Here is a 57259-nt window from a genome sequence, read left to right as displayed (position 1 = left end):
GGGGGCCGTGGATCCACACCCGCGAGGCAGGGGACAACGGTCTGCCGGAGCAGGGGGTGTGGCACCACGCCGCCCAGCCGAAGGCCCTCGCCGCGCTGCTCGGCCGCATGGGCCTCCTGGGCCCGGACAAGGGACTCAGCGCCAGCGCCCCCGACTACCCCCTCGGCCTGGCGGAGGACCCCTCCCCGGCCGCCTCGGCCCCCGCCCCCACGGCGGCCGAGGACACCGGCGGGGGCACCGACTGGTGGCTGTCCCTCCCCGGGCTGGGCGCCGGCCTCGCCCTCGGCAGCGCCGGCACCCTGCTCGCGTCCCGTCTGATATCCCGCCGGACACCGCGCGACCCGGGCCCCCGCCAGGAGCTGGTCGACGCGTGAGTCCCCGCGCGCGTCAGCTGAGGTCGATCCCCGGGTAGAGCGGGAAGCCGGCCAGCAGGTCGGCGGCGCGCTGCGCGATCTCGTCGGCGACCTTCGCGTCCAGCACGTGCTGCGCCTTGGACGGCTTGCCGGCCGAGGTGACGCCGGCCTCGGTGGTGGTCAGCACGCGGTCGATGAGGCCCGCGATCTCGTCCATCTCGCCCGTGCCGAGGCCGCGGGTGGTGAGGGCCGGGGTGCCGATGCGGATGCCCGAGGTGTACCAGGCGCCGTTCGGGTCCTGGGGGATGGAGTTCCGGTTGGTGACGATGCCGGACTCCAGCAGGGCCGCCTCGGCCTGACGTCCCGTGAGGCCGTAGGACGACTCGACGTCGATGAGCACGAGGTGGTTGTCCGTGCCGCCGGTGACCAGGGTCGTGCCGCGCCGCAGCAGCCCCTCGGCCAGCGCCTTGGAGTTGTCGACGATGCGCTGCGCGTAGCCGTGGAAGTCGGTGTGGCGGGCCTCGGCCAGGGCCACCGCCTTGGCCGCCATGACGTGCGGCAGCGGGCCGCCGAGCACCATCGGGCAGCCTCGGTCGACCTGTTCGGCCAGCGAGGAGTCGCAGAGCACCATGCCGCCGCGCGGGCCGCGCAGCGACTTGTGGGTGGTGGTGGTGATGATGGGCGCGTGCGGCACGGGGTCGAAGTCCCCGGTGAGGACCTTGCCCGCGACCAGGCCCGCGAAGTGGGCCATGTCGACCAGCAGGGTGGCGCCGACCTCGTCGGCGATCTCCCGCATGATGCGGAAGTTCACCAGCCGGGGGTAGGCCGAGTAGCCCGCGACGATGATCAGCGGACGGAACTCACGGGCCGTCCGGCGCAGCGACTCGTAGTCGAGCAGACCCGTCACCGGGTCGGTGCCGTAGCTGCGCTGGTCGAACATCTTGCCGGAGATGTTGGGGCGGAAGCCGTGCGTGAGGTGGCCGCCGGCGTCCAGCGACATGCCCAGCATGCGCTGGTCGCCGAGCTCGTGGCGCAGCCGCGCCCAGTCCGCCTCGGTCAGGTCGTTGACCTGCCGTACCCCGGCCCGCTCCAGCGCCGGCGCCTCCACCCGGGCGGCCAGCACGGCCCAGAAGGCGACCAGGTTGGCGTCGATGCCGGAGTGCGGCTGCACATAGGCGTGCTCGGCGCCGAAGACCGCCCGCGCGTGCTCGGCGGCGATGGCCTCGACGGTGTCGACATTGCGGCACCCGGCGTAGAAGCGGCGCCCGACGGTGCCCTCGGCGTACTTGTCGCTGAACCAGTTGCCCATGGCCAGCAGCACCGCGGGGGAGGCGTAGTTCTCGCTGGCGATAAGCTTGAGCGAGGCCCGCTGGTCCTCGATCTCCTGGCCGATCGCGTCGGCGACGCGCGGCTCCACCCCCCTGATCACGTCAAGGGCACTGCGGAAGGCGGTGGACTCGGTGGGACCACTGGACATGCGGACCTCCTGCGCGGCACGGCATACCGGATGGCCCAGGCGCACGGCACACAGTTCACGGGCCGCTCCCCGATGGTCGATCCCATCCCAGCGCGCCAGTCACGGCCCACGGCCAGCCTAGCAACGCGAGGTCGGGACGTCGCCGCAATGTTTCTTCGCATCCCGGGCGAGCGACGATAGAACAATGGAAAGGAGTCCCACCGGGCTCCAGCGCCAACACTCCCGACGTACCACGAACGGAGCACTCACGTGTCGACCGCCGCCGAGCACATCGCCGCAACGGAAGCGCACAGCGCGCACAACTACCACCCGCTCCCCGTCGTCGTCGCCTCCGCGGACGGCGCGTGGGTGACGGACGTCGAGGGCCGCCGCTACCTCGACATGCTCGCCGGCTACTCGGCGCTCAACTTCGGCCACCGCAACGCCCGCCTGATCGAGGCGGCCAAGGCGCAGCTGGACCGGGTCACGCTCACCTCGCGGGCGTTCCACCACGACCGGTTCGCGCAGTTCTGCACGGAACTTGCGGAGCTGTGCGGCATGGAGATGGTGCTGCCGATGAACACCGGCGCGGAGGCCGTGGAGACCGCGGTCAAGACCGCCCGCAAGTGGGGCTACCGGGTCAAGGGCGTGCCGGACGGCCAGGCGAAGATCATCGTGGCCGCGGACAACTTCCACGGCCGTACGACCACCGTCATCAGCTTCTCCACCGACCCCGAGGCCCGCGCCGACTTCGGCCCGTACACCCCGGGCTTCGAGATCGTGCCCTACGGCGACCTCGCGGCGCTGGAGGCGGCGATCGACGCGAACACGGTGGCCGTGCTCATGGAGCCCATCCAGGGCGAGGCCGGGGTGCTGGTGCCGCCGGCGGGCTACTGGGCGGGGGTGCGGCGGCTGACCTCCGAGCACGGGGTGCTCTTCATCGCCGACGAGATCCAGTCGGGCCTGGGCCGTACGGGCAGGACGTTCGCGTCCGAGCACGAGGGCGTCGTCCCCGACATGTACGTCCTGGGCAAGGCGCTGGGCGGCGGCGTCGTGCCGGTCTCGGCGGTCGTCTCCTCCGCCGAGGTGCTGGGGGTGTACCGCCCGGGTGAGCACGGCTCGACCTTCGGCGGCAACCCGCTCGCGTGCGCCGTGGCACTGGAGGTGCTCGCGATGCTCCGCACGGGTGAGTACCAGCAGCGCGCCACCGAACTCGGCGACCATCTGCACCACGAACTGGCCCTGCTGACCGGCAGCGGAGCGGTCACGACCGTGCGCGGCCGCGGCCTGTGGGCCGGGGTGGACATCGCCCCCGGGCACGGCAGCGGCCGCGAGGTCTCCGAGCGGCTGCTGGGCCGGGGTGTCCTGGTCAAGGACACCCACGGCTCCACGATCCGGCTCGCGCCGCCGCTGGTGATCTCCAAGGAGGACCTGGACTGGGGCCTGGACCAGCTGCGGGAGGTGCTGTCCGCCTGACGGCGGAGCCCCGAGGGGGCGCGGTCAGATCCCCTCGGGACGCGGCGCCGGGGACATCCGCGTGGTGATGCCGATGCGGTTCCAGGCGTTGATGGTGATGCACATGGCGATCAGACGGGGCAGCTCGTCCTCGTCGAAGACCCGAGCGGCCTCGTCGTACACGTCGTCCGGGACACCGTGCCCGCCGAGGCGGGTCACCGCCTCGGCGAGCGCCAGGGCGGCCCTCTCGCGCGCGGTGAAGAACGGGGTCTCCCGCCACACGGTGAGCCCGTGCATCTTCTGCTCGGGGACACCTAGCTTGCGGGCGGCGGCGGTGTGCTGGTCGACGCAGAAGGCACAGCCGTTGACCTGCGAGGCGCGCGCCTTGACCAGCTCGGCGACCACCGGGTCGAGGCCGTTGGCGGCCGCGGTGTCGAGGGCGATCATCGCCTTGTAGAAGTCGGGGGCGGCCTTGCCCATCACCATGCGGGGGGCGGGGGCGGGGACCGGCTCGTCCGGGCCGTGGTCGGACGTGCTGCCTGCGGGAGAGGTGATCGTCATGCCACTCAACCTATCGACGCAGTGTCCCTGGCCCATGGTCCACTTGAAGGGTGAACGAGTGGGCCATTTCCGGAGTCGATCTCCATCTCGACCTTGTCGGCGGCGCCGGCGCGCGGGCCGGGCTGGAGCGGGCGTTGCGTGAGGCCGTCCGCGTCGGGCGGCTCGCCCCCGGCACCCGGCTGCCGTCCTCGCGCGCGCTGGCCAAGGACCTCGGCCTCGCCCGCAACACCGTCGCCGAGGCGTACGGGCAGCTCGTCGCCGAGGGCTGGCTGACCGCCCGCCAGGGCTCGGGCACCCGCGTCGCCGACGGCCGGCCCCCGTCCGCACGCCGCGGCCAGGCCGCCGTCCCCCGCGGCACGGACCGGGGCACCCGCGGCGGCCCCCTCAGCGGGACGCCCGGGATCCTGCCCGACCCGGACCGGTTCGCCTACGACCTGCGCCCCGGCTCCCCCGACCTCTCGTCCTTCCCGCGCGCCGCGTGGAGCGCGGCGGCCCGCCGGGCGCTGGCGGCCGCGCCCCACGAGGCCTTCGGCTACACCGACCCGCGCGGCCGGCCCGAGCTGCGCGAGGCGCTCGCGGCCTATCTCGGGCGGGTGCGCGGGGTCCGCACGAGGCCCGAACTCCTCACGGTGTGCTCGGGGTTCGTGCAGGCCGTCGGAGTGCTCGGCCGCGCGCTGCGGGCCGGCGGGGCGCGCCGCGTCGCCGTCGAGGCGCCCGGCTACGCGCACACCGTGGAGATCCTGCGCAGGGCGCGGCTGACGACCGTCCCGCTGCCGGTGGACGACAACGGCGCCCAGGTCCGCGCCCTCGGCAACGACGTGGACGCCGCGCTGCTCACCCCCGCCCACCAGTTCCCGACCGGCAGTCCGCTGTCCCCGGAGCGGCGCACGGCGGCGGTGGCCTGGGCCCGCGCCACCGGTGCGGTGGTCGTCGAGGACGACTACGACGGGGAGTTCCGCTACGACCGCCAGCCGGTCGGCGCCCTTCAGGGCCTCGCCCCCGAGCACGTCGTCTACGCCGGAACCGCCAGCAAGAGCCTCGCGCCCGGTCTGCGGCTGGCCTGGCTGGCACTGCCGCCCGCCCTCGTCGAACCGGTCCTGGACGAGAAGCGGATGGCCGACCACCACTCCCCCGTCCTCGACCAGTTGACGCTGGCCGAACTGATCGTCTCCGGCGCGTACGACCGCCATGTGCGGCGGATGCGGCTGCACTACCGGCGGCGCCGCGACCGGCTCGTCGCGGCGCTGGCCGAGCACGCCCCCGCCGTCCGGGTCTCCGGTATCGCCGCCGGAATGCACGCGGTGCTACGGCTGCCGCCCGGCACACCGGCCGCGCAGGTCGTCGCCGAGGCGGCCGCCCGGGGCCTGGGACTGCAGAGCCTGGACGAGTTCGGCGGCCGGGACACCGAGGAACTCGTCGTCGGCTACGGCACCCCGCCCGAGCACGCCTTCGCCGGCGCGCTCGACGCGCTGTGCGCGCTGCTGGCCGCGCGGACCTAGATGCCGGGAACGCCAACGGCCCGCCGCCGGCCCCCTCTTCGGGGACCGGCGGCGGGCCGCCGGACGCGCGTCAGATCAGGCCGAGGCCGCGGACCGCGTCGCGCTCCTCCTCGAGCTCCTTGACGGAGGCGTCGATGCGGGCGCGGGAGAACTCGTTGATGTCCAGGCCCTGGACGATCTCGAACCTGCCGTCCTTCGCGGTGACGGGGAAGGAGGAGATCAGGCCCTCCGGCACACCGTAGGAGCCGTCGGAGACGACACCCGCGGACGTCCAGTCGCCCTCGGCGGTGCCGTTGGTCCAGGTGAAGACGTGGTCGATCGCGGCGTTGGCGGCCGAGGCGGCGGAGGACGCGCCACGGGCCGCGATGATGGCCGCACCGCGCTTGGCGACGGTCGGGATGAACTCCTCGGCCAGCCACTTCTCGTCGTTGACGGTCTCGGCGGCGTTCTTGCCGGCGACCTCGGCGTGGAAGACGTCCGGGTACTGGGTGGCGGAGTGGTTGCCCCAGATGGTGAGGCGGCGGATCTCGCTCACCGGCACGCCGGTCTTCTTCGACAGCTGCGAGATCGCGCGGTTGTGGTCCAGGCGGGTCATCGCGGTGAAGCGGTCGGCCGGGACGTCCGGGGCGGAGGACTGCGCGATGAGCGCGTTGGTGTTGGCCGGGTTGCCGACGACCAGGACGCGGATGTCGTCCGCGGCGTGGGCGTTGATGGCCTTGCCCTGCGGGCCGAAGATGCCGCCGTTGGCCTCGAGCAGGTCGCCGCGCTCCATGCCGGCGGTGCGCGGGCGGGCGCCGACCAGCAGGCCTACGTTGGCGCCGTCGAAGGCGACGTTCGGGTCGTCACTGATGTCGATGCCCTGGAGCAGCGGGAACGCGCAGTCGTCCAGCTCCATCGCGGTGCCCTCGGCGGCCTTGAGCGCCGGGGTGATCTCCAGGAGGCGCAGCTTCACCGGGACATCGGGGCCGAGCAGGTGGCCCGACGCGATGCGGAACAGCAGCGCGTAGCCGATCTGTCCGGCCGCTCCGGTTACGGTGACGTTGACGGGAGTGCGAGTCATTGCCTTCTCCTGGCCTTCTGCTGCTGGATCCCATGCCGCCCCGGCAGCGTCCCTTGCTCCCGGAACGGGGATCTCTCGGCGTCAAGAGACCCACGCCAGGCTATACCCGTGCCGTCCCGGCGGCTGCCACACCGGGTGTGGCCCCGGTCACCGCGTCCGGCCCGGGTGACCGGTGCGCGCCCACGCCGCCCGCACGCGGCGGACGGCGCGCCCCCGGTCCGTAGCCTGGCCCGATGCCCGATGCGATCCTCGACCGGTGGCCCCTCGCGCCCGCCTCCGAGACCGACTGGCTCGCCGAGTGCGCCCAGGACGACGGCCTCACCGGCTACGAGGCACCCGGCCGGCCCGACGCCGCCTGGGTGCTCGGCGGCATGTACGAGCGCGGGGTGACCGCGGGGGACTCGGTCAATCACGCCCAGAGCCGGTCCGAGCACCCGGGCCCGGGGTGGGTGCGGCTGCGCTGGGCGGAGCTGGCCGCCCGCGTCGGCGATCCGGTCGTACCGCGGGGGGTGTATCCCTGTTCTCGTTGCTTCCCCTCCGTGACGGGAGCGGACGTCCCGCCCGGCTCCATCGAGTGGCCCGCAGAGGGCAGTCTCGACAGGCCGACATGGGAGCAGTTGATCCGGTTCCTCACTGCGCACAGCGCGCAGGGGGCAGACACCGCCTGCCTGGCGTACTACAACCCGATCCTCGTGCAGGACTTCGAGAAGGGCCACGTCCGCTCCGGCCGCCTGGGCGACGCCCCGTCCCTCTTCGACAACCCGGACATCCTGTACACGCCATCCAATCTGTGGGCCGCGGACCGCTCCTGGGTCGTCTGCACCGACTACGACCTCTGGGGCACCAAAGTCTGCGGCCCGCGCCCACTCGTTGAGGCACTGCTCGCGGACCCCGCGATCGAGGCCGTCCGTCTGCCCTGGACCACCTAGGGACGTGCCGGGTACCGCGACGCAGGCACTACGGACTGCCCGGCGGGGTCGCGCAGCCGTGGAGGCCCGAGGCGAGCGTGGCGCAGGCGCGGACGGCGCTGGGGGCGGGGGCGGCGAGCATGGGGGTGTACGCGGCGGCGGTCCGGCCGATGCGGGTGCGCTGGGCGGGGCCGGTCGCCCGGGCGGGGCCGACGGTGAGGGTGTCGCCCAGGGCGGCGGCGGATATCCGCGCCCAGGCAGCCGCGCAGACCTCGCTGTACCGCGTCTCGACGTAGGCGCCGCCGATCCAGGCCGAGGCCGTCGTCCGCGCGTGCGCCCCGCCGCAGCCCATGCCCTCGGGGTCCTCGCCGGTGCAGGTGGCCCCGGTGCACTTGACCCCGGAGGGGAGTTCGGCGGCGCGGGCCGTGCGGGAAGGGTGCGGCGCCCGCGCGTCCCCCGCGCGGTCCGTGCCGCCGCCCCCTCCGCCGAACAGGCCCACGCCGACGACCCCCAGCACCACGGCGAGCGCACCCGCGGCGAACAGCACCAGGGCCCGCCGGGACCGGCGCGGGGCCGGGGCACTGCCCGGCGGGGGCCCGAACTCGCCCAGCGCGGCCCGTGCTTCGGCGACCCGGCCGGCCTCCATCGTCACGTCGCGCCGGTCCTCGGCACGGCTCCAGGCCCGTTCGGCGACCTCCCACAGCGTGACGAGGTGCCGCGGGTCGGCGCCGGTCACCTGGGCCAGCGCGACGACGGCGTACCGGGGCGGCAGGAGACGGGCGGACAGATACCGCTCCCAGGAGCTTCTGCTGTACCCGGTGGCCTCGGCGAGCGCGGCGGCGCTCAGGCCGCCGCGGTCGACCTGACGCCGCAGGTGCTCGGTGAACTCCCGGACGCGTGGGTCGAGGTCGTCCGCCAGCGGTCGCCAACGGGTCATGGTGCGGTCCCCCTGCTTGCCTTGCTGAAGTGCGTGTCGTGCCGCGGTGCGGTCCGCCGGGTCACCCGATGCAGATGCCGAGGACGATCAGCCCCAGGCACAGCCCATGGCCGGAGCTCGGGCTCGGTGCGGCGGAGGAGGGCGTGGGGGTCTGGGCGGGCGGGGCCGTGGTCGCCGGCGGCGCCGTGGTCGCGCCGCTGCCCGGTGCCGTCGTGCCGTGCCCGCCGCCGGAACCGCCCGCGCCGCCGGAACCGCCTGTGCCTCCCGTGCCGCCCGCGCCTCCCGTCGCGGGTGCGTGGCCGCCCGAGGGTCGCTCGCTGACGTCGTCGACCGGCGCCGCGGGTGTCCCGCCGTCCGGGGTGACGGCGCCGGCCCCGGTGCGCGGGGTGCCGGGCCGCGCCGGCGTCCCCTCCTGGGTCGGCGAGGTCTTCCCGGAGCGGGTGGTGACCGGGGCCCCGGGAGCGGTGGCGGAAGGCGCCCCGCCGCCCGCCGCGGCCCCCGTGGGGTGCGCCGACAGCGGTGCCTGGGCGCGCGGGGCCCCGTCGGTGGCGATCCCGGCGACGAGCAGCAGCCCGAACGCCCCGGCCAGCATCCCCGCGCCCACCAGCAGCGCTCTGCGCCGCCGCCGGGCCGCGTGGCGGGGCATGCCCTCGACCGGGGCCAGCGGATCGAGCGGATCGGAGTACTTGAAGCCCGTCATGGTGTCGGTGACCCCTCGGTCGGCCAACTCCCACAACGCGATGAGCCGTTCGTAGTCCGCGCCGCTCAACTGGCCCAGCACCTCGACCGCGTCGCGCGGCGGCACCCGGACACCGTTGAGGAAGTGCTCCCACGCCTCGGTGCTCTGGGCGGTGCGCGCGGCCAGCGCGGGCACGCTCAGCCCGCTGCGGTCCTTCATCCTGCGCAGATGCACGGCCAGTCGGCGCGCGGCGGCGTCAAGTGTCTCGGGCAATGGTTCCCATCGCGCCACCACGCACCCCCCGGTTCCGTCGGTCAACCCACGGTAGCGACGCACATACGCTCGACGCTTGAAATCCGGAGAATCCTCATCCTCTTCGCGGGGTCACGAGTCCCGTCTCGTACGCCAGTACGACCGCCTGGGCACGACTGCCGAGCCCCAGCTTGGCCATGGTGCGGTTCAGGTGGGTCTTCACGGTCGCCTCGCTGATGAAGAGCCGCTCGGCGATCTCCGCGTTGGACAGGCCCTTGGCGATCATCCGCAGCACCTCCAGCTCGCGCGCGGTCAGCGCCGCGAGTTCGGCGGGCGGCGGCCGGTCGGGGTCCGGGGCGGGCCGCGCCGGCGCGTACGCCTCGATGAGCCGCCGGGTGACGCTCGGCGCGAAGAGGGTGTCGCCCCCGGCGACGGCGTGGACGGCGGCGATCAGCCGTTCCGGGCCCGCGTCCTTGAGCAGGAAGCCGGAGGCCCCGGCGCGCAGCGCGGTGTACACGTACTCGTCGAGGTCGAAGGTGGTCAGGATGAGAACGCGCGGTGCCCGCTCGCCGGCCGCGGCCAGGATGCGCTCCGTCGCGGTGACGCCGCTGATGCCGGGCATGCGGATGTCCATCAGGATCACCTCGGGCGTGGTCTCGGCGGCCCGCTCCACGGCCTCCTCGCCGTCGCCGGCCTCCCCGACCACGTCGATACCGGGGGCGGCGCGCAGCAGCCCCACCAGTCCGGCCCGGATCAGGAACTGGTCGTCGACGACGAGCACCGTGGTCATGCGTCCAATGAATCCCCTCGCCGCGCGGCCCCGCGCGCCGATGTGGGAAGAGTGAGACGCACCTCGAAACCATCGCCGAGCGGGCCGATGTCCACCGTCCCTCCATAGAGCCTGGCGCGCTCACGCATACCGATCAAGCCATGACCGGCTCCCTGGGGGATTGTGGCCGGATCGGAACGACCTGGTGATCCGTCCGACCCGGCTCCGCCGCCGTCGTCGGTGACGGTGACCCGCAGCAGGTGGGGCTCGTACGCCACCAGGACGCGCGCCCGCGCGTGGGGGGCGTGTTTGAGGACGTTGGTCAGCGCCTCCTGCACCACCCGGTACGCGCACAGGCCCACACCCGGGGCGACCGGGCGCGGCGAGCCGTCGATGCGCAGTTCCACCACGAGCCCGGCGGCGCGCACCCGCTCGATCATCTCGCCCATGCGGGTCACCGAGGGCATCGGGTCGTAGGAGGGCGAACCGCCCTCGGGCTCCCCCGGCCCGGCGCGCAGCACCTTGAGCATCCGGCGCATCTCCTGCAGCGCCTCGCGCGTGGTGTCGGAGATGGTGTCCAGGGCCTTGCGCGCACTCTCCGGCTCACTGGCGAAGACGTACGAGGCCATGCCCGCCTGCACCGAGATCACGGACATGTGGTGGGCGACGACGTCGTGCAATTCGCGGGCGATGCGCGCCTGTTCCTCCGCGACCGCCTGCTTGGCCGCGTCCTGCCGCTCCGAGCGCAGCCGCTCGGTGACCTCCCCGAGCCGCTCCGCACGCTGCGCCGACAACCGCGCGGAGTGCCCGAAGACGCACATGACCAGCGGGAACACCAGTGCCTGTGCGACCACGCTGGCCATCGAACTCTGCGCGGCCGTCAGCCCTGCGTAGACCCACACACCGCCGGTCAGCACCGCGCAGCCCAGCGCGAGGCGCACCGGGCGCGCGGTGGCCACGACGTACAGCGCCGTCAGTGGGGCGAGGCTGTTGACGACCGGCCAGTAGCCTGCCGCCACGAAGACCGCCCAGGCCGCGCAGACGAAGACGCTGACGCCCACCGGGAAGCGGCGCCGGGCGGCGATGGGCAGGTTGACCAGCACGGTGAGCGCGTAGCCGGCGGCGTCCAGGCGCTGCCAGTCCGGCGGTGGCTGTTCGTGTCCCAGCAGCATGCCTACCGCCGTGAAAGCCACCGCCAGCGCCACGTCCGCCAGCACTTTGTTCCGCACGCGCGAAGCGTAGGCCAGCCGGACGGGACCCGCGTCAGCCCGTCGCCGTACCGCGAAAGTTGTACTCCGGGCGGAAACCTCCACCCAGAACGGGACGCCCCGGCGGGTGGCCTGCCCGTACCGTCGTCGCCGGGGAGCCAGAGGGGGGCACCCTACGCGACGGTGTCCCGTCCTCCGACGGGGGGAGGACGGGACACCCAGTGCTGTCGCGGGCCGGTCCGCGCGGCGCGCTCAGCGCACCGAGAAGCGGACGACGTCCTCCAGGAACGGGATGTCCAGCACCGGATGCGGCTGTGCCATCAGCGCCAGCAGCAGGATCACGAGGCCCAGCAGGCCGTAAGTGATCACGTCCGTGAAGCGGCTGCGCACCGCCAGCATGCCGACCGAGGGCAGCGCCCAGCGCATCAGCGCGCCCGCGAGCAGCGCCGCGCCGATCAGTACCGTGCCGGCCCGCACCGTGTCGGCGGCGATCAGCACGAGCCCGAGGGCCACCGCTCCGGCGACCCCCAGAATCGGCCACTGACGGGCCGGAGCGGGCGCGTCGCCCGCCGCTGCCCGGCCGCCGCCCTCGGGCCGCGCGGTGCCCTCCGTGACGGCCTGGAAGCGGCGCCTCACGCCGCCGGCGTGGTCCTGCTCCTGCGCCGCCTCGGCGGTCTTCGCGGCGGTCGCGGCCACAGCGGTGCCCGCCGCCGCGGTCTCGTCGTCGGTGCCGGTGCCGGTGCCCTTGCCCTGGCCGGGGCCGCCGGTCATGAGAAGCGGCCCTCCGCGGCCTCGACCACGTTCGCCAGCAGCATCGCCCGCGTCATCGGGCCTACACCGCCCGGGTTCGGCGAGATCCAGCCGGCGACCTCGGCCACGCCCGGGTGGACGTCGCCGACGATCTTGCCGTTCTCGTCCCGGCTCACGCCGACGTCGAGCACCGCGGCGCCTGGCCGCACGTCCTCGGGCTTGACCAGGTGCGGCACGCCCGCGGCGGCGACGATGACGTCGGCCTGGCGCAGCTGCGCGGCCAGGTCCCGGGTACCGGTGTGGCAGAGGGTGACCGTCGCGTTCTCGGACTTGCGGGTCAGCAGCAGGCCGATCGAGCGGCCCACCGTCACCCCGCGCCCGACCACGGCCACGTGCGCGCCGTTGATCTCCACGCCGTGCCGGCGCAGGAGTTCGACGATGCCGTTCGGCGTGCAGGGCAGCGGGCCGCGCTCGTTGAGGACCAGCCGGCCCAGGTTGGTGGGGTGCAGTCCGTCCGCGTCCTTGGCGGGGTCCATCAGCCCGAGGACGCGGTTGGTGTCGATGCCCTTGGGCAGCGGGAGCTGGACGATGTAACCCGTGCACTGCGGGTCCTCGTTGAGCTCGCGCACGACCGCCTCGATGTCCTCCTGCGTTGCCGTCTCCGGCAGTTCCCGCTGGATGGACGCGATGCCGACCTCGGCGCAGTCGCGGTGCTTGCCCGCGACGTACCAGCGGCTGCCCGGGTCGTCGCCGACCAGCAGGGTGCCGAGCCCCGGCGTGACCCCGCGGGCCCTGAGCGCCTGGACGCGTACGGAGAGTTCTGACTTGATCGCGGCAGCAGTGGCCTTGCCATCGAGAATCTGGGCGGTCATACCTCCATCTTCTCAGGTCTCCCACCGGACGCTGGACAGCGGATGACACCGCCCAGGACGATGTGGGCCGTCCCCACTCACATCAGCGTGAAAGAAGTCACCGTGAGCTACCCGCCCGGTCCCGGAAACCCGTACGGCCAGCAGCCCGTTCCGCCGCAGCAGCCCCAGCCGCAGCAGCCCTACGGGTACCCGCAGCAGCCTCCGGCCCAGCCCGGTTACGGCTACCCCCAGCAGCCGCAACCTCCGTACGGCACGGTCCCGCAGCAGGCCCAGGGGCCGTACGGCTACGGCGGTTACGGCCGGCCGGCAGGACCGGTGCCCGGCATGCCGCCGTTCGCGAGCTGGGGCGCGCGGGTCGGCGCCACGCTGCTCGACTTCCTGATCGTGGGACTGGTCCCGATGATCCTGGTCGGCATCGGGTACGGGCGGTTCATCGCGGTGGTCGTGGACGCGGTGAATGCCTGCGACACCACCGCGTCCGGCGTATGCCCCAGCCCCCAGATGCCGGCCGGCGCCCTCGCCCTGATCGGGATCGGCGCCCTGCTGTCCCTCGTCGGCGGACTCTTCCTCTGCTACCGCGAGGGCAAGACCGGCCAGACGCCCGGCAAGAAGGCCCTCGGCATCAGCGTGCTGCGCGAGGTCGACGGCCGTCCGCTCGGCTTCGGCATGGCCTTCGTGCGCCGGCTGTGCCACGGACTGGACGGCGCGGCCTGCTACATCGGCTACCTGTGGCCGCTGTGGGACGACAAGAAGCAGACGTTCGCCGACAAGATCCTCAGCTCGGTGGTCGTCAAGACCCAGTCGCCCCGGTGACGTTGGGCAGTAACAGCAGTAACGGCACCAACAGCGGTAGCAGCAGCAACACCGACCCCAAGGCCCCGTCCGCGCGAAGGAATCAGAAGTGAGCCATCCGCCCGGCCCCGGCAATCCGTACAGCGGGCAGCCGACGCCGCCGCAGCAGCCCCAACTGCCCCCGCAGCAGCCGTACGCCCCGTACGGCCATCCGCCGCAGCACCCGACCCGGCCCCAGCCCTCCTACGGCTTCCCCCAGCAGCCGCAACAGCAGTGGGGCCGGCCGCAGCAACCCCAGCCGCCGTACGGATGGGCAGGGCTGCCGGGCGGGCCGCAGACGATGCCGTCGTCGGCGAGGACGGCCCGGGCGATGCTCTGCGTGCTGGCCGGCATGTGGACCCTCGGCGGGCTGTTCGTCCTGCTGGTCGGCATCGTGCTGGCGAACGTCGACGACGAGTCCGGGCTGGCCGCGAAGTACGGCGGCCTGCTGTGGGTCGCCGGGGTGCTGGCACTGGCGCTGGCGGTGATGGCGATCGGCGTGGCGGCGAAGTACCGGACGGGCGGCAGCGGCGTGCGCGCCGGGTCCATCGCGATGGGCGCGCTGAGCGTGGCCGGCCTCCTGGCCTCACTGGTCACGGGCGGGTTCCTGTCGGTCGTCCCGCTGGTGCCGAGCATTCTGCTGATCGTCTTCGCCTCGAAGGCGGAGACGGCGGCCTGGTTCAAGCGGCCGCAGTACTGAGGTCGTGGGACGGGCCTCACCCGCCCGCACGGGCCCGGCGCCGGCCCGCCGTGTGCCGAAGGCCCCCGCAGGTGCGGGGGCCTTCGGCACACGGCGACGGGTTCCGCGTCAGTGGAAGAAGTGCCGCGTCCCGGTGAGGTACATGGTCACGCCCGCCTGGCGCGCCGCCTCGACGACGGCCTCGTCGCGCACCGAACCGCCCGGCTGCACCACGGCCTTGACCCCTGCGCCGGTCAGCACCTCCAGCCCGTCGGGGAACGGGAAGAAGGCGTCGGACGCCGCGTAGGAGCCGGCCGCGCGCTCCTCGCCGGCCCGCTGGACGGCGAGTTTGGCGGAGTCGACCCGGTTGACCTGGCCCATGCCGACGCCGACCGTCGCGCCGTCCTTGGCCAGCAGGATGGCGTTGGACTTCACGGCCCGGCAGGCCCGCCACGCGAAGGCGAGCTCGGCCAGCTCCTCGTCGGCCAGCGGCTCGCCGGTCGCCAGGGTCCAGGTGGCCGGGTCGTCGCCGGTGGCCTGCAGACGGTCCTTCTCCTGCAGCAGCAGCCCGCCCTCGACCGGGCGGAACTCCGTCGCCGCGACGGGCGCCTCGGGACAGCGCAGCACGCGGATGTTCTTCTTGCGGGCCAGGACCTCGACCGCGCCCTCCTCGAAGTCCGGCGCCACGATGACTTCGGTGAAGATCTCGGCGACCTGCTCGGCCATGGCCACGCTCACCGGCCGGTTGACCGCGATCACGCCGCCGAACGCCGACAGCGGGTCGCAGGCGTGCGCCTTGCGGTGCGCCTCGGCGACGTCGTCGCCGACCGCGATGCCGCACGGGTTGGCGTGCTTGATGATCGCGACGCAGGTCCCGTCGTGGTCGTACGCCGCCCGGCGCGCGGCCTCGGTGTCGACGTAGTTGTTGTACGACATCTCCTTGCCGTGCAGCTGCTCGGCGTTGGCGAGGCCCGGGCCGCCGTCGGTGTACAGGGCGGCGGCCTGGTGCGGGTTCTCGCCGTAGCGCAGCACGTTCTTGCGCTCGTAGGTGGCGCCCAGGAAGTCCGGGAAGGAGCTGTCGTCGGCCGGCGCGTAGGAGTCCGCGAACCAGCTCGCGACCGCGACGTCGTACGCGGCGGTGTGCTGGAAGGCCTCGGCGGCCAGGCGCTTGCGGGTGGAGAGGTCGAAACCGCCCTCGCGGACGGCGGCCAGCACGTCCGCGTAACGCTCGGGGCTGGTCACCACCGCCACGGACGGGTGGTTCTTGGCGGCGGCGCGCACCATCGACGGGCCGCCGATGTCGATCTGCTCGACGCACTCGTCCTCCGAGGCGCCGGACGCGACCGTCTCGCGGAACGGGTAGAGGTTGACCACGACCAGGTCGAAGGGCTCGACGCCGAGCTCCTCCAGCTGGCGGCGGTGGTCCTCGAGACGCAGGTCGGCGAGGATGCCCGCGTGCACCTTCGGGTGCAGGGTCTTCACCCGGCCGTCCAGGCACTCGGGGAAGCCGGTCAGCTCCTCCACCTTCGTCACCGGCACCCCGGCGGCGGCGATCCGCCCGGCCGTCGAGCCGGTGGAGACCAGCTGGACGCCCGCCTCGTGCAGGCCGCGGGCCAGCTCCTCCAGACCGGTCTTGTCGTAGACGCTGACCAGCGCGCGCCGGATCTCCCGCTTGGTACTCACGGCAACAGAACCTTTCGTCCCTCAATGCGATAGCCGTCGCGGGACAACCGCCCCACGACGTCGACGAGCAGCCTTCGCTCGACTTCCTTGATGCGCTCGTGGAGAGCTTCCTCCGTGTCGTCCTCCCGGACCTCGACCACGCCCTGGGCGATGATCGGGCCGGTGTCGACGCCGTCGTCGACGAAGTGGACGGTGCAGCCGGTGACCTTCGCGCCGTACGCCAGGGCGTCGCGCACCCCGTGCGCGCCCGGGAAACTGGGCAGCAGCGCCGGATGGGTGTTGACCACGCGGCCGCCGAACCGGGCCAGGAACTCCTTGCCCACGATCTTCATGAAACCGGCCGAGACGACCAGGTCGGGCTCGTACGCCGCGACCGCCTCGGCCAGCGCCGCGTCCCACGCCCCGCGGTCGCCGTGGTCCTTCACCCGGCACACGAACGTCGGCACCCCGGCGCGCTCCGCGCGCTCCAGTCCCGCGATGCCGGAACGGTCCGCGCCCACGGCGACGACGTGCGCCCCGGCGTCCAGCAGCGCCTGCAGGTTCGTGCCGGAACCGGAGACGAGCACGACGAGTCGGGCGGGGCGGGAAAGGGGCGGAAACACTGCGGCCACTGCGGCTCAACTCTCGGGTCCGGCGCTTTGGAGGATCGTACGACTCGAAGATCCCTCCAATTCCGGGGAACCCTACGAGCCCGTCGACCGTCAGCAACGATACCGGCACACCCGACCGCCCCCCACGGGACGGGGGAGCGCCCGGACGGTAGCGTCTGGGGGGAGAACGGCGTAACGACGCGTCCGACAACTCGAGGAGTCGACGGCAAGGGGATGACCCAGGCAACCATGAGCAGTGGCCGCGGCCATGAGCAGGACAACCCGTTCGCTCCGCCGCCGGAGGACGCTCCCGACCAGCCGTGGCAGCCGCGCAGGCCGCAGCAGCCCTCGGACGAGCAGGACTCCGACCAGCGGCCCACGCCACCCCCGCCACCCGCTTGGGGCAGCCAGTGGAGCGACCGGCAGCCGGGGCGCGGCGGCGGTCTCGGCGACCGCCCCGGCGGAGACGGCGGTTACGGCGGCCGGCGCCCGGACGGGCCGCGGTTCGACCCGACCGACCCGGCGCAGCGGCGTGCCCGCTACGCCCTGCTGTGCGGCATGTGGGGGCTGTTCTTCGCCCTGCTGCTCGGCTGGACGTACCTTGCCCTGCTGCTCGGCGGACTCGCCCTCTACTGGGGCGTCAACGCGCTCCGCATGAAGCCGGAGGAACGCGCCAAGGCCCGTGCCGAGGCCGCCGCCCTGCTGGCCGACGGCCCCGCCGCACCCCCGCCCCCGCCGGCCGACCCCAACGCCAAGCCCCAGCGGCCGGCCGCCGTCAGCGGCATCGTCATGGGCGCCCTCGCGGTCGGCCTCGTGGCCGGCCTGCTCAGCAGCGAGTACGCCTACCGCGACTACTACGCCTGCGTCGGCGACGCCCTCACCCAGTCGGCCCGCGACTCCTGCGCCCACGACATGCCGGCCCCGCCGGTCTGGCTGCGCAAGGCCTGAGCCCCACCCCGCCCGCCGGGTCCGCCCGCGCCGTCCCCGGCGCGGCGGACCCGGCGTTCGCGTACCCGGGGTCCCGCAGTGGTCAGGCCGGGTCCGTGGCCGCGGTCTCCGTCCGGCCGTCCTCGCTGCCGGTCCCGGTCTCGGCCCCGGGCTCGGTCTCGTCCGCCTCGTCCGCCTCGTCGGCGTCGTCGGCGTCGTCGACGTCGTCCGCCTCGTCGGCGTCATCGGCGTCGAAGTCGTCGTACTCGGCGAAGTCCCCGTATTCGCCGTCGAGGGCCGCACGGGACGCGCGGAAGCGGCGGACCCAGCGCACCACAAGGGCGGTGGGGGTGCCGATGGCGACGGTCCAGCCCACGGCCGCGACCGCGGTGAGCCAGCGCGAGGGGCCGAAGTCGGCGAGGGCGCCCGAGCCGAGGGGTCCCGCGGCGAGTTCCGTGAGCAGGCCGAGGACCACGCCGCAGGCCGTACCTCCCAGTGCCGCGCGGGCGGCCGTGCGGCCCGGGCCCGCGGCGGCGTCGCGGTCGACCGCGAACCAGCCCACCGTCACGCCCGCGACGGCCGGCACCAGCAGCGCGAGCCAGGTCAGCACCGTGCCCGGGCCGGCGTGCGGCAGCGCGGCCAGGAGCGGGAAGTCGGGCAGCACGGGATCGCCGACCGCCCCGGCGGGCCGGACGACCGCCTCCGTGCCCAGCGAGAACCCCGGCCCGAGGGCGTAGGCCGCGCCCCACACCGCCGCGTTCGGGATGAGCGCGACCGACAGGGCGAGCACCGCCAGCCGCCCGGACAGCGCCTCGCTGAGCCGGCTGAAGGACGCCCCCGCGGCCCCGGGATGCAGGACCAGTGCGACCGCCGTGAGCACCGCGCCGCCCGCGAGCAGCACCGCCACCCCGGCCGCCGCCGACCGGGCCACCGGGCCGGTCTCCCCCGCCGGCACCCGCTCGGTCACCCGGTGGAACGCCGCCGGAAGGGGGATGTGCGGCCGCCCCCGTTCGGCCCACGCCCCCGCGGCCGCGGCGAGGGCGGCGACCACGGGCACGTGGAGCCCGGCGCTGAGCGCGTCGCTCCGCACCGGCCCGTACGAGGTGAGGATCGCCGCGCCCGCGGCGACCGCGACGTACCCGCCGATCAGCCAGGCCACGGCGGACGCCGCCGCCCGGTCGGTCGACGCGGGGGCGGCGGCGTCGGCGCCGGCCCGGTACAGCAGCCAGATCGGGAAGGCCGCCAGGAGCAGCGGTGTGACCCCTACGGGCGCGGGGACACCGGAGACCGTCTCCATCCGCACCAGGTCCGTGCCGTGCGCCAGCAGCCAGCAGTCGGCGGCGATGTGCAGGGCCCCGTACAGCCCACTGTCGGGGAACGGGGAGATGATCCAGAGGAACAGCACCAGTACGGCGAAGCCGCCGAGCCCCAGCCCGGCGGCGAGCACGCCGCCGGTGAAGGCGGGCACGGACTCCGCGGTGCGCAGGGCCTCGTGCGCAGCCCGGACACGGCGGAAGACAAGGCTCACAGCGCGTGCGGCGGTCACGGCACCCCATGCTGCCAACAAGACCCCTTTTACCGTCGCAGCATGCGAATGTCCGTCGTGTCGCGGAATATGGCGTTATGCGCATCTTCACACGATCCGAGTGGTCGATCGCATGACCCGAACCCACCTGACGAAGACGGCACGGACCGCCAAGAAGCGGCGGCCCCACCCGCAGCCCGCGACGACCCCGCGGACCGCACCACCGGCTCCGCCACCGGCCGCCCCTCCCGAGGGGGCGGCCGGGGCCGCGGGGCCGCCGCGCGCGCCTCGGGCCGAGCCACCGCAAGCCCCGCGACCGGCGGAGCCGGACCGGGCCGCCGCGCCCTCCGAGCCGGTCTCCGGGCCGCCGGAGGACTCCGGCGCGCCCCCACCCGTGGACGACACGGGTGTCGGGGCGTCCGGGCCGACGGCCAAACAGGCCAAGGCGGCGGCGAAAGCGGCGGCGAAGGAGACCAAGGCCGCGGCCAAGCAGGCCGAGGAAGCCGCCGATGAGGCGGAACTGCGCCTCGCCGAGGCCGCCGAGGCCGCCTTCGACACGCTCTACGCGCACGCCGCCCCCGCCCTGATCCGGCAGGTCGAGGTCCTCACCGGCAACGAGGAACTGGCCCGGTACGCGGTCCACCGCGCCTTCGACCGGGCATGGCTGCGCTGGCCCGAGGTCGCGGCCGACCCCGATCCCGTCGGCTGGCTCCGCTGCCAGGCGTTCGAGCTCGCGCTCGCCCCCTGGCAGCAGCTCCTGCCCTGGCACCGCACACCGCGCCGCGCCCGCGGCGACCTCCAGCGGCTGCCGCGCGGCGCCCGTCACGCCGTGCTGCTCCACGAGGGCCTCGGCCTCGGCCTGCGTCACACGGCCGCCGAGAGCATGGCCAGCACACCCACGACGGCGGCGCGGATCATCCGGGCCCGTGACGCGCTCGGCGAGGAGGCGGTCGCCGGACTGGCCGGGCTCCTGAACGAACCGCGCGTGCCGGAGCTCCCCGCGGAGCAGGTGCGGGAGATGAGCGAGGAACGGCTGCGGCACCAGACCCTCGGATCGGTCGCCGCCACGATCGTCCTCGTCCTGCTGACCGCCGGCGGGCTCGTCTTCGGCCCGCTCAGCGATCACTTCTCGGTGTCGACGCCGCTCGTCGACATCCGCTTCTCCCCCTGACGCCGGCCCCGGGACGACGACCGTTCCGGATACGGCAGCGGGCCCGCCCCCCGAGGGGAGCGGGCCCGCTGCCGTGCTGAGGAATCAGCCCTGGAGGATGGCGCGCGCGAGGCGGGCCGTCTCCGACGGGGTCTTGCCCACCTTGACGCCGGCGGCCTCGAGGGCCTCCTTCTTCGCCTGGGCGGTGCCGGAGGAACCGGAGACGATGGCGCCGGCGTGGCCCATGGTCTTGCCCTCGGGTGCGGTGAAGCCCGCGACATAACCGACGACCGGCTTGGTGACGTGCTCGGCGATGAAGGCCGCCGCACGCTCCTCGGCGTCGCCGCCGATCTCGCCGATCATGACGATCAGGTCGGTGTCGGGGTCGTCCTGGAACGCCTTCAGCGCGTCGATGTGGGTGGTGCCGATGATCGGGTCACCGCCGATGCCCACGGCCGACGAGAAGCCGATGTCGCTGAGCTCGTACATCATCTGGTAGGTCAGCGTGCCGGACTTCGACACCAGGCCGATGCGGCCGGCGGTGCTGATGTCGGCCGGGATGATGCCCGCGTTGGACTGACCGGGGGTGATCAGGCCGGGGCAGTTCGGGCCGATGATCCGGGTCGTGTTGCCCTTGCTGCCCGCGTACGCCCAGAACGAGGCGGTGTCGTGGACGGCGATGCCCTCGGTGATGACGACCGCGAGCGGGATCTCGGCGTCGATGGCCTCGACGACCGCGTCCTTGGCGAACTTCGGCGGGACGAAGATGACGGTGACGTCGGCACCGGTCTTCTCCATGGCCTCGGCGACGGAGCCGAAGACCGGCACCTCGGTGCCGTCGAAGTCCACGCTGGTGCCGGCCTTGCGCGGGTTCACGCCACCGACGATGTTGGTGCCCGAGGCGAGCATGCGCCGGGTGTGCTTGGTGCCCTCGGAACCGGTCATCCCCTGGACGATGACCTTGCTTTCCTTGGTCAGGAAGATAGCCATGATGTGGTGACCTGTCCCTTACTTCGCAGCCAGCTCGGCGGCGCGCTCCGCGGCGCCGTCCATGGTGTCGACCTGCTCGACCAGCGGGTGGTTGGCGTCGGTGAGGATCTGCCGGCCCAGCTCCGCGTTGTTGCCGTCCAGACGGACGACGAGCGGCTTGGTGACCTCCTCGCCCTTGGACTTGAGCAGCTCCAGGGCCTGGACGATGCCGTTGGCGACCGCGTCGCAGGCGGTGATGCCACCGAAGACGTTGACGAAGACGGACTTGACGTCCGGGTCGCCGAGGATGATCTCAAGGCCGTTGGCCATCACCTCGGCGGAAGCGCCACCGCCGATGTCGAGGAAGTTGGCGGGCTTCACGTTGCCGTGGCCCTCGCCGGCGTAGGCGACGACGTCCAGGGTGCTCATGACGAGACCCGCGCCGTTGCCGATGATGCCGACCTCGCCGTCGAGCTTGACGTAGTTCAGGCCCTTGGCCTTGGCCGCGGCCTCCAGCGGGTTGGCGGAGGCGTGGTCCACCAGCGCCTCGTGCTCCGGCTGGCGGAAGTCGGCGTTCTCGTCCAGGGAGACCTTGCCGTCGAGCGCGATGACGCGGCCGTCGGCGACCTTGGCGAGCGGGTTGACCTCGACGAGGAGCGCGTCCTCGGCGATGAAGGTCTTCCACAGGGTCTGCAGGATCTCGGCCACCTGGTCGGCGACGTCGGCCGGGAAGGCGGCCGCCTCGACGATCTCGCGGGCCTTCTCCGGGGTGACGCCCTCGTTGGCGTCCACGGCGATCTTCGCGAGGGCCTCGGGCTTGGTCTCCGCGACCTCCTCGATCTCCATGCCGCCCTCGACCGAGGCCATCGCCAGGAAGGTCCGGTTGGCACGGTCGAGCAGGAAGGAGACGTAGTACTCGGTGGCGATCTCCGGGGCCAGCTCGGCCAGCATCACCTTGTGGACCGTGTGGCCCTTGATGTCCATGCCGAGGATCTGCCCGGCCTTGGCCACCGCGTCATCGGGGTCCGACGCCACCTTCACGCCGCCGGCCTTGCCTCGGCCACCGGTCTTCACCTGTGCCTTGACGACAGCCTTGCCACCGAGCCGCTCCGCGACCTCGCGCGCCGCCTCAGGCGTGTCGATGACTTCACCGGCCAGCACCGGTACACCGTGCTTGGCGAAGAGGTCCCTCGCCTGGTACTCGAACAGGTCCACGCGCGTCCGTCCTTGGTAATCGCGGGTTCGTTGTTGGCGTGAGCGTGCCGGGGGCGGTCGTCGCTGACGTCTTCGTAACGATCCATGCGTACGGTCGTACGGGGGGCGCACACGTCGGCCGAGCACGCGGCATGTCCGTCTCGCAGGTTAGCGCCGCGCGGGCGGCTCGACTAAATCCCAGGTCGCCGACGAGCGGTGAGAACAGTCACAGACCGCGCCAGTGACAACTGGAGGATTGCTCCGTCCGGGTGGCACGGGCGGCGCGAGCGCGGCCTCACCCCTCCGGCACGGGCAACGGCCGCTTCTCTATCGCCGCCGCCATGATCTCCGGGAACAGGTCGGGCGTGCAGGCGAACGCGGGGGCGCCGAGGGCCGCCAGGGCGGCGGCGTGCTCGCGGTCGTAGGAGGGGGCGCCCTCGTCGGACAGCGCGAGCAGGGCCACGAACTGGACGCCGGAGGCCTTCATGGCCGCGACGCGCTTGAGCATCTCGTCCCGTATGCCGCCCTCGTAGAGGTCGCTGATGAGCACCACGACGGTCTCGGCCGGACGGGTGATGAGCGACTGGCAGTAGGCCAGGGCCCGGTTGATGTCCGTGCCGCCGCCGAGCTGGGTGCCGAAGAGGACGTCGACGGGGTCGTCCAGCTGCTCGGTGAGATCGACCACGGCGGTGTCGAAGACGACCAGCTTGGTCTCGATGCTGCGCATCGAGGCGAGGACGGCGCCGAAGACGGAGGCGTAGACGACCGAGGCCGCCATCGAACCGGACTGGTCGATGCACAGCACGACGTCCTTCTTCACCGCCTGCGCGGCGCGGCCGTGGCCGATCAGCCGCTCGGGGACGATCGTGCCGTGCTCCGGCAGGTAGTGCCGCAGGTTGGCGCGGATGGTGCGGTCCCAGTCGATGTCCCGGTGGCGCGGGCGGTTGATCCGCGCCGAGCGGTCCAGGGCCCCGGTGAGGGTGGCGCGGGTGCGGGAGGCAAGACGCTTCTCCAGGTCCTCCACGACCTTGCGGACCACGGCCCGGGCGGTCTCCTTCGTCGTCTCCGGCATCGCCTTGTTGAGCGACAGCAACGTGCCGACCAGATGCACGTCGGCCTCGACGGCCTCCAGCATCTCCGGTTCCAGCAGCAGCGCCGACAGTCCGAGCCGGTCGATGGCGTCGCGCTGCATGACCTGCACGACGCTGCTGGGGAAGTAGGTACGGATGTCGCCCAGCCACCGTGCGACCTGCGGCGCGGAACCGCCCAGTCCGGCGGACCGGGGCCTGCCCCGCCCGGACGTCCCGCCGTCGGCGCGCGGGCCGGACCCGTACAGCGCCTCCAGTGTCTGGTCCATGGCGGCGTCGCGGCCGGTGAGCGTGTGGCCCGTGCCGTCGGCGGCGCCCGCGCCCAGCACCAGCCGCCAGCGGCGCAGCCGCTCCTCGCCGTCGATGCCGGCGTCCGTCCTCACGTCGCCGTTCATGTCGCCGTTCCCCCTGTCGGTCGGTCGTGTCCCAGCAGCAGCCGGACGGTCGGCAGCACCGCGTCCGCCCGGGCCTCGTCCAGCCCGGCGGCGAAGCCCGGCGCGCCCTCCGCCGCCGCCTCGGGCGACCCGGCCGCCGGGCCGCGCCGCACCAGCTCCCCCACGGTGCGCCGTACGCCCGCGTCGAACTCGCCGAACGTGCGCCGCAGCAGCGGCAGGACGTCGTCGAAGGCGGCGGCCGGAACCGCCGACAGCCAGTCGTCGACCAGGGCGAGCAGCCGCGCGTCGTGGACGAGCAGCATCCCGCCCCCGGCGAGGAAGCCCTCCGTCCAGGCGGCCGCCTCCTGCGGCGGTGTCCCGGCCGACAGGGCCAGCCCCATCAGCCGGGCCACCTCCCCGGCCTCCAGCCGGCCGTCGTCCAGCAGCAGGCGGGCGGCGGTGCCGCGCAGCAGTCCGGGCATCCCCCGGTCGCGCGCGGCCAGGGACCGCAGCACCCCCGCCCAGCGTGCGCGCAGCCCCTCGTCGGCGAGCAGGACCACGGCCTCCTGCACGCCGTGGACATGGCCGCGCATCTCCGCCGCGCCCTCGGTGTCCAGCCCCGCGCAGGCCGGCGGGAGCCCGACGCATATCCGTTCCGCCAGCCCTTCGGCGACCTCGCGCAGCGCGGCCGCGTCCGTGCCCCGGACGTCGCCGTAGCGGACGGACCGCACCAGCGCGGGCAGCGCCTGCGCGAGGTGGCCGACGTCGGCGTCGAGCGCGGCACGGTCGGCGAGCACCCGCATCACGGTCGGCAGCGCGTCGGGCAGCTCCGCGAGCAGGCAGCGCTCTGCGAGTCCGGTGACCTCGGCGAGCGCGGTCGCCCGCACCGCCTCGTCCTCGGCCCTGGCGGTGGCGGCCGAGGACACGGTGGTCCCCCACACCCCGGCCTCGGCGACCCGCACCGCCAACTCGGGCTCCCAGCGCAGCCGCCAGGTCTCGCGGAAGGTGCCGGTACCGGCGCGCGACCGGGCGGGCTCGCCCCAGCCGATGCCGAGCAGCCGCAACCGGTGCAGCAGGCGGCTGCGGCCGGCGTCGGTCTCCTTGCGCAGGTCGAGCTCCAGCTCCTTCTCCAGTGCCTCCGGCTTCAGGCGCAGCCTGCGCTGCTCGCGCGCCAGGTCCCGGGCGAGCGGCACCGCGGGGGCGCCCTCCGGGACCTCGCCCAGCACGTCCCCGACCACCAGGCGGTCCCGGATGAGCTCCATCGGCACGTCGGACCCGTCGCACATCACGGCCCGTATCGCGTCGGTGGTCTCGCCCAGGCCGGCCAGCGGGCGGCCGCGCATCGCGGCGAGCGTGTCGGCGAGCCGCACCGCCTCGATGACGTGTGCGGAGGAGACCGGCAGATCCTCCTCCCGCAGCAGCCCGGCGACCTTGGTCATCCAGCGCGCGACGGGCCGGTCCGGTGCGGTGAACAGGTGCCGGTACCAGCCGGGCGAGGCGATCCCGGCCCCGTACCCGCCGGCCCGGGACAGCCTGCGGTGGGTCCAGGGCACCCAGGTGATCTCGACCTTGGCCTTCGGCAGCCCCTTCAGCAGGGCCCGGTCGGCGGTCACACCGGTCGTGGCCGCGAGGGCGGGCACGTGCCAGGCGCCGCAGACCACCGCCACGCGCTCGTGCCCGCGGCGGGCGTCGCGGATCCGCAGCCGCATGTGCGCCTCGCGCACGGCGTCCTGCGGATGGCCCCCGTCCCCGTACTCCTCGCGCAGTGCCCCCATGGCCTCGGCGACCGCCCCGAACGCCGCGAGCGCGTCGTCCGTGTCGTCGGCGGTCTCACCGTCGTCCGCCGGGTCCGCGTGCTCCCCGCGGCGCCGGTGCTCCACGGCGTCCTCCCACCACCGCTCGGGATCGTCGTGACCGGCCGCCTCCGCGAGCACCGCGAGCGGATCGATCCGTACCCGCTCCCCGGGCCCGTCGTCGCTCTCGTCCTCCGCCGCCGCTCCCTCCCCGTCCTCGCTGTCGTCCCGCATCAGCAGCGAATGGGCGGCCGGCAGGTCGATGAAGCGGACCGGCACCCCCCGCGCGGTCGCCCAGCGGATCGCCTCCCACTCCGGCGAGAAGTCGGCGAACGGCCAGAACCCCGCCCGGGACGGCTCGTCGACGACGTGCGCGAGCAGCGCGACCGGCGGCCGCATGCCCGGCTCGGCGGCCAGTCCCACGACGGCGTCCGCCTCCGGCGGTCCCTCGATGAGCACGATCTGCGGCGCGTACCGGTCGAGCGCCGCGCGGACCCCACGGGCCGACCCCGGCCCGTGGTGCCGCACCCCCAGCAGCGCCACCCCGTCCGTCACGGCGTCACCTCGCGGCAGGCGCGGTAGAAGTCCTTCCAGCCCTCCCGCTCGCGGACCACCGTCTCCAGGTACTCCCGCCACACCACGCGGTCGGCCGCCGGGTCGCGGACCACCGCGCCGAGGATGCCCGCCGCCACGTCCCCGGCGCGCAGCACGCCGTCGCCGAAGTGCGCCGCGAGCGCGAGGCCGTTGGTGACCACCGAGATGGCCTCGGCCGTGGAGAGCGTGCCCGACGGGGACTTGACCTTGGTCCTGCCGTCGGCGGTGACCCCGCCGCGCAGCTCGCGGAAGACGGTGACGACCCGCCGGATCTCGTCCGCGCCCGCGGGAACCGACGGCAGGTCGAGCGACCGGCCCAACTGGCCGACCCGGCGGCTGACGATGTCGACCTCCTCCTCCACGGTCGCCGGCAGCGGCAGCACGACGGTGTTGAAACGCCTGCGCAGCGCGCTGGACAGGTCGTTGACCCCGCGGTCGCGGTCGTTGGCGGTGGCGATGAGGTTGAAGCCGCGCATCGCCTGGGTCTCGGCGCCCAGCTCCGGTATCGGCAGCGTCTTCTCGGACAGGATCGTGATGAGCGTGTCCTGCACGTCCGCGGGGATACGGGTCAGCTCCTCGACGCGGGCGATGCGGCCCTCGGCCATCGCCCGCATGACCGGGCCGGGCACGAGCGCCTCCCGGGTCGGGCCCTGGGTGAGCAGCCGCGCGTAGTTCCACCCGTAGCGGATCGCCTCCTCCGGCGTGCCGGCCGTGCCCTGCACGAGGAGGGTGGAGTCGCCGCTGACGGCGGCCGCCAGATGCTCCGAGACCCAGGTCTTGGCCGTGCCGGGCACCCCGAGCAGCAGCAGGGCCCGATCCGTGGCGAGGGTGCTGACCGCGACCTCCACGATGCGGCGCGGGCCCACGTACTTGGGTGTCACGACGGTGCCGTCGGGAAGTTCGCCGCCCAGCAGGTACGTGGCGACCGCCCACGGCGACAGATTCCAGCGGGCCGGGCGCGGCCGGTCGTCGGCCGCCGCGAGAGCCTTGAGCTCATGGGCGAACGCGTCTTCGGCATGCGGCCGGAGTGCGGTGTCCGCGGACATGGTTCTCCCCCTGTTCCGGGCAGGTCGGATGAGGCGGACGATCCGTCAGACCCCCTGCGTCGTCCGCGGTTCCCACGATGCACGACCCCACTGACAATCCCCCTCGCCCGGCAGGTAACGCCAGGTCAGAACCGATTGTCAGTGCCCGGACCTACCGTCTTGGGCATGGACGGGATGGACGAACAGCGACCCGAGCGGTGGACCGCCGACCAGGTCCTGGCCCTCGCGCCCGACGCGTCGTCGCGGAAGGCCGGGACGGGTCTGTCGGCGGCCGCGCGCTGGTCGGGCACGGGCACGTCGGGCACGGCGGTGTGGGGGCTCTGCGCGGGCAGCGGCAGCAAGCCGTACCAGACGGTCGTGGACACGGCCGGGCCCGGCTCCAAGTGCAGCTGCCCGAGCCGCAAGTTCCCCTGCAAGCACGCCATCGGACTGCTGCTCCTGTGGTCCGGGGGCGAGGTCGGGCCGGCCGCACACGGGGGCGGCCGGCCCGACTGGGTCACCGAATGGCTCGACGCGCGCCAAGCGCGTGAGGAGCGCAAGAGCGCCCCGGCCGGCGGCGGTGACCCCGAAGCGGCACGCAAGCGCGCCGAACAAAGGGCGCGCCGGGTCGCCGCCGGGGCGACCGAACTGGAACAACGGCTGACGGACCTGCTGCTCGGAGGGCTGGCCGGCGCGGACCGCGAGGGCTACCAGCGCTGGGAGGAGACGGCGGCCCGGATGGTCGACGCCCAGGCCCCCGGGCTCGCGTCGCGGGTGCGCGAGCTGGGCGCGGTCGCCGCCTCGGGCGGCGACTGGCCGTCCCGGTTGCTGGAGGAGACCGCGCTGCTGCATCTGCTGGCCCAGGGCATTCTTGGGCACGACCGGCTCCCCGGGGCACTGGCCGCGACGGTGCGCGGCCGGGTGGGTTTCACGGTGGACTCGGCGGAACTGCTGGCCGGCCCCACCGTCCGGGACCACTGGCTGGTGCTGGCCCAGCAGGACTCGGCCGACGACCGGCTGACGACCCGCCGTATATGGCTGCACGGCCGCGACACCGGGCGCCCCGCGCTGCTGCTGTCCTTCGGCGCGGCCGGCCGGGCCCCCGAGCTCGCCCTGCCGGTCGGCCTCGGGGTCGACGCCGAGCTGGCGTACCACCCGGGGGCGCGGCCGCTGCGGGCCGTACTCGGCACCCGGCATGCCGCGCCCGGCCCCGGCTCCGTGCCGCCCGGGCTGCCCGTCGGCACGGCACTGGCGGTGTACGGACAGGCCCTGGCGGACGACCCGTGGCTGGACGCCTGGCCCGCCGTCCTCTCCGGGGTCGTGCCCGTACCGGGCGAGGCGGGCTGGCAGCTCGCCGACGGGGAGGGGACCGACGCGGTGCCGGTGGCCACCGGGGGCGGCAACGGCGCCGGTGGGCTGTGGCGCCTGGCGGCGGTCTCGGGGGGCCGGCCCGTGACGGTCTTCGGCGAGCTGGGACACCGCGGGTTCCGGCCGTACACGGTCTGGCGCGAGGGCCGCACGGAAGCGGTGGCACTGGCGCCCTAGCGCCCGCGGCCGCCGACGGCCGCACCACGGACGGACGCGAACGACACCGAAGGGGGACGCATGGAGACGGCGACCTGGGCCGATCTGGTCGGGACCGCCCTGATGGGCACCGAACGCAAGGGCGGGACGCCCGCCGAACTGCTCGATGCCGCCGCCGTCGCCGTCCTGCGACGTCGTGCGGGGCTGCGGCCGGCCGCCGCGGGGAAGCGGCCGGCCACGGCCCCGCACGATCCACGCCCCGCCCTGCCGGCCGCCGCACGGCGGCGGCTCGGGCTGCTGCTGGCGGACCGGTCCGGCGGGAGCGGCGGCCGGCGGGGCGCGGCGCCCCATCTCGCCGAGCTGCTGCCGCAGTGGCTGGGCGAGGCCACCGCGCGCGGTTACGCGGCCCCGCCGGAGCTGCTGCCCGCCCTGCTGGACGCCGCCCGTGCCCGCACCGACCTGAGACCGGACGCGCTCGCCCTGGCGGGCCCGCGCGGCCTCTGGCTGGCGGAGCTGAACACGGACTGGCGGTTCGCGCTGCGGGCGAGCGCCTCCGGTGCCGCGCCGGCGGCCGGGGAGGCGTCGGACGGCCCCGAGGTGCGGCAGCTGTGGGAGGAGGGCCTGTTCGCCGAGCGGGTGGCGCTGCTGACGCGCCTGCGGTCCCGCGACCCTGGGGGCGCGCTCGAACTGCTGCGTTCCGGGTGGAGCGGTGAGCGCGCCGAGGACCGTCTGATGTTCCTGGACTCCCTGCGCGAGGGACTGTCCTCCGCCGACGAGCCCTTCCTGGAGCAGGCGCTCGCCGACCGCAGCCGCAATGTGCGGGCCACCGCCGCCGAGCTGCTCTCCGCCCTGCCCGGCTCCGCGCTGGCCGGGCGGATGGCGGCCAGGGCCCGGACCTGCGTGGCCTGGGACGCCGGGGACAGCCGGATCGTGGTGGAGGCGCCGTACGAGTGCGACGCGGCGATGGAGCGCGACGGCGTGGTGGCGACACCCCCGGCCGGCCGGGGTGAGCGGTCGTGGTGGTTCGGCCAGGTGGTGGACGCGGCGCCGCTCGGGACATGGCCGGAGCGGTTCGGCGGCCGTACGCCGCAGGAGATCATCACCCTGCCGGTCGCCGACGACTGGCAGGGCGACCTGCACGCGGCCTGGTGCCGGGCGGCGGTCCGCCAGCGCGACGCGGCCTGGGCCCGGGCGCTGCTCGGGCCGATACCGACCACGGCGACGGCGGTCGCCCCGGTGGGCGACCCGGCGAAGCTGCTGGCAGTGCTCCCGGCCGGCGAGAGGGCCGAATGGGTGGCGCGCTTCATCGCCTCGCACGGCTTGTCGGAGGCGTTCCAGATGCTCGCGGTGTGCGCCGTTCCCTGGGCGGAGCCCCTGGGCCGGGCGGTCGTGGACGCGCTGGACATCGCCCGTGACGCCGGCAGCTATCCGTGGAGCTTCAGCGGGGTCATGGGCCTCGCCGAGCGCTGCCTGGACCCCGCGGAGGCCGATCGCGCGACCCCGCTCACCGCGGTGCCCGCCGAATCGGCCGACACCTCACCGGGCGCGGGCGCCTACTGGGCCGAGGCCTTCCAGCGCCTGGTGGGCACCCTGCGGCTGCGCGCCACGATGAGCGAGGAACTGGCCTGAGCCGCGGCAGTCCGCGGCTCAGGCCGGTCCCGCCGCCCGGGCGGCGATCAGGCGCCGGCGGGCTGCCGGATGTTGGCGTTGACCCAGTCCACGACCTCGGTCGTCGTCGCACCGGGGGTGAAGATCGCGGCGACGCCCAGATCCCGCAGCGGGGCCATGTCGTCCTCGGGGATGATGCCGCCGCCGAAGACCTTGATGTCGCTCGCCTCGCGCTCCTTGAGCAGCTCCAGCACCTTGGCGAACAGCGTCATGTGGGCGCCGGACAGGATGGACAGCCCGATCGCGTCGGCGTCCTCCTGGATCGCGGTGTCGACGATCTGTTCGGGCGTCTGGTGCAGGCCGGTGTAGATGACCTCCATACCGGCGTCGCGCAGGGCGCGGGCGATGACCTTGGCCCCGCGGTCGTGGCCGTCGAGCCCCGGCTTGGCCACCACGACCCGGATCGGACCGGACACTCCCATCACTGCCTCCAACACGATTACTGCGCTCAGCGGGCACTTCTGTGAACGAACGTTATCGCCAGCATCCCCCGACCGGACAGTTTCGCGAAGGCCCCGGAGGGGGAAATTACCTATTGGGACACGTTCACGTTAGAAACGCGTTCGGCCCGTGGTCGTCATCGGTTGAGCAGGCGACGCGGGCTTTCGCGTTCTCGGCGCACGGGGGACAGAGCCGTCTCCGTGTGCCGCACGGGAGGTAGGCCATGGGCGTCCTGTCTTTCGGTGTCGGAGACCGTCTGGTGCGTCAGGCGGCCTACGTACGAGCCGCGGCGATCGAGATCGCCATCCTGACCGGTCACGTTTTCCTGTACCCGACCGGCATCTTCCAGGAGCGCGGGCCGGAACCCCCGGTCGGCGAGACGGAGGAACCGACCCGCATCCCCACCGCGGGCCGCAGCCACCCACCGGTGCTGCTGCTGCACGGCTTCGTGGACAACCGTTCGGTGTTCGCGATGCTCCGCCGGTCCCTGCGGCGGCACGGCTGGCCGCATGTACAGGCGGTCAACTACTCCCCGCTGACCTGCGACATCCGTACGGCCGCGGCGTTGCTCGGCCGTCATGTGGAGCAGATCTGCGAGCAGACGGGGCACAGCCAGGTGGACATCGTGGGCCACAGCCTCGGCGGGCTCATCGCGCGCTACTACACACAGCGACTGGGCGGGGACAGCCGGGTCCGCACCGTGATCACCCTCGGTACCCCGCACTCCGGCACCCGTGCCGCGCCGCTGCTGAACCCGCACCCCATCGTCCGGCAGATGCGGCCCAACTCCGACCTGATCGAGGAACTGGCCGAGCCCGCGCCCGGCTGCCGTACCCGTTACGTGGCGTTCTGGAGCGACTGGGACGAGATGATGAGCCCGGTCGAGGCGGCCCGCCTGGACCACCCGGATCTCATCGCCCGCAATGTGCACGTCGCGGGCGTCGGGCATCTGACCATGCCGGTGCACGCGGCCATCGCGGCCGGCATCCGGCAGGCGCTGCTCGGGGAGGAACGGGCGTCCGGCGCCGTCGACGCCGCCTGACGGACCTGCCCCCATAAGCATCGAAACGCCATCGAACACAACGCATCGTCCCTGCCGGGATCCCGCCGAAGATTGTCGCCGTCGGCCGCAGGGGGATACAGTCGCCGCTAATTCTCCTGCTGCCGAGGCGAAAGAGAAGCGGTGAACGACCGTCACCCGTCGGGGTATGCCCCCGAGTACAACGCCTACGGGCACGAGGGCTATTCCAGCGCCTCGTACCCGTCCGCAGGCGCTGTCCACACGGATGACGACCCGCTGTTCGGCTCGTGCCAGGGGTACCCCGCGTACGACACCGGCACCCAGGCCACCGGCTCGTGGGACACCACCGCGACCGCCTACTGGCAGCCCCAGGACCCCACGGCCGGTTACGGCGACCCCGCCGGCGCGGCCACGGGCACCTGGTACGCGCAGCCCGCGGCCGAGACGTACGACTACACGGCGTACGAGCACGCCCCGGTGTACGAGTACCAGGAGCCGGAGCCCGCCCTCCCGCACGAGCCGCTCCCCCATGAACACCTCCCGCACGAACCCCAGGCGTACGTGCCCCACGCCCGCGAGCCGGAGGCCGGTCCCCACGGGACCGCCGCGGAGGACTGGGCGGACGGCGAGGACGCCTACCCGTTCGACGAGCACGACGCCGAGGACCCGCACCCCGCCGAGCCGGAAGAGGAGTACGACTCCGCGCACCGCGCCGACGACACCGGATACGACGGGGACCCGGACGGCGCGCCCGTCCTCCCGCGCCCCCGCGCCGGCAGCCGCCGGCGCCGCCCGGCCCGCCGCTCGGCGCTGCTGACCGTCGCCGTCCCCTCCGTCGCCGTCATGGGCGTCGCGGCCTGCGCCGCCGCCGTGACCGTCAACACGGAGGAGGGCGACACCAGCACGACGCAGGCGGACGGCATCGTCGGCGGCGCCAAGACGCCCACCACCAAGCTCGACCAGCAGCTGGCCGGGGTGAACCGGGACGTCGACGACTTCGCCTCCCGCGCCAGCCGCACCCAGGAGCGCCTGGACATCAAGGAGCGCCAGGCAGCGGAGCGGAAGAAGAAGGCGCAGGAGGCCGCCCGCAAGGAGGCGCTGCGCCCGAAGTTCCTGCTCCCGGTGACCGAGCACGGCCTGAGCGCGTACTTCGGTCAGGCGGGCGTCAACTGGATGTCGGTCCACACGGGCATCGACTTCCCGGTCAGTTACGGCACGCCCGTGATGGCCGCGACCGACGGCACCGTCCGCACGCAGTGGAACAGCGCCTACGGCAACATGGCCATAGTGACCGCGCCCGACGGCACGGAGACCTGGTACTGCCATCTGAGCAGCACCAAGATCCGCTGGGGCAGCGTCAAGGCCGGCGAGGTCATCGCCTATTCCGGCAATTCGGGCAACTCCACCGGACCGCACCTGCACTTCGAGGTCCGCCCGGCCGGTGGCTCGGCGATCGACCCGCTGCCGTGGCTGCTCAAGCACGGCCTCGACCCGCGCTGAGCCCCTCCTGCAGAGTACGTCCAGGCGCCCGTGCGGCTCCCCCACGGGAAGCCGCACCGGCAATCCCGGTCCGCTAGAGCTTCTCCACCGGCGCGTAGCGCAGCAGCAGCACCTTCGGCCGCTCGTCGCCGAAGTCGATGGTGGCCTTGGCCTTCTCACCGCTGCCGTCGACGGAGACGACCGTGCCCAGCCCGAAGGTGTCGTGGTTGACCCGGTCCCCCACCGTCAGCGCGATGACCGGCCGGTCCTGGGTACGCCGGGTGGCGAAGCCGGACGGGCCGCCCTTGGACGAGGACCGCGACAGCATCGAGGCCGCCGCCGACACCGAGGCGGACGGTGTCGGGGAGGACCCCGTGCGCCGCCACTCGATGAGCGATTCCGGGATCTCCTCCAGGAAGCGGGAGGGCGGGTTGTACGACGGCTGGCCCCACGCGCTGCGCATGCTCGCCCGCGTCACGTACAGCCGCTGCCGCGCCCGCGTGATGCCGACGTAGGCGAGCCGGCGCTCCTCCTCCAGCTCCTTGGTCTGGCCGAGCGCGCGCATGTGGGGGAAGACCCCGTCCTCCATGCCGGTCAGGAAGACCACGGGGAACTCCAGGCCCTTGGCGGTGTGGAGGGTCATCAGCGTTATGACGCCGCCCCCCTCCTCGTCGTCCGGGATCTGGTCGGAGTCGGCGACCAGCGCGACGCGCTCCAGGAACTCGGCGAGCGTGCCGGGCTCCTCCTCGGTGCGCTCCTGCTCGAACTCCAGGGCCACCGCCGCGAGTTCCTGGAGGTTCTCGACGCGGGTCTCGTCCTGCGGGTCGGTGGAGGCCTGGAGCTCGGCCAGGTAGCCCGTGCGCTCCAGCACCGCCTCCAGGACAGTGGCGGGGCCGGCGCCGGAGTCGACGACCGTGCGCAGTTCCTCCAGCAGCTCGTTGAAGCGCTTGACGGCGTTGGACGAGCGGGCGGCCATGCCGTAGGCCTCGTCGACCCGGCGCAGCGCCGCGGGGAAGGAGATCCGCTCGCGCGAGGCCAGGGCGTCGATCATCGCCTCGGCGCGCTCGCCGATGCCGCGCTTGGGCACGTTGAGGATGCGGCGCAGCGGGACGGTGTCCTCGGGGTTGGCGAGCACGCGCAGGTAGGCCAGGACGTCCCGGACCTCCTTGCGCTCGTAGAAGCGGACTCCGCCGACGACCTTGTACGGCAGGCCGACGCGGATGAAGACCTCTTCGAAGACACGGGACTGCGCGTTGGTGCGGTAGAAGACCGCGACCTCGCCGGGCCGCGCGTCGCCCGCGTCGGTCAGCCGGTCGATCTCGTCGGCGATGAACTGCGCCTCGTCGTGCTCCTGGTCGGCGACGTAGCCGGTGATGACCGGACCCTGGCCGGCCTCCGTCCACAGGTTCTTGGGGCGGCGGGAGGCGTTGCGCTCGATGACGGCGTTGGCGGCGGTCAGGATGTTCTGGGTGGAGCGGTAGTTCTGCTCCAGCAGGATCGTGCGCGCCTGGGGGTAATCCTCCTCGAACTGGAGGATGTTGCGGATGGTGGCGCCGCGGAAGGCGTAGATGCTCTGGTCGGCGTCGCCGACCACGCACAGCTCGGCCGGCCCCTCGCCGCCCTCCTGCGCGTCTCCGCTCGCCGTGCCGACCAGTTCGCGCACCAGGGTGTACTGCGCGTGGTTGGTGTCCTGGTACTCGTCGACCAGGACGTGCCGGAAGCGGCGCCGGTAGTGCTCGGCGACGTCCGGGAAGACCTGGAGCAGGTTGACCGTGGTCATGATGATGTCGTCGAAGTCGAGCGCGTTGGCCTCGCGCAGCCGCGACTGGTACATCGCGTAGGCCTCGGCGAGCTTCTTCTCGAAGGGGTTCTCCGCCTGGTCGGCGAAGGTCTCCTCGTCGATGAGCTCGTTCTTGAGGTTGGAGACCTTGGCGCTGAAGGACTTCGGCGGGAACTGCTTGGGGTCCAGGTCCAGGTCGCGGCAGACCAGCGCCATCAGGCGCTTGGAGTCGGCCGCGTCGTAGATGGAGAAGCTGGAGGTGAAGCCGAGCTTCTTGGACTCCCGGCGCAGGATGCGGACGCAGGCGCTGTGGAAGGTGGAGACCCACATCACATTGGCGCGCGGGCCGACGAGTTGCTCGACGCGCTCCTTCATCTCGCCGGCGGCCTTGTTGGTGAAGGTGATCGCCAGGATCTGACCGGGGTGCACCTTGCGGGCGCCCAGCAGATGGGCGATGCGGTGGGTGAGCACCCGGGTCTTGCCGGAGCCGGCGCCCGCGACGATGAGCAGCGGGGAGCCGGTGTGCTCGACGGCGGCGCGCTGCTGCTCGTTGAGCCCGTCCAGCAGCGCGGCGGGGTCGACGGCGGGGCGCGGCGCGCCGTCCCGGTAGTAGGCGTCCCGGTCCGCGGGCGCGTCGAAGCGCCCCTCGAAGAGGTCGTGCGGAACCGCTTCGGCCTCCTCCTCGGGGGGCGGCGGGTGCTCCTCCCGCGGTTCGAAGCCGGCCAGGAAGCTGTCGTCAAAGAGGCTGCTCATCGCCTCCCGAGTCTAGGCGGTGGGACCGACACCGGTGCGCCGCTTCGAGGAGCCCGGCGGACGCGGGGCCCGCGGCGGCGCGTGCCGGAGAGCGGCCGGAGGGACGCCGGGCAGCCGCCGGAGGGGTGCGAGAGGGCCGCCGTAGTACCACCGGAGGGGCGGGCAACGGCCCGGATGCGTAAAGGTCACGAAATGATTGCGGACAATTCGAACACCAGCCTTCCCAGGAGCCACCCCAGTTGACTAGCGTGCCCCCTCAGGCGGTCCGCACCGAACGGCGGCGACCGAGCCGTCACGGCCGCCTCCGCTGAGTCCGGCGACCGCCGGAGCCGGGGACCCACCACTTTGGGGTGAATCGGTCCGTACGGGCGCACCGCGCGTGCGCCCGGACGACCGTAGGGCGGCCTTCCGAAGCCCGAACCCGACAGCTAACCCGGTAGGCGGTCCACGGAAGGAGCCGTCCGACTTGGCGACGCACCGCAAGCCGCGCCCCCGCATGCTCACCGTCCCCGGCCCGCGCACGGCCGTGGGGCTCACGACCGCCGCACTGGCGACCGTCACCCTCCTCGGCGAGAGCGCCAGCGCGGCGCCCGCCTCCCCCGACAAGCCGTCCATCACCGAGGTCAAGGCCAAGGTGGACGCGCTCTACCACCAGGCCGAGGCGGCCACCGAGCGCTACAACGGCGCCAAGGAGCAGACCGACAGGCAGCGGACGCAGGCCGACCAACTGCTCGACCAGGTGGCCCGCAGGACGCAGACGCTCAACGACGCCCGCCGCACGATCGGCGAGTACGCCTCGGCCCAGTACCGCGGCGGCGGTCTGGACGGCACGACGACCTTCCTGCTCACCTCCGACCCGCAGCAGTTCCTGGACCAGGCGCACCTGATGAACCGCCTGTCCGACCGCCAGGAGCACGCGATGGAGGCCTTCCGCACGCAGCAGGAGGCGACCACGCAGAAGCGCACGGAGGCCGTCCAGAGCCTGCAGAAGCTCACCGAGGCGCAGACGCGGCTGGCGACGGAGAAGCGGGCGGTCAAGCAGAAGCTGGCCGCCGCGCAGCAACTGCTCAACACCCTGACGGCCCAGGAGAAGGCGCGGCTGGCCGCACTGGAGAAGAAGCGCGAGCAGGAGGCCGCGGACAAGGCCCGTGCCATCGCCGCCAAGGAGGAGGCGGCGCGGAAGGCGGCCGGGGGCACGTCGGTCGCGGGAGGCGGTTCGACCACGACCTCGACGGCGTCGGGCACCTACGCCGCCAAGGCGGAGAAGGCGATCGACTTCGCCCGTGCCCAGATCGGCAAGCCCTACGTGTACGGGGCCACCGGCCCCAACTCCTTCGACTGCTCCGGCCTGACCCAGGGCGCCTGGGCCGCCGCGGGCGTCTCCATCCCCCGCACCACCTACGACCAGGTCGACTTCGGCTCCCGCGTCACCGCGGACCAGCTGCAACCGGGCGACCTGGTCTTCTTCTACTCGGACGTGACCCACGTCGGCCTCTACATCGGCGGCGGCCAGATGATCCACGCGCCCCACACGGGAACCGTGGTGAAGATCGCCCCGATCACCGAGATGCCGATCTACGGCTACGCCCGGATGGCCTGAGTCCCCCGCCTCCCCGCTGAGGGGCTCAGGTCCAGAGCACGGCGATGAAGATGTTGGCGGTGGTCAGCGCGCCCACGGCGCCGAAGGCCGCCGCCGACACCTTCTCGTCGTCGCGCTTGACGTAGACGAGGCCGAGGACGACCACCAGGACGGCCAGCTTCACGCCGATCTTGACGTTGTTCACCGGCTGGTCGTCGGCCTGGTTGAGCCCGACCAGCAGCGCCCCGGTGACCAGCATGGTGAGCGCCCCGTGCAGCATGCCCGGCACGAAGCGCGCGTCGCCGCGGCCCATGGCCTTCATCTGGGTGAGGAAGCCGCCGAGCAGGGCGGCGATGCCGATGATGTGCAGGCCGACGACGAGGTTGATGAGTACGTCCATGGCTCAGGACCCTAACCACGCCCGTATCAGCATTCGGCACCGAGGTGGGCCCCTTCCGGCGCATCGGTCACGGCTGGACCGCGAATGACCAGGTCACCCGTCGAACAGCGGTCATCGGGGATCAGGTAGTGGCCGAATCGGACCAGTCCCGCACACTCCACCGCCGGCTGCCGACGCACAGGTTTAGCGTCCTGCCCCAGGTGGCCGATCCCCACTGCCGGCGGGACTCGTCGTCGGCATCGGCCACCCCCGCCGAAGGTCCGGCGGCGGCGCGGCTCCCCGTCCGTCCGCCGCCGGACCGCGGGCAGCAAGTCCGGCAGCTCGGAAGGAGTGACGGCGCGTGGCGTCGCACAGAAAGCCCAAGGAGCGCACTCTCACCGGCTCCACCGCGCGCACGGCCGCCACCCTCGCCATCGCGGGAGCGGCCTCGGTGACGGTGTTCGGTGAGACCGGGCACGCCGAACCACGGCTGACCACCTCCGAGGCCAAGGCCCGGGTGGACCGGCTCTACCAGGAGGCCGAGCAGGCCACCGAGCGGTACAACGGGGCGAAGGAGAAGGCCGACACGGTCCAGCACCGGATCGACGACCTGCAGGACGAACTCGCCCGCAGGACCGAGCGCCTCAACCGCACCCGCGACGGACTCGGTTCGATCGCCACCGCCCAGTACCGCAGCGGCGGCGTGGATCCTGCCATGCAGCTCGCCCTGGCCTCCTCGCCCGACCAGTACCTCGAACGGGCCGGACTGCTGGACCGCATGAGCAGCCGTCAGAACGCCGCGCTGCACGCCCTCGGCTCCCAGCGGCGCGAGATCGAGCAGTTGCGCACCGAGGCCGGGACCGAACTCGACGAGCTGCGCCGCTCCCGCGCCGAACTGGCCCGCCACAAGCGCACCGTGCAGGAGCGCCTGGCCTCCGCGCAGCGCCTGCTGGACGGGCTCACGGCGGGCCAGCGGGCCGCCGTCCTGGCGGACGGTGGCCAGGGCGCGACCCGTTCCGGCGGGCGGGCCGGCCGCGCGGTCGCCGCGGGCTCACGGTCGGCGCTGGCGCCCGCGGTGGCCCCCAACGCCCGCGCCGCGCGCGCCGTCTCCTTCGCGTACGACTCCCTCGGCCTGCCCTACGTCTGGGGCGCCACCGGCCCGTCCTCGTACGACTGCTCGGGCTTCACGCAGGCCGCCTGGCGGTCCGCCGGGGTGGAGCTGCCGCGCACGACGTACACGCAGATCAACGCCGGCAGCCGGATCTCCCGCTCCGAACTGGCCCCCGGCGACCTGGTCTTCTTCTACTCCGGGATCAGCCACGTCGGCCTGTACATCGGCAACGGCATGATGATCCACGCCCCGCGCACCGGCGACGTGGTGAAGATCGCCCCCGTCGACCAGATGCCCTTCGCGGGGGCCACCCGCCCGGCGTGATCCCCGCGTGGTCCCCCGCTTGATGCCCCTCGCTCAGACCAGCCGGCGCGCGGTGGCCCAGCGGGTGAGCTCGTGCCGGTTGGAGAGCTGGAGCTTGCGCAGCACCGCCGAGACGTGCGACTCGACCGTCTTGACGGAGATGTAGAGCTGCTTGGCCACTTCCTTGTAGGCGTAGCCGCGGGCGATCAGCCGCAGCACCTCGCGCTCGCGCTGGGTGAGCCGGTCCAGGTCCTCGTCGACCGGAGGGGCGTCGGTGGAGGCGAAGGCGTCCAGGACGAAGCCGGCCAGCCGGGGCGAGAAAACCGCGTCGCCGTCGGCGACCCGGAAGACCGAATTGACCAGGTCGGGACCGGTGATGGTCTTGGTGACGTAGCCGCGGGCACCGCCGCGGATCACGCCGATGACGTCCTCGGCGGCGTCGGAGACCGACAGCGCCAGGAAACGCACGGGGTGTTCGGGGTCCGCGCTCAGTCCCGCGCAGCGCTTGAGCACCTCGACCCCGCCGCCGCCCGGCAGGTGGACGTCGAGCAGCACCACGTCGGGCCGGGTCGCGGTGATGACCGCGACCGCCTGGTCGACGTCGGCGGCCTCGCCGACCACGTCCACGCCGGTCCGCTCGGTCTCGCCGATCTCGGCCTGGACCCCGGTGCGGAACATCCGGTGGTCGTCGACGAGGACGACCCTCACGCGCCGATCGTCGGTCATGACGGCCTCCCTGCTCCCGAGTCCTGCTGCCGCTCCATCTCCAGCTCCACTTCCGTCCCCCCGCCCGGCGCGGGGCGCAGCCGCGCCTCGCCGCCGTTTCGCCTCATCCGGCCGATGATGGACTCGCGTACGCCCATCCTGTCCGACGGTACGTCGTCCAGGTCGAAGCCGGGGCCCCGGTCGCGCACGGACACGAAGACCCTGTCCCCCTCGACCTCCGCGTACACCTGCACCGGCTCGTCGCCACCGTACTTGGCGGCGTTGACCATGGCCTCGCGGGCCGCCTGCATCTGCGCGACCAGCCGCTCGTCCAGCGGGCAGTCGCCGACGCACACCACCTCGACCTGAACGCCGTGCGCGTCCTCCACCTCCGCCGCGGCGCGGCGCACCGCGTCGGCCACGGTGGTCGGCTCGTCCTCCCGGCCGTTGCCCTCGGGACGGTAGAGCCAGGCTCGCAGCTCGCGTTCCTGCGCGCGGGCCAGCCGGGCCACCTCGCGCGGGTCGTCGGCGTGCCGCTGGATCAGGGTCAGGGTGTGCAGGACCGAGTCGTGGACGTGCGCGGCGACCTCGGCCCGTTCCTGGGCCCGGATGCGCGCGAGGCGCTCCGCCGACAGGTCCTGCGTCATGCGCACGAGGTAGGGGCCGGCGATGAGCGCGACGCCGACGAGCACGGCGAGCGCGGCCTGCAGGATGGTGCCGAGGTGGCTGACCGAGCCCTGCACGACGAGGAAACCGGTCACCCCGACGCCCACCAGGATCACCCCGGCCGCGCCGCGCGCGACGGGCAGCAGCCGCTTGCCGCGGCTGAGTTCGGCCCAGCGGGCGCGGCGGGCGTTGTCCGCCTGCCGCCACACCAGCGCGACGCCGAGGCCGATCAGCAGCAGCGGCCAGACGTAGGCGTTGGCGGCGCCGAGGTCGAGGTTGTCCAGCAGGATGCCGAGGCCCACGGCGAGCGCGAGCAGCGCGACGATCTGGCCCCGGTCGGGCCGCCGCCCGGCGAGCCACGAGCGGGCGTCTCGCGGCTCCTTGGCCTCCACGACCCCGCCGACGCCGAGCGGCACGACGAACCAGAAGACCGCGTACAGCAGGATGCCCAGACCCTGGATGGTGGCCAGCACGACGAAGACCACCCGCACCCACGCCACCGGCAGCCCGAGGTGCCCGGCCAGACCGCGGGCCACACCGCCGATCATGCGTCCCTCGGAGCTGCGGTACAGCTTGCGGACCTGCGGCTCGGCCGGGTCCGGCGGGGCGAAGTACGACGCCCCGGTGGACGGGGGTGTCTGCGGGCCGGCGGGTGACATGCCCCGATCGTCACACGTTTCGCGGACGGTGGGTATCAGGGTTGGCCCCCATGCCCGGTCAGGGTCGTTCCGGATACCGGCGGGGCCCGCGGGCCGCCACCATGGAGCCATGACGGAGCAGTACACGCAAGGCACGCCCGAGGCGGCCCCGCAGCGGCGCAGGCTCACCCGCAGCCGCGGGCGGAAGGTGATCGCGGGCGTCTGCGAGGGGGCGGGGCGGTACTTCGACATCGACCCGGTGGTCTTCCGGATCGTGCTCGGCGTGCTCGCGCTCACCGGCGGCCTCGGGCTGGTGGCGTACGGCCTGGGCTGGCTGCTGATCCCGGCCGAGGGGGCCGGTGAGAACGGCGAGCCGGCCGAGAGCGAGGCGCACCGGCTGCTGTCCGGCCGTGTGGAGGGCGCCGCCCTGACCGCCGTGCTGATGGCCCTGGTGGGCTGCGGGCTGTTCCTGTCGCTGCTCGGCAGCGGGGGCAACCTGGCGTTCTCCCTGGGGCTGGTGGCCGCGTTCGCCGGCGCCGTGTACTGGTCGCAGCACCGGCAGCGGACGGCCCAGGCCCCGGTACCGGGCACCGCCCCGCCGCCGCCCACCCAGCCGCCGCCCGCCCCGGTCACCTCGGCGTGGTGGAAGGACGGCCCCTTCGAGGACTCCGTCTCCGCCGCGGGCGCGGCGGGCGGCGGGGGCTATCTGTGGGGGCCGGACGACGGACCCGCGGACGACGAGCGCGACCGCCACGAGTGGCGGCGGCGCCGGCAGGCGGTCCGTCGCGAGGGGGCCTGGCTGGGGGTGCCGGTGTTCTTCCTCGCGGTGGCGGCCGCCACCGCCTGCGTCGCCGCGACCTGGAACTCGCAGCCGCTCGGTACCGCCCTGCAGATCGGACTCGCCGCCGCGCTGGCCGTCTTCGGCCTCGGCTTCGCGGTGAGCGGATGGTGGGGACGGCTCGGCGGCGGCACGGTCTTCGCGGTCGTGCTCACCGCGGCCCTGCTGGTCGGCGCGTCGGTGCTGCCGAAGTCCGTCGGTCACGAGTGGGAGCACCGCACCTGGACTCCCTCCACGGTCGCCTCCGTACAGGACTCCTACGAACTGGGCACGGGTCAGGCGACGTTGGACCTGTCCCGGCTCGAACCCGGGGGACGCACCGTCTCGACCCGCGCCCAGGTCGGCGCGGGACAGATCGTCGTCAAGGTCCCGGCGGACGTCACCCTGGCGCTGCACGTGAGCGTGGGCCTCGGCGACGTCCGACTGCCGGGTGACGCGGAGGAGGACGTCGACGTGCAGCCCGGAGTGGACAAGACGGTCAGGCTGGAGCCGGCGGACGGGAAGAAGTCCGCCGGGACGCTGGAACTGGAGGTCGAGATGGGTGTCGGTCAGGTACAGGTGATCCAGTGAACCGGCACCGCTTCCGCCCTTCGGCCCTCTTCACCGCGCTGGTGCTGCTGGCCCTGGCCACGGTGTTCCTGCTGGACGCCGCAGGCACGCTCGTCCTGCCGCCGCGCGTCGCCGTCCCCATGACCTCCGCCGGCCTCGGGCTGGCGGCGCTCGGTGCGTTCATCGCCCGTTCGGCCCGTGCGCGCCGCGGCGGGCCGCCCCCGGAGCTCTCGGACTCCCCGGGCCGTCACCACGGCGGCCGCCGGTAGACGCGCAGGGGCCGGCAAGGGGCGCCCCGCCCCTCACTGGCCGCTGCGCACCGGTCCGTACGGTTCAGCCGTAGAGCCGGCGCCCCCCGCGTCCCCTGCGGCGGGCGATGGCCGCGTCCACCGACAACTGCGGCGCCCCGGCGAGTATCAGGGGGAGCCACGCCATCAGGTAGATCAGGTCGTTGCCGTAGTAGTAGGGCTGGGTGGCCCAGCTGACCGTGAGCCACAGGCTCAGCGAGATGAGGGCGCCGCCGAGGGCGGCGATGCGGCTCAGCAGTCCGATGAGGATGCCGACGCCCGCCGCGACCTCGCCGAAGGCGATGGCGTAGCCGAAGCCGTGCGGGCTCTTCAGGGCCAGGTCGATCATCGCTGGGATGGCGGCGCTGCCGCGCACCCCGTTGAGGGTGCCGACCAGGGAGCCCGGCGCGGAGTCGGTGAAGAAGGTGTCCGACAGCAGTTTGTCGAAGCCGGCGTAGACGAAGGTCACGCCGAGGAAGATGCGCAGGGGCAGCAGCGCGTAGCGCCGGGCGGTGTCCCGCCACGGTCCCTGTGAGGGATCCGTCCCCGAGTCTCGTGTTCCGCTCATTCCCGCTGTACCCGTCACACTCATGACGTCCGCCCTCTCACGTCCACGCCCGGCCCGATGCCCCCTCCCGGACGATTCTCCGGGAGCGCCATAGCCGGATACGTACGCCAACGGTCAATCGTTCAATCAAAAAGCTCGGAATCCTGGCGGGCTATCCGCTCATATGTCGGCTGATAGTTGATCCAGGCGACCAGATCGTGTCCCAGTTGCTCGCGGGTGGCCACCGCGTCGTCGTGGCCGATGAGCACCGGCGTGCCCGCCGCCTTGGCGCTGAGCTGCACCTCGCAGGCCTTCTCCATGGTCATGAACCACCATGCGGCGGCGTCCACCGTCTCCCCGACCGTCAGCAGCCCGTGGTTGCGGAGGATCACTCCCTTGTGGGTGCCGAGCACCACGGCGATGCGCCGCGCCTCGGCGTCGTCGACCACCACGCCGGTGTAGGAGTCGTACACCGCGTGGTCCTCGTAGAAGGCGCACGCCTCCTGGCTGATCGGCTCCAGCCGCTCGCCGAGCGCCGCCAGCGCCCTGCCGTACGTGGAGTGGCTGTGGACGACGGCCACCGCGTCGGGACGCGCCAGGTGCACATGCGCGTGGATGGTGAACGCGGCCTGGTTGACGTGGTGACGCCCCTCGACCACCGCACCCTGCTGGTTGACCAGGATCAACTCGCCGACGGCGACGTGCGCGAAGGGCACCCCGAAGGGGTTGACCCAGAAGTGGTCGGTCAACTCCGGGTCGCGGACCGTGATGTGGCCCGACACGCCCTCCTCGAACCCCATCCGGCCGAACGCCCGCAACGCCGCCGCCAGTCGCTCCTTGCGGTGCCGCCGCTCCTCGGCCGGGTCCTCGAACGTCGGCGGCAGGGCGAAATGCAACTGGTCGGGCGGTACGGGCTGCGGCGCGGTGTCGGTCATGGCGCGGAAGTTACCTGGAGGTACGGCAGATGAACAGGGGCGATACGAGGTTTCCCCCGTACCGCCCCAAGCCGGCCCCACTCAGGGGCTCACTCCCATTCGATGGTGCCCGGCGGCTTGCTGGTGACGTCCAGCACGACCCGGTTGACGTCCGCGACCTCGTTGGTGATGCGGGTGGAGATGCGGGCCAGCACCTCGTAGGGCAGCCGCGACCAGTCGGCGGTCATGGCGTCCTCGCTGGAGACCGGGCGCAGCACGATCGGGTGACCGTAGGTGCGGCCGTCGCCCTGGACACCGACCGAGCGGACGTCGGCGAGGAGGACCACCGGGCACTGCCAGATGTCGCGGTCCAGACCGGCCGCGGTGAGCTCCTCGCGGGCGATGGCGTCGGCGTCGCGCAGCAGGTCCAGCCGCTCCTTGGTGACCTCGCCGACGATGCGGATGCCGAGGCCCGGGCCCGGGAAGGGCTGGCGCTGGACGATCTCCTCCGGCAGGCCGAGCTCCTGGCCGACCATGCGGACCTCGTCCTTGAACAGCTTGCGCAGCGGCTCGACGAGCTGGAACTGCAGGTCCTCGGGGAGGCCGCCCACGTTGTGGTGGGACTTGATGTTGGCGGTGCCGGTGCCGCCGCCGGACTCCACGACGTCCGGGTAGAGCGTGCCCTGGACCAGGAACTCCACCGACTCGCCGTGCGCGCCCGCCTCGGCGACGATCTCGCTCGCGGCCTGCTCGAAGACCCGGATGAACTCCCGGCCGATGATCTTGCGCTTCTCCTCGGGGTCGGAGACCCCGGCGAGCGCGGCGAGGAAGCGCTCCTCGGCGTCGACGACCTTCAGCTGCACGCCGGTGGCCGCGACGAAGTCCTTCTCGACCTGCTCGGACTCGCCCTTGCGCATCAGGCCGTGGTCCACGTAGACGCAGGTCAGCTTCTCCCCGATGGCCTTGTTGACCAGGGCGGCGGCGACCGCGGAGTCCACCCCGCCGGACAGGCCGCAGATCGCGCGCTTGTCGCCGACCTGGGCGCGGATCGCGGCGACCTGCTCCTCGACCACGTTGTGCGTGGTCCAGTTCGGCGCGATGCCCGCGCCCCGGTACAGGAAGTGCTCCAGCACCTGCTGGCCGTGCTCGGAGTGCAGCACCTCGGGGTGGTACTGGACGCCGTAGAGCTTCTTCTCGTCGTCCTCGAAGGCGGCGACGGGCACGAGGTCGGTGGTCGCGGTGACCGCGAAGCCCTCGGGGGCGGCGGAGCAGGTGTCGCCGTGCGACATCCACACCGAGTGCTCGGCCGGGGTGCCCTCGAAGAGCGTCGAGCCGGTCTTGCCGACGTGCAGCGGCGTGCGCCCGTACTCACGGGCACCGGTGTTGTCGACGGTGCCGCCGAGGGTGATCGCCATCAGCTGGAAGCCGTAGCACATGCCGAAGACCGGGACGCCGGCCTCGAAGAGGGCGCGGTCCAGCCGCGGGGCGTGCTCGGCGTAGACCGAGGACGGTCCGCCGGACAGGATGATCGCGGCGGGCCGCTTGGCCAGCATCTCCTGCACCGGCATGGTGCTCGGCACGATCTCGCTGTAGACCCGGGCCTCGCGGACACGACGGGCGATGAGCTGCGCGTACTGCGCCCCGAAGTCGACGACGAGAACGGTGTCGGGGGCGGCTGGGGTCGCTGATGCCACGGTGGGCCTTCCGGCGGGTCGAACGTGGGGTCCCTGCCGATTCTACCGGGGCCCACGGCTTTACTTCCCCGCCCCGAGGAGTCACACTGTCCGCCATGTTCAGCAGCACGCACTTCGCGTTTACCTATGGCACCGACTGGTCCGGCTGCCATGGTCGTGCTGTCTGATCGCGGAAACGCATTCCAGACGTCACCAGGCGCCCCGGGCCACACGGCCCGGGGTGCTTGGCGTATGCCTCCCCGGGCAGGTCAGGCGCCCAGACCCCCGAGGAGAGACCATGAGCGGCACGGCAGCACCCACCGGTCGGGAACGGCCCGAGCAGGAGCGCACCCCGGACGCCGAGACCGTGATCGCCGGCGCCCGGCAGCGCATCGACGACCTCGACGCCCGGCTCATCGCGCTGATCCGGGAACGGATGACGGTCTCGGCCGGCATCCAGCGGGCCCGGATCGCCTCCGGCGGCCGCCGGGTGCACCTGGCCCGCGAGATGCAGGTCCTCGGCCGCTTCCGCGGTGAGCTGGGCAGGCCCGGCACCGCGCTGGCGATGACCCTGCTGGAGCTGTGCCGCGGCCGCGTCTGAGACGTTCGGGCGCCGTGGGCGGAGGCCGCCCCCGGACGGGCCGTGTGACCCGTTCGGGGGGCATCACCCGTACGGCACGTGACCGCCTCCGGGTGCCTTCGTTGAATCCGGTGTCCGTGCCAGCCAGGCGCGGTCACCCCGGGCCAGGGGTAGCAGGGACAGCAGGACAACAAGACGTCGAAAAGCAGGACACCACGCGTGGACACCGCTCAGACGCAGCTGGGCGGGGTGGCATCGGAACGATGAGGCGCGCCCGCGCCTAGTGGAAGCACCGCGGGCCCGCCGTGGGACCTCGTTCCGGTGGATGTGACCGGACGGCAGGGGACAGCAGCCCGGTCACGACTCGAAAGTGGCGGTCGGCTCCGGGGACGCCGGGGGCCGGCCGCTCTGCGAGGAACACACTACTCATTTCGCGGCACTTGGGCAGACATCCGGCCCACGATCGAGTGAGTCGCCGTCCGTCACGACTTCGGGGGCACCGGCGGGACCGGGAGCAGCGGCAGGCGCAGGGCGCCGAAGGCGTCCTGCGGGACGACCGGCTGCTTCGGCTCGACCGGCGTGACCCGGCGATAGGCCTCGCCCTGGGCCGGACGCGGATCCGCCTCACCCTTGTTGGGCCACAGCGACATCGCCCGTTCCGCCTGCGCGGTGATGGTCAGCGACGGGTTGACGCCGAGGTTGGCCGACACGGCCGCACCGTCCACCACATGGATGCCGGGGTGCCCGAACAGCCGGTGGTACGGGTCGATGACGCCGTGCTCCGCGTCCTCGCCGATCGCGCAGCCGCCCAGGAAGTGCGCCGTGAGCGGGGTGCCCATCAACTCGCCGACATTGCTGCCCGCGAAGCCGTTGATCTCCTCGGCCAGCAGCCGGGCCGCCTCCGCGCCCTCGGGGATGAAGTCCGGGTTGGGCGCGCCATGGCCCTGGCGGGCGGTGAGCAGGCCCTTCCCCAGGCCCTTGGGCTTGCGGTAGGTGGTCAGCGAGTTGTCCAGGGACTGCATGACCAGGCCGATGATGGTGCGCTCGGACCAGCGGCGGTTGGACAGCGAGCGCATCAGCAGCACCGGGTGGCGGACGCAGTGCGCCAGGTAGGCCAGGCCGCGGGGCAGTTTCGTGCCGTGCGGGACCTGCAGGATGGACAGGCCGCCCATCGAGTTGGAGCCCTTGCCGTAGCGGACCGGCTCGATGTGGGTGTTGTCGTTCGGGTGGATCGAGGACGTGATGGCCACGCCCCGCGTGAAGTCCACCGTCTGCTCGCCCGTCCGCCTGCGGTAGCGGCGGCTGTCGGTCTGCGCGCCCACCAGGGCCTCGGAGTTGGTGCGGGTCAGCTCACCGAGCCGGGCCGAGACACCGGGCAGCCGGCCCGCGTCGCGCATGCGGTGCAGCAGCGTCTGCGTGCCGTAGGTGCCGGCCGCGACGATCACGTACCGGGCGCGCAGCACGCGGGGGGCGGCCTTGCGGCGGTCGGTGGGGACGACGGAGACGTCATAGCCGCCGCCGGGGTTCTCCTCCAGCGCGGTGACCGTGGTCATCGGGTGGATCACCGCGCCCGCTTTCTCGGCGAGGTGCAGGTAGTTCTCGTTGAGGGTGTTCTTGGCGCCGTGCCGGCAGCCGGTCATGCACTCCCCGCACTCGGTGCAGGCCCGCCGGGACGGCCCCTCGCCACCGAAGTACGGGTCGGGCACCTCGCCGCCGGGCGCGGCCTTGGCGTCGCCCCCGGCGTCCTGGCCGTCGCCGAAGAACACGCCGACCGGGGCCATGTGGAAGGAGTCGCCGACGCCCATCTTCTCGGCGGTGGCCTTGAGGTGGACGTCGGAGGGGGTCATGGTCGGGTTGAGGCGCACGCCCAGCATCCGCTTGGCCTGGTCGTAGTAGGGCGCGAGCTCTTCCCGCCAGTCGGTGATGCGGCCCCACTGGCGGTCCTCGAAGAACGCCTTCGGCGGCACATAGAGGGTGTTGGCGTAGTTGAGCGAGCCGCCGCCGACGCCGGCGCCGGCCAGGATCATGACGTTGTCGAGCAGGTGGATGCGCTGGATCCCGTACAACCCGAGGGCCGGGGCCCACAGGTAGTCCTTGACGTGCCAGGAGTTCTTCGGCAGGGACTCGCGGGTCCAGCGGCGGCCCGCCTCCATGACGCCGACCTTCCAGCCCTTCTCGGTCAGGCGCAGCGCGGAGACGGCCCCGCCGAAGCCGGACCCGACCACGATCACGTCGTAGTCGAGGTCCTGGTGCTGGTCGTGGTGGTGGTCCTGTCCGTCGTCCCGGGTCTGTGCCATCGGCTCGTCCCCCATCAGCGGAGCCTCAGTGCCTTCATCACGCGGAGGCTGCGGCTCATGAAGGCCGCGTACGCCGCGTCGTCCATGCCCAGTGACGGGGCCATCGGCAGCAGTCGCTGCGTGGCCACGGTCTGCGCCTCGGTGTACTTCAGGATGCCCTCGGAGCCGTGCCGGCGGCCGAGGCCGGAGTCCTTCATGCCGCCCATCGGGGAGCGCACGCTGCCGTAGGCGGACGAGTAGCCCTCGTTGACGTTGACGGTGCCGCTGCGCAGGCGGGCGGCGACGCGGGCGCCACGGCGGGCGTCCTTGGTCCACACGCTGGAGTTGAGGCCGTAGGGCGTGGCGTTGGCGCGCTCGACGGCCTCGTCCTCGTCGGTGAAGCGGTAGACGGAGACGACCGGGCCGAAGGTCTCCTCGGTGCAGACCGCCATCGGGGCCTCCACACCGTCCAGGACCGTCGGCTCGAAGAAGAACGGGCCGACGTCGGGGCGCGGCCGGCCGCCGGTGAGGACGGTCGCGCCCTTGGCGACGGCCTCCTCCACGTGCCGGGTGACGGTCTCCAGCTGGCGCTCGCCGGCCAGCGAGCCCATCCCGGCGCCGTAGGCGAGGGCGGTGCCGAGCTTGAGGGCCCGGGTGCGGGCGGTGAAGCGCTCCAGGAAGGCGTCGGCGACCGACGCGTGGACGAAGAGCCGCTCGATGGAGATGCACAGCTGCCCGGCGGAGGAGAAGCAGGCGCGGACCGCGCCCTCGGCTGCCTTGTCCAGGTCGGCGTCCTCCAGCACCAACAGGGCGTTCTTGCCGCCCAGTTCGAGGGAAACGCCGATCAGGCGGGCGGCGGCGCGGGTCGCGACGTCGCGGCCGGTGCGGGTCGAGCCGGTGAACGACACGTAGTCGGCGTGCTCGACCACGGCGGGGCCGACGACCGGGCCCTCGCCGATCACGATCTGCCAGACGTCGGCCGGCAGCCCGGCCTCGATCAGCTGCTCGCGCGCCCACAGGGCGGTCAGCGCGGTCTCGGTGTCGGGCTTCATGACCACGGCGTTGCCCGCGACGAAGGCGGGCAGCGCGTCGCCGATGGACAGCTCCAGGGGGTAGTTCCAGGGGGCGATCTGCCCGACCACACCGCGCGGGTGGCGCAGTTCGCCGACCTTGGTCAGCACCGGGATCGCGCCGGTGTGCCGCTTGGGCCGCAGGTACGACGGGGCCTTCAGCCCGTAGTGGCGGGCGGCGACGGCGACGGCCTGCACCTCCTCGTGCGCGTGCAGCCGCGTCTTGCCGGTCTCCAGCTGGATGAGGTCCAGCACCTCGGCCTGCCGGCGCAGGACCAGGTCGTGGAACCGCAGCAGCACCGCGGCGCGCTTGCGGACCGGGGTCGCCGCCCAGGCCCGCTGCGCCTCCCGGGCCCGCTCGTACGCCGCCGCCACGTCGTCCGGCGTCGACTCGGGCAGCTCCGCCAGCGTCTCGCCGGTCATGGGCGAGTGGTTCGCGGTGCGGCCGCTGCCGCCCACGCCCCGGGTGAGCCGTGCGACCAGTTCGGGGGTCACCACGTCGGCGGCCGTCCTGGTACCGGCGGGGGCGACCGGGTTGCCGTCGCCGGCCGGACCGGCGGGACCACTTGGGGGGAAGTCCGTCATGGCGGGAGAGTACGGCGGGACGGCACCGCGTGCATACCCGTCAGTAGCTACTTTTCACAATTACGCCAGCAAAAGCTGGCAAGAACGCCGCAGGGCCGTCCCGGCCGGGACGCCAGGGGCGGAAAAGGGCGCCGTCAGGACCGCGGTTCGGCCCGCCAGGTCTGGAGCGCGACCTGGAACCGGGCGAGGGACGCGGGCCAGTCGGCGGCCGGGGCGCCCATGTAGATCGCGTACTCGGTGCCGTCGGGGGCGCGGTACGCCTGGTCGACCGCGCGGCGCGGCCCGGGGTTCTCCTTCCCGGCGGTCCAGGTGAACTCCCACAGCGCGCCGTCGCCCTCGCGGAAGGTGTTCTGGTGCAGCCGCACGCGGGTGTAGCGGGGCAGCGCGCGGACGTCCTTCTCGAGCGCGAGCAGGTGCATGTACGGATTGGGGTCCGCCGGGCGGCTCTCGATCCCGATGCGCAGCCGGTGCGCGCCGTTGTCGGGCGTGTAGTCGATCTGGTCGCCGTCCAACTGCCGCTTCCAGCCGCGCGGTACGGCCACGCTGAACCCGGCCGGGTCCGTGACGCGCACGTACCCGGCGGGCACCCCGCCGGTCGCACCGGCCGCGGTGTCGCCGCCCCCGTCGTGCAGCACGGCCACGACGACGGCGGCCGCGAGCAGCGCAGCCGCCACCGGCACGGCGACCGCCGCGAGGACCCTGCGCCGCACCCGCGGCCCGCCGTGGTGCGACCCGCCCGCGGCCACGACCGCCAGCGTGGTGGCGAGCTGCCCCGCGGGCGTCCGGGCGGCCGGCTCCTTCTGCAGCAGGCCGGTGATCACCGGCCGCAGCGGTCCCGCGGTGCGGGGCTCGGGCGGCTCCTCGTACACCACCGCCTGCAGCGTGCCGATCGGCGAGGTACGGCGGAACGGGGAGCGGCCCTCGACCGCGGCGTAGAGCGTCGCGCCCAGCGACCACAGGTCGGACTCGGGCCCCGGCCGGCCGCCACGGGCCCGCTCGGGGGCCAGGTAGTCGACGGAGCCGACGAGTTCGCCGGTGCGTGTGATGGCCGAATCACCCTCGACGACGGCGATGCCGAAGTCCGACAGCAGCACCCGGCCGTCGCGGGCGAGCAGCACGTTGGCCGGTTTGACGTCGCGGTGCAGGACGCCCGCGGCGTGCGCGGCGCGCAGCGCGTCGAGCACGGCGGCGCCGACCCGGGCGGCCTCGCGCGGGGCGAGCGGGCCCTGCTCGCGGACCGTCTCCTCCAGGGAGCGGCCGTCCACGAGCTCCATGACGATCCACGGGCGGCCGTCCTGCTCGACCACGTCGTGGACGGTGACCACGCCCGGGTGGTTGATCCGGGCCGCCGCGCGGGCCTCCTGCTGCATGCGGGTCTGCAGCAGTGCCCGGTCCTCCTCGGCGAGATGGGCGCCGAGGGTCAGCTCCTTGATCGCGACGGTGCGGCGCAGCACGACGTCCTGGGCCTCCCAGACCCGGCCCATGCCACCGCTGCCGATCAGGTCGCCCAGCCGGTACCGTCCGGCCACCACGCTGCCGCTGCCGCTCGCGCTTCCGATCATTCCGCTGCCCCCACGGGCTGTTCGACGCCGCGACCGTCCGTTCCGGTTCCGGTCCCGTTCCGCGCACGGGACCGGCGCGGGACCTGCGTGGGACGGGTCAGGTGCCGTAGGTCTCGGCCGCCTTCTCGAAGTACCGCTTGACGTCCGAGCGGCGGTTGTCCGGACCGACGACCAGCACGACGTGGTACTTGCCGTCCCGGATCATCACCAGGTTGCGCGCGAAGAGCTGCTGCCCGGAGGCGTCGCTCCAGCTGAACTCCCCCTCCGCCGCGGGGATGCCGCCCATGTCGAGGCGGCGCAGCCCGGAGGCCGAGGACCAGCCGGAGGCGCGGAAGCCCGCCAGCTCCGGCTCGTCGTTCTGGTACGCCATGGGATCGCCGCCCTTGGCGGCGGCCGAGTCGCGGCCGGGGACGACGAGCAGCTGGTAGTCCCCGCCGGTGTAGCGGACCTGGCCGTCGCCGTTCCTGCCGCTGCGCTGCCAGCCGTTGGGCACGGCCAGGTGGAAGCCCTCCGGGTCGGTGCGCAGCTGGAAGTCGCCGCCGAGACCGGTGGTCACCGTGTTGCCGGGGGGCGCGGACCGGGTGGGCGGCACGCTGCTCGCGGGCGCCCTGCTCGTCGGCGTCCGCGACGGCGAGGTCCTGGACGACGGGGCGGAAGGGCCCTGCGAACCCTGCGGCTTGTCGTCGCCACCGGGCACCTGTGCGGGCAGGGTGCGGGACGGGCTCGATCCGCCCTCGTCGGCCGTGCCACCGGCGCGGGGCAGGAAGACCACGGCGTAGACCACGGCCGCGGCCAGCAGCGCCAGGACCAGCGCGACGAGCATCAGCCCGAGCGTGCGCGGCCCCCGCCCGCCCCGCTTGCGATCCTTTGACCGCTTGTGGCGGCCGTGGGCCATGGGTACCGGCACCGGATCGGCGGCGGCCCTGCGGCGGCGGACGAGCTCGCCCCGGCGCCGCACGATGGGCAGTTTGTGCGCGTCGTCGGCGGGCACCGGCACGGTGCGCAGCCCGAGATCCGGCTCAGGAGCGGAGCGCACCAGGGAGCGCAGCCAGCCGCGCAGTTCCTCCACGTCCGGCCGCTCCTCGGGGTCCTGCCGCAGCAGGGACTCCACGACGGGCCGCAGCGGGCCGCACTCCTCGGCGAACGCGGGGGGCTCGGCGACGACGAGCTGCACCAGCTCGTTCGTGGACTCCTCCGGGAACGGCGGATGGCCCTGCACACTGCGGAAGAGCAGCGAGCCCAGCGCCCACAGGTCGGCGGCGGGGCCGACCGGAGGTGCCAGCTGCCAGTTCTCGTGGACCTCGGTGGCCTGCTCCGGGGCCCAGCGTTCGGTGACCGGGCCGACCACGGTGAGCCGGGCCTGCCGGGCGCGCTCCAGCTCCAGCACCGAGTGCGGGCCCTCCCAGCCGGCGCCGCCCGCCTCCTCCTCGCCGCCGCCCGCGAGCGCGGGCACCGGCAGCGTGTTGTAGCCGCACAGCGCCTCCTGGGCGGCGCCGACCGCGAGGCCGGAGAGCATCGCGCGGCCGTCGTCGCAGACCAGCACGGTGCCGGCGGTGACATTGCGGTGGGTCCAGCCGTGGGCGTGCAGCACGCGCAGCGCGGTCAGCACGTCGTTGCCGACCTCGGCGGCGCGGTACGGGCTCAGCTTCTTGTCGGCCAGGAGCGCGGCGAGCGGGCGGGCGGAGACCAGCTCGCTCACTATCCAGACGCTGCCGTCCTCGACGAAGATGTCGAAGACCTGCACCAGCCTGGGGTGGTCGGGTATCGCGGCCGCCGCGCGGGCGGCCTCCAGCGCCCGGCGCGCGGTGTCCCCGCCGTCACCTCGGTACGGCTCCGGCTCGGCACCGACGACCTCCGGCAGCAGCACCTGGCGTATCAGCACCTCCTGGCCGCTGTAGGTGTCGAAGGCCCGGGTCTCCACCAGTTCGTACTCATCGGCGGGCGGCCGCGGCAGGCGGTAGCGGTCGGCCAGTACCCGTCCCGCGTAGTCGTCCACGACGCCTCCCCAAAGCGTCAGATCCGATCCGATCTGGATGCGGACAGTCCGCAATGATTCACGATACGTGCTCGAGCGGCGTCACTTGGCCGGTTTGAAGGTGTTGTACAGAGCGGCGAGCATCGCCTTGGTCTGCGCGCTGTTCCAGTCGGCGTCCGGGGCCGTGAAAAGGATGGCGTACCCGTGCGTGTCGTCGGTGACGAAACCGCGGTTGACCGCCCGCATCTTGGTGCCGTGGGAGGTGAAGGTGAACGTCCAGTCGGCGACGGTGCGGTAACCGCGCCAGGACACCGGGGCGATGGCGATGCGCTCGTAACCGGGGTAAGCGCCCCGCGTGCTCGGCTCCTGGTCGCGCCAGGCCTTCGCCGCGTCCTTGCGGGGCGTGGTCGTCCAGTCGACCTGGACGCGCGGGCTGTGGCTCGCGTTGAATATCCGGCCGCTGCCGTAGCCGTTGCCCTTGCTGTCCGCCGCCCAGCCGGCGGGCAGCGCGATCGAGAAGCCGCCCTCATCGGAGGTGTAGGGCTTCCATCCCGACGGCACCGAGCCGGCGGAGTCGTCGGACCCCTTGCCGGAACCCGAGGTGTCGCCGGACGAAGGCTCGGTGGTGGACCCGGAGTCGCCGGACCCCTTGCCCGAGCCGGAGTTGTCGTCGTCCTCGTTCTTGCCCTTGCCGTCACCGGACGTGTCGTCGCCCTTGACGCCGCCGTTGTCACCGGACTTGGTGCTCGACGAGGACGTGGACGAGGCCGAGGGACCGGGGGACGCCCCGGAGCCCGTGCCCTCGCCGCCGCCGGCCGCCCAGACGCCGATGAGCGTGCCGAGCACGGCGAGCACGACCACGCCCGCCACGATCAGCAGGATCCGGCGGCGCCGCTCGTCCTGCAGGAAGGGCGGCAGGGTGAAGGGCACCGAGGCGACCGCCGCCGGGGCCGGGGCGGCCGCGGGAGCCGGCACCGGCTCCGGCGTGGTCTTCGCGGCACGCAGCGCGGCCTGGTCGGCGGCGGCCTCGCGGGTCGCGGGCGGCGCGTCGGTGGGCGTCGGCTGCGGGTCGGTGGGCACCGCCATGGCGCGGGTGACGTCGGGGGCCGGTGCGACGGGGACGACCGGGGCGTTGGCGACCTCGGTCAGCATCGGCCGCACGGCCGCGTCGTCGAGGCGCTCCTCGGGGTCCTTGGCGAGCAGCCCCTGGATCGCGCCGGCCAGCGGGCCCGCGTTCCTGGGGGTCTTGAGCTGCTCGGTCATCACGGCGGTCAGGGTCGCGATGGCGGAGCCCTTGTCGTACGGCGGCCTGCCCTCCACGCACGCGTACAGCAGCGCACCCAGAGACCACAGGTCGGCCGGCGGGCCGGGCTTCTGGCCGCGGGCCCGCTCGGGCGAGATGTAGGAGGGGGCTCCGACGAGCATGCCGGTGGAGGTGACCGACGGGTCGCCGTCGATCTGGGCGATGCCGAAGTCGCTCAGCACGACCCGGCCGTCCTGGGCGAGCAGCACGTTGGACGGCTTGACGTCGCGGTGGAGGATGCCCTCCTTGTGCGCGGCACGCAGCACGTCCAGCACGGTCAGGCCCACCTCGGCGGCGCGCTTGGGCGTCAGCGGGCCGTCCTCGCGGATCGCGTCGGACAGCGAGCGGCCCTCGACCAGCTCCATCACGATCCAGGGGCGCTCGTCCTCCTCGACGACGTCGAAGACGGTGATCGCGCCGGTGTTGCGGATGCGGGCGGTCGCCTTGGCCTCCCGCAGGGTGCGGGTGATCAGGCGGCGCTTCTCGTCCTCGTCGACATTGCCCGGGAAGCGGAGCTCCTTGACGGCGACGGTACGGCCCAGGGTCTCGTCGACAGCCCGCCAGACCGTGCCCATGCCGCCCTTGCCGAGCACGGCACCCAGCCGGTAGCGGCCGGCGAGGAGACGGTGGTCGGTGTCGGTGTCATGCGCCTGACCCATGAATTCCCTCTGCAGTCGCTGAAGATGAAGCTCCCTCATCGCCTGCTTTCGGCGACCGCGGGATGGAGAGCTCCATCATCCCTGACAATGCCCCGTGGTCCCACCCCGGCCTGACCCTGTGCTAGTCGTTCAGGACGAGTCCGGCAACGGCGTTCTCGAACACGCGCCGGTCAGAGGCCCATTGGGCTGCCGGGGCGGAGAGGTAGACGGCGAACTCCCGCTGTCCGGGATCGCCGAATCCGAGGTCGATCGCGCGGAAGGTGCGCGCCTTGCCCTCGAAGGTGAACTCCCATATGGCGGCGGGCCGTCCGCGCCACTGCGTGCTCTGCATGCGCAGCTGCTCGTAGCCGTCCAGCTTCGGGATCGTCTGCGCCTCTTCGTCCTTGAAGTGCTGCAGCGGGCTGGGCCCGGCGAAGTCCAGCGTGCCGATGCGCAGTCCGACCAGCTGGGTCGGGTCGACGTAGATGATCTGCTGGCCGTCGTCGCTGACCTGGCGCGTCCACCCGTCGGGGATGGGCACGGAGAAGCCGCGGTCCGGTTCCTCGGCGAGGTGGTAGCCGTCCGGGACGGGGGACGGGCTGTACGAGGGGGACGGCGAGGAGGGCGCGGAGGTGGACGGCGTGCTCGGCGGCGCCGAGGGGGACGTCGGTCCGGGCGAGTCCGCCGCGGCGTCGTCCGCGCCGCCGAAGTGCCGGCCCGCGTACACGCCGCCCGCGGCGAGGGCCGCCACCAGGACACCGACGGTGATCCACAGCGGGGCGCGCCGACGGCGGACGGGCGGCGGAGTCGGGGCAGGTGCCGGGGCGGGAGCCTGCGGCTGGTACCGCGACATCGCGGCGGCGGTGACGGGCGCGGTCACGCCACCGGCCGGGGGACGGACGACCGCGGTCGGCCCGGTCAGCGGCTGCGGGTGTGTCAGGGCGTCGCGGGGGACGTTGGCGGTGGTGGTCTCGGCGGCCACCGCCCGCAGCATCCGCTCCGCCTCCGGCGACGACAACCGCCGCTCCGGCTCACGCACCAGCAACCCCGCGATCACCGGAGCCAGCGCACCCGCACGACCCGCCACCGGCACCTCATCCGTGGCAATCGCATACGCCGTCTCGATCGCCGTGTCCCGGCGGAACGGCGAACGCCCCTCCACCGCCTGGAACAACGTCGCCCCCAACGCCCACAGATCCGCCTCAGGACCCGGCGCACCACCCGTCAACCGCTC

47 protein-coding genes, 1 pseudogene and 2 riboswitches (1 of these 50 cut by a window edge) are annotated in these 57259 nt (G+C 73.4%); of the genes and pseudogenes, 17 read left to right on the top strand and 31 right to left on the bottom strand.

The genetic code is table 11. The features are described 5' to 3' along the window. Positions 1-374, top strand: partial view of a hypothetical protein gene (locus ACFYXS_RS24865; protein WP_389251798.1) — the 3' portion only. It extends 319 nt beyond the left edge of the window; the window shows 374 of its 693 coding nt (coding positions 320-693); its start codon lies off the left edge, out of view; its stop codon occupies positions 372-374. A 13-nt stretch (positions 375-387) separates the two neighbouring features. On the opposite strand, the gene ACFYXS_RS24860 is transcribed toward ACFYXS_RS24865, so the two are convergent. Next, positions 388-1830, bottom strand: a complete 1443-nt coding sequence (locus ACFYXS_RS24860; protein ID WP_389251796.1) for a glycine hydroxymethyltransferase — start codon at positions 1828-1830, stop codon at positions 388-390. A gap of 26 nt (positions 1831-1856) precedes the next feature. Further along, a riboswitch (ZMP/ZTP riboswitch) is annotated at positions 1857-1943 on the bottom strand. Between the two features lie 136 nt (positions 1944-2079). Here ACFYXS_RS24860 and rocD point away from each other — a divergent pair. After that, entirely contained in the window at positions 2080-3285 is a 1206-nt protein-coding gene (rocD, locus tag ACFYXS_RS24855; RefSeq protein ID WP_389251794.1) for an ornithine--oxo-acid transaminase, read from the top strand. Between the two features lie 24 nt (positions 3286-3309). On the opposite strand, the gene ACFYXS_RS24850 is transcribed toward rocD, so the two are convergent. Then, positions 3310-3825, bottom strand: coding sequence for a carboxymuconolactone decarboxylase family protein (locus tag ACFYXS_RS24850; protein WP_389251792.1), 516 nt, complete (start codon positions 3823-3825; stop codon positions 3310-3312). 50 nt (positions 3826-3875) lie between these two features. Here ACFYXS_RS24850 and ACFYXS_RS24845 point away from each other — a divergent pair, with 50 nt between their 5' ends. Then, positions 3876-5324: a PLP-dependent aminotransferase family protein gene (locus ACFYXS_RS24845; RefSeq protein WP_389251790.1), complete on the top strand. Its 1449-nt coding sequence runs from the start codon at positions 3876-3878 to the stop codon at positions 5322-5324. A 70-nt stretch (positions 5325-5394) separates the two neighbouring features. Here the strand turns inward: ACFYXS_RS24845 and ACFYXS_RS24840 are convergent, their stop codons facing one another. After that, positions 5395-6384 carry a malate dehydrogenase gene (locus tag ACFYXS_RS24840; protein ID WP_389251788.1) on the bottom strand — a complete coding sequence of 330 codons (990 nt, stop codon included), beginning with the start codon at positions 6382-6384 and terminating at the stop codon, positions 5395-5397. A gap of 233 nt (positions 6385-6617) precedes the next feature. On the opposite strand from ACFYXS_RS24840, the gene ACFYXS_RS24835 reads away from it, so the two are divergent. After that, positions 6618-7313, top strand: coding sequence for a hypothetical protein (locus ACFYXS_RS24835; protein ID WP_389251785.1), 696 nt, complete (start codon positions 6618-6620; stop codon positions 7311-7313). 28 nt (positions 7314-7341) lie between these two features. Here ACFYXS_RS24835 and ACFYXS_RS24830 read toward each other — a convergent pair whose 3' ends face one another. The 6 genes from ACFYXS_RS24830 to ACFYXS_RS24805 form a co-directional block, all read right to left on the bottom strand. Further along, entirely contained in the window at positions 7342-8229 is an 888-nt protein-coding gene (locus ACFYXS_RS24830; protein ID WP_389251783.1) for a helix-turn-helix domain-containing protein, read from the bottom strand. 61 nt (positions 8230-8290) lie between these two features. After that, positions 8291-9181 carry a helix-turn-helix domain-containing protein gene (locus ACFYXS_RS24825; protein WP_389251781.1) on the bottom strand — a complete coding sequence of 297 codons (891 nt, stop codon included), beginning with the start codon at positions 9179-9181 and terminating at the stop codon, positions 8291-8293. Between the two features lie 94 nt (positions 9182-9275). Beyond that, positions 9276-9950, bottom strand: a complete 675-nt coding sequence (locus tag ACFYXS_RS24820) for a response regulator (protein WP_389251779.1) — start codon at positions 9948-9950, stop codon at positions 9276-9278. Then, the gene (locus ACFYXS_RS24815; protein ID WP_389251777.1) at positions 9947-11158 is read right to left on the bottom strand and encodes a sensor histidine kinase; all 1212 of its coding nucleotides are present in this window, start codon (positions 11156-11158) and stop codon (positions 9947-9949) included. Before ACFYXS_RS24815 ends, ACFYXS_RS24820 begins: the two co-directional genes overlap by 4 nt. A gap of 231 nt (positions 11159-11389) precedes the next feature. Continuing rightward, entirely contained in the window at positions 11390-11908 is a 519-nt protein-coding gene (locus ACFYXS_RS24810) for a DUF3017 domain-containing protein (protein WP_389251775.1), read from the bottom strand. Continuing rightward, positions 11905-12759, bottom strand: coding sequence for a bifunctional methylenetetrahydrofolate dehydrogenase/methenyltetrahydrofolate cyclohydrolase (locus tag ACFYXS_RS24805; RefSeq protein WP_389251773.1), 855 nt, complete (start codon positions 12757-12759; stop codon positions 11905-11907). Before ACFYXS_RS24805 ends, ACFYXS_RS24810 begins: the two co-directional genes overlap by 4 nt. A gap of 102 nt (positions 12760-12861) precedes the next feature. Here ACFYXS_RS24805 and ACFYXS_RS24800 point away from each other — a divergent pair, with 102 nt between their 5' ends. Both ACFYXS_RS24800 and ACFYXS_RS24795 read left to right on the top strand, forming a co-directional pair. After that, positions 12862-13572 carry an RDD family protein gene (locus tag ACFYXS_RS24800; protein ID WP_389251771.1) on the top strand — a complete coding sequence of 237 codons (711 nt, stop codon included), beginning with the start codon at positions 12862-12864 and terminating at the stop codon, positions 13570-13572. Positions 13573-13660: 88 nt separating this feature from the next. Continuing rightward, on the top strand, positions 13661-14290 hold the full coding sequence (locus ACFYXS_RS24795; protein WP_389251769.1) for a hypothetical protein: 630 nt from the start codon (positions 13661-13663) through the stop codon (positions 14288-14290). 108 nt (positions 14291-14398) lie between these two features. On the opposite strand, the gene purH is transcribed toward ACFYXS_RS24795, so the two are convergent. Together purH and purN are read right to left on the bottom strand one after the other, a co-directional pair. Beyond that, on the bottom strand, positions 14399-15952 hold the full coding sequence (gene purH, locus ACFYXS_RS24790) for a bifunctional phosphoribosylaminoimidazolecarboxamide formyltransferase/IMP cyclohydrolase (RefSeq protein WP_389251767.1): 1554 nt from the start codon (positions 15950-15952) through the stop codon (positions 14399-14401). After that, positions 15949-16554, bottom strand: coding sequence for a phosphoribosylglycinamide formyltransferase (gene purN / locus ACFYXS_RS24785; protein WP_389252277.1), 606 nt, complete (start codon positions 16552-16554; stop codon positions 15949-15951). Before purN ends, purH begins: the two co-directional genes overlap by 4 nt. Before the next feature lie 222 nt (positions 16555-16776). Here purN and ACFYXS_RS24780 point away from each other — a divergent pair, with 222 nt between their 5' ends. Next, positions 16777-17490 (top strand): hypothetical protein, encoded by a 714-nt coding sequence (locus ACFYXS_RS24780; RefSeq protein ID WP_389251765.1) that lies wholly within the window; start codon positions 16777-16779, stop codon positions 17488-17490. Positions 17491-17572: 82 nt separating this feature from the next. On the opposite strand, the gene ACFYXS_RS24775 is transcribed toward ACFYXS_RS24780, so the two are convergent. Then, a complete protein-coding gene (locus tag ACFYXS_RS24775; RefSeq protein WP_389251763.1) occupies positions 17573-19015 on the bottom strand; it encodes a DUF6350 family protein in 1443 nt (480 codons plus the stop codon). Between the two features lie 112 nt (positions 19016-19127). Between ACFYXS_RS24775 and ACFYXS_RS24770 the strand changes: the two genes are divergently transcribed. Then, complete coding sequence (locus tag ACFYXS_RS24770; protein WP_389251761.1) at positions 19128-20165, top strand: hypothetical protein; 1038 nt, start codon at positions 19128-19130, stop codon at positions 20163-20165. A gap of 84 nt (positions 20166-20249) precedes the next feature. Here ACFYXS_RS24770 and sucD read toward each other — a convergent pair whose 3' ends face one another. The 5 genes from sucD to ACFYXS_RS24745 form a co-directional block, all read right to left on the bottom strand. Further along, positions 20250-21134 carry a succinate--CoA ligase subunit alpha gene (sucD, locus tag ACFYXS_RS24765; RefSeq protein ID WP_389251759.1) on the bottom strand — a complete coding sequence of 295 codons (885 nt, stop codon included), beginning with the start codon at positions 21132-21134 and terminating at the stop codon, positions 20250-20252. An 18-nt stretch (positions 21135-21152) separates the two neighbouring features. Next, positions 21153-22328, bottom strand: coding sequence for an ADP-forming succinate--CoA ligase subunit beta (gene sucC / locus ACFYXS_RS24760; RefSeq protein WP_389251757.1), 1176 nt, complete (start codon positions 22326-22328; stop codon positions 21153-21155). 274 nt (positions 22329-22602) lie between these two features. After that, positions 22603-23790, bottom strand: coding sequence for a VWA domain-containing protein (locus ACFYXS_RS24755; protein ID WP_389251755.1), 1188 nt, complete (start codon positions 23788-23790; stop codon positions 22603-22605). Further along, positions 23787-26156: a DUF5682 family protein gene (locus tag ACFYXS_RS24750; protein WP_389252275.1), complete on the bottom strand. Its 2370-nt coding sequence runs from the start codon at positions 26154-26156 to the stop codon at positions 23787-23789. Before ACFYXS_RS24750 ends, ACFYXS_RS24755 begins: the two co-directional genes overlap by 4 nt. Further along, positions 26114-27202 (bottom strand): AAA family ATPase, encoded by a 1089-nt coding sequence (locus tag ACFYXS_RS24745; protein ID WP_389251753.1) that lies wholly within the window; start codon positions 27200-27202, stop codon positions 26114-26116. Before ACFYXS_RS24745 ends, ACFYXS_RS24750 begins: the two co-directional genes overlap by 43 nt. 165 nt (positions 27203-27367) lie before the next feature. Between ACFYXS_RS24745 and ACFYXS_RS24740 the strand changes: the two genes are divergently transcribed. Both ACFYXS_RS24740 and ACFYXS_RS24735 read left to right on the top strand, forming a co-directional pair. After that, positions 27368-28726, top strand: a complete 1359-nt coding sequence (locus ACFYXS_RS24740; protein ID WP_389251751.1) for an SWIM zinc finger family protein — start codon at positions 27368-27370, stop codon at positions 28724-28726. Positions 28727-28786: 60 nt separating this feature from the next. Then, the gene (locus ACFYXS_RS24735) at positions 28787-30334 is read left to right on the top strand and encodes a DUF5691 domain-containing protein (protein ID WP_389251749.1); all 1548 of its coding nucleotides are present in this window, start codon (positions 28787-28789) and stop codon (positions 30332-30334) included. Positions 30335-30381: 47 nt separating this feature from the next. Here ACFYXS_RS24735 and ACFYXS_RS24730 read toward each other — a convergent pair whose 3' ends face one another. Further along, entirely contained in the window at positions 30382-30795 is a 414-nt protein-coding gene (locus ACFYXS_RS24730) for a cobalamin B12-binding domain-containing protein (RefSeq protein WP_389251747.1), read from the bottom strand. 242 nt (positions 30796-31037) lie between these two features. Here ACFYXS_RS24730 and ACFYXS_RS24725 point away from each other — a divergent pair, with 242 nt between their 5' ends. Together ACFYXS_RS24725 and ACFYXS_RS24720 are read left to right on the top strand one after the other, a co-directional pair. Beyond that, a complete protein-coding gene (locus ACFYXS_RS24725) occupies positions 31038-31856 on the top strand; it encodes an esterase/lipase family protein (protein ID WP_389251745.1) in 819 nt (272 codons plus the stop codon). A 141-nt stretch (positions 31857-31997) separates the two neighbouring features. Beyond that, on the top strand, positions 31998-33335 hold the full coding sequence (locus ACFYXS_RS24720) for a peptidoglycan DD-metalloendopeptidase family protein (RefSeq protein WP_389251743.1): 1338 nt from the start codon (positions 31998-32000) through the stop codon (positions 33333-33335). Positions 33336-33408: 73 nt separating this feature from the next. On the opposite strand, the gene pcrA is transcribed toward ACFYXS_RS24720, so the two are convergent. Continuing rightward, positions 33409-35847 carry a DNA helicase PcrA gene (gene pcrA, locus ACFYXS_RS24715; protein ID WP_389251741.1) on the bottom strand — a complete coding sequence of 813 codons (2439 nt, stop codon included), beginning with the start codon at positions 35845-35847 and terminating at the stop codon, positions 33409-33411. A gap of 295 nt (positions 35848-36142) precedes the next feature. Further along, positions 36143-36306: riboswitch (cyclic di-AMP (ydaO/yuaA leader) on the top strand. 7 nt (positions 36307-36313) lie between these two features. Here pcrA and ACFYXS_RS24710 point away from each other — a divergent pair. Then, positions 36314-37447, top strand: a complete 1134-nt coding sequence (locus ACFYXS_RS24710; RefSeq protein WP_389251739.1) for an NlpC/P60 family protein — start codon at positions 36314-36316, stop codon at positions 37445-37447. A 25-nt stretch (positions 37448-37472) separates the two neighbouring features. Here the strand turns inward: ACFYXS_RS24710 and ACFYXS_RS24705 are convergent, their stop codons facing one another. Next, the gene (locus ACFYXS_RS24705; protein ID WP_389251737.1) at positions 37473-37826 is read right to left on the bottom strand and encodes a hypothetical protein; all 354 of its coding nucleotides are present in this window, start codon (positions 37824-37826) and stop codon (positions 37473-37475) included. 340 nt (positions 37827-38166) lie between these two features. Here ACFYXS_RS24705 and ACFYXS_RS24700 point away from each other — a divergent pair, with 340 nt between their 5' ends. Then, positions 38167-39240 (top strand): NlpC/P60 family protein, encoded by a 1074-nt coding sequence (locus ACFYXS_RS24700; protein ID WP_389251735.1) that lies wholly within the window; start codon positions 38167-38169, stop codon positions 39238-39240. Between the two features lie 33 nt (positions 39241-39273). On the opposite strand, the gene ACFYXS_RS24695 is transcribed toward ACFYXS_RS24700, so the two are convergent. Both ACFYXS_RS24695 and ACFYXS_RS24690 read right to left on the bottom strand, forming a co-directional pair. After that, positions 39274-39945 carry a LuxR C-terminal-related transcriptional regulator gene (locus ACFYXS_RS24695; RefSeq protein WP_389251733.1) on the bottom strand — a complete coding sequence of 224 codons (672 nt, stop codon included), beginning with the start codon at positions 39943-39945 and terminating at the stop codon, positions 39274-39276. Beyond that, the gene (locus ACFYXS_RS24690; RefSeq protein ID WP_389251731.1) at positions 39942-41249 is read right to left on the bottom strand and encodes a PspC domain-containing protein; all 1308 of its coding nucleotides are present in this window, start codon (positions 41247-41249) and stop codon (positions 39942-39944) included. The genes ACFYXS_RS24695 and ACFYXS_RS24690 overlap by 4 nt, the downstream gene beginning before the upstream one ends. Positions 41250-41358: 109 nt before the next feature. Here ACFYXS_RS24690 and ACFYXS_RS24685 point away from each other — a divergent pair, with 109 nt between their 5' ends. Both ACFYXS_RS24685 and ACFYXS_RS24680 read left to right on the top strand, forming a co-directional pair. Beyond that, the gene (locus ACFYXS_RS24685; protein WP_389251729.1) at positions 41359-42636 is read left to right on the top strand and encodes a PspC domain-containing protein; all 1278 of its coding nucleotides are present in this window, start codon (positions 41359-41361) and stop codon (positions 42634-42636) included. Next, the gene (locus ACFYXS_RS24680; protein ID WP_389251727.1) at positions 42633-42884 is read left to right on the top strand and encodes a hypothetical protein; all 252 of its coding nucleotides are present in this window, start codon (positions 42633-42635) and stop codon (positions 42882-42884) included. Before ACFYXS_RS24685 ends, ACFYXS_RS24680 begins: the two co-directional genes overlap by 4 nt. 64 nt (positions 42885-42948) lie before the next feature. Here ACFYXS_RS24680 and ACFYXS_RS24675 read toward each other — a convergent pair whose 3' ends face one another. The 3 genes from ACFYXS_RS24675 to guaA all read right to left on the bottom strand — a co-directional run bounded on the left by ACFYXS_RS24675 (position 42949) and on the right by guaA (position 46057). Then, positions 42949-43470, bottom strand: a complete 522-nt coding sequence (locus ACFYXS_RS24675; RefSeq protein WP_389251725.1) for a DoxX family protein — start codon at positions 43468-43470, stop codon at positions 42949-42951. Between the two features lie 122 nt (positions 43471-43592). After that, positions 43593-44384 (bottom strand): class II aldolase/adducin family protein, encoded by a 792-nt coding sequence (locus tag ACFYXS_RS24670; RefSeq protein ID WP_389251723.1) that lies wholly within the window; start codon positions 44382-44384, stop codon positions 43593-43595. An 89-nt stretch (positions 44385-44473) separates the two neighbouring features. Continuing rightward, positions 44474-46057, bottom strand: a complete 1584-nt coding sequence (gene guaA, locus ACFYXS_RS24665; RefSeq protein ID WP_389251721.1) for a glutamine-hydrolyzing GMP synthase — start codon at positions 46055-46057, stop codon at positions 44474-44476. 277 nt (positions 46058-46334) lie between these two features. Between guaA and ACFYXS_RS24660 the strand changes: the two genes are divergently transcribed. Beyond that, positions 46335-46637, top strand: coding sequence for a chorismate mutase (locus ACFYXS_RS24660; protein WP_389251719.1), 303 nt, complete (start codon positions 46335-46337; stop codon positions 46635-46637). Positions 46638-47098: 461 nt separating this feature from the next. Here ACFYXS_RS24660 and ACFYXS_RS24655 read toward each other — a convergent pair whose 3' ends face one another. The 6 genes and pseudogenes from ACFYXS_RS24655 to ACFYXS_RS24630 form a co-directional block, all read right to left on the bottom strand. Further along, a complete protein-coding gene (locus ACFYXS_RS24655) occupies positions 47099-48913 on the bottom strand; it encodes a GMC oxidoreductase (protein WP_389251717.1) in 1815 nt (604 codons plus the stop codon). A 14-nt stretch (positions 48914-48927) separates the two neighbouring features. Further along, the gene (locus tag ACFYXS_RS24650; RefSeq protein ID WP_389251715.1) at positions 48928-50547 is read right to left on the bottom strand and encodes a succinic semialdehyde dehydrogenase; all 1620 of its coding nucleotides are present in this window, start codon (positions 50545-50547) and stop codon (positions 48928-48930) included. 134 nt (positions 50548-50681) lie between these two features. After that, positions 50682-52109 carry a serine/threonine-protein kinase gene (locus ACFYXS_RS24645; RefSeq protein WP_389251713.1) on the bottom strand — a complete coding sequence of 476 codons (1428 nt, stop codon included), beginning with the start codon at positions 52107-52109 and terminating at the stop codon, positions 50682-50684. Positions 52110-52206: 97 nt separating this feature from the next. Next, positions 52207-54105: a serine/threonine protein kinase gene (locus tag ACFYXS_RS24640; protein WP_389251711.1), complete on the bottom strand. Its 1899-nt coding sequence runs from the start codon at positions 54103-54105 to the stop codon at positions 52207-52209. Positions 54106-54186: 81 nt separating this feature from the next. Beyond that, on the bottom strand, positions 54187-56046 hold the full coding sequence (locus ACFYXS_RS24635; protein WP_389251709.1) for a serine/threonine-protein kinase: 1860 nt from the start codon (positions 56044-56046) through the stop codon (positions 54187-54189). Between the two features lie 121 nt (positions 56047-56167). Beyond that, a pseudogene (locus ACFYXS_RS24630) lies at positions 56168-57259 on the bottom strand (serine/threonine protein kinase); the annotation flags it as partial.

It is taken from the genome of Streptomyces sp. NPDC002574, from assembly GCF_042889545.1.
Taxonomy (GTDB): domain Bacteria; phylum Actinomycetota; class Actinomycetes; order Streptomycetales; family Streptomycetaceae; genus Actinacidiphila.
The sequence above is the reverse complement of the archived record's forward strand: the minus strand, read 5'-3'. Positions and strand labels throughout refer to the sequence as shown.

Excerpts from the sequence above, each read along its gene's own strand:
- ACFYXS_RS24860 (WP_389251796.1), bottom strand. The coding sequence starts at position 1,830 with ATGTCCAGTGGTCCCACCGAGTCCACCGCCTTCCGCAGTGCCCTTGAC.
- ACFYXS_RS24850 (WP_389251792.1), bottom strand. The coding sequence starts at position 3,825 with ATGACGATCACCTCTCCCGCAGGCAGCACGTCCGACCACGGCCCGGAC.
- ACFYXS_RS24840 (WP_389251788.1), bottom strand. The coding sequence starts at position 6,384 with ATGACTCGCACTCCCGTCAACGTCACCGTAACCGGAGCGGCCGGACAG.
- ACFYXS_RS24835 (WP_389251785.1), top strand. The coding sequence starts at position 6,618 with ATGCCCGATGCGATCCTCGACCGGTGGCCCCTCGCGCCCGCCTCCGAG.
- ACFYXS_RS24830 (WP_389251783.1), bottom strand. The coding sequence starts at position 8,229 with ATGACCCGTTGGCGACCGCTGGCGGACGACCTCGACCCACGCGTCCGG.
- ACFYXS_RS24820 (WP_389251779.1), bottom strand. The coding sequence starts at position 9,950 with ATGACCACGGTGCTCGTCGTCGACGACCAGTTCCTGATCCGGGCCGGA.
- ACFYXS_RS24810 (WP_389251775.1), bottom strand. The coding sequence starts at position 11,908 with ATGACCGGCGGCCCCGGCCAGGGCAAGGGCACCGGCACCGGCACCGAC.
- ACFYXS_RS24805 (WP_389251773.1), bottom strand. The coding sequence starts at position 12,759 with ATGACCGCCCAGATTCTCGATGGCAAGGCCACTGCTGCCGCGATCAAG.
- ACFYXS_RS24780 (WP_389251765.1), top strand. The coding sequence starts at position 16,777 with ATGACCCAGGCAACCATGAGCAGTGGCCGCGGCCATGAGCAGGACAAC.
- ACFYXS_RS24770 (WP_389251761.1), top strand. The coding sequence starts at position 19,128 with ATGACCCGAACCCACCTGACGAAGACGGCACGGACCGCCAAGAAGCGG.
- sucD (WP_389251759.1), bottom strand. The coding sequence starts at position 21,134 with ATGGCTATCTTCCTGACCAAGGAAAGCAAGGTCATCGTCCAGGGGATG.
- ACFYXS_RS24755 (WP_389251755.1), bottom strand. The coding sequence starts at position 23,790 with ATGAACGGCGACGTGAGGACGGACGCCGGCATCGACGGCGAGGAGCGG.
- ACFYXS_RS24745 (WP_389251753.1), bottom strand. The coding sequence starts at position 27,202 with ATGTCCGCGGACACCGCACTCCGGCCGCATGCCGAAGACGCGTTCGCC.
- ACFYXS_RS24740 (WP_389251751.1), top strand. The coding sequence starts at position 27,368 with ATGGACGGGATGGACGAACAGCGACCCGAGCGGTGGACCGCCGACCAG.
- ACFYXS_RS24735 (WP_389251749.1), top strand. The coding sequence starts at position 28,787 with ATGGAGACGGCGACCTGGGCCGATCTGGTCGGGACCGCCCTGATGGGC.
- ACFYXS_RS24730 (WP_389251747.1), bottom strand. The coding sequence starts at position 30,795 with ATGGGAGTGTCCGGTCCGATCCGGGTCGTGGTGGCCAAGCCGGGGCTC.
- ACFYXS_RS24725 (WP_389251745.1), top strand. The coding sequence starts at position 31,038 with ATGGGCGTCCTGTCTTTCGGTGTCGGAGACCGTCTGGTGCGTCAGGCG.
- pcrA (WP_389251741.1), bottom strand. The coding sequence starts at position 35,847 with ATGAGCAGCCTCTTTGACGACAGCTTCCTGGCCGGCTTCGAACCGCGG.
- ACFYXS_RS24705 (WP_389251737.1), bottom strand. The coding sequence starts at position 37,826 with ATGGACGTACTCATCAACCTCGTCGTCGGCCTGCACATCATCGGCATC.
- ACFYXS_RS24695 (WP_389251733.1), bottom strand. The coding sequence starts at position 39,945 with ATGACCGACGATCGGCGCGTGAGGGTCGTCCTCGTCGACGACCACCGG.
- ACFYXS_RS24690 (WP_389251731.1), bottom strand. The coding sequence starts at position 41,249 with ATGTCACCCGCCGGCCCGCAGACACCCCCGTCCACCGGGGCGTCGTAC.
- ACFYXS_RS24685 (WP_389251729.1), top strand. The coding sequence starts at position 41,359 with ATGACGGAGCAGTACACGCAAGGCACGCCCGAGGCGGCCCCGCAGCGG.
- ACFYXS_RS24675 (WP_389251725.1), bottom strand. The coding sequence starts at position 43,470 with ATGAGCGGAACACGAGACTCGGGGACGGATCCCTCACAGGGACCGTGG.
- ACFYXS_RS24670 (WP_389251723.1), bottom strand. The coding sequence starts at position 44,384 with ATGACCGACACCGCGCCGCAGCCCGTACCGCCCGACCAGTTGCATTTC.
- ACFYXS_RS24660 (WP_389251719.1), top strand. The coding sequence starts at position 46,335 with ATGAGCGGCACGGCAGCACCCACCGGTCGGGAACGGCCCGAGCAGGAG.
- ACFYXS_RS24655 (WP_389251717.1), bottom strand. The coding sequence starts at position 48,913 with ATGGCACAGACCCGGGACGACGGACAGGACCACCACCACGACCAGCAC.
- ACFYXS_RS24650 (WP_389251715.1), bottom strand. The coding sequence starts at position 50,547 with ATGACGGACTTCCCCCCAAGTGGTCCCGCCGGTCCGGCCGGCGACGGC.
- ACFYXS_RS24645 (WP_389251713.1), bottom strand. The coding sequence starts at position 52,109 with ATGATCGGAAGCGCGAGCGGCAGCGGCAGCGTGGTGGCCGGACGGTAC.
- ACFYXS_RS24635 (WP_389251709.1), bottom strand. The coding sequence starts at position 56,046 with ATGGGTCAGGCGCATGACACCGACACCGACCACCGTCTCCTCGCCGGC.